At 62.1% G+C, this 55,026-nt stretch carries 57 protein-coding genes and 1 tRNA gene (1 of these 58 only partly in view); 16 read left to right on the top strand and 42 right to left on the bottom strand.

All coding sequences use genetic code 11. From position 1 onward, the window contains the following. Positions 1-92 precede the first annotated feature (92 nt). The 6 genes from rpsU to gmk all read right to left on the bottom strand — a co-directional run bounded on the left by rpsU (position 93) and on the right by gmk (position 4,526). Entirely contained in the window at positions 93-305 is a 213-nt protein-coding gene (gene rpsU / locus FURADRAFT_RS02430; protein ID WP_008952516.1) for a 30S ribosomal protein S21, read from the bottom strand. A 123-nt stretch (positions 306-428) separates the two neighbouring features. Then, positions 429-1,226 carry a thiazole synthase gene (locus FURADRAFT_RS02425; RefSeq protein ID WP_014088324.1) on the bottom strand — a complete coding sequence of 266 codons (798 nt, stop codon included), beginning with the start codon at positions 1,224-1,226 and terminating at the stop codon, positions 429-431. A 15-nt stretch (positions 1,227-1,241) separates the two neighbouring features. Continuing rightward, positions 1,242-1,442 (bottom strand): sulfur carrier protein ThiS, encoded by a 201-nt coding sequence (thiS, locus tag FURADRAFT_RS02420; protein ID WP_008952514.1) that lies wholly within the window; start codon positions 1,440-1,442, stop codon positions 1,242-1,244. Between the two features lie 6 nt (positions 1,443-1,448). Next, positions 1,449-3,605 (bottom strand): RelA/SpoT family protein, encoded by a 2,157-nt coding sequence (locus tag FURADRAFT_RS02415; RefSeq protein WP_040652186.1) that lies wholly within the window; start codon positions 3,603-3,605, stop codon positions 1,449-1,451. Positions 3,606-3,628: 23 nt separating this feature from the next. Next, positions 3,629-3,835, bottom strand: a complete 207-nt coding sequence (gene rpoZ / locus FURADRAFT_RS02410; RefSeq protein WP_008952512.1) for a DNA-directed RNA polymerase subunit omega — start codon at positions 3,833-3,835, stop codon at positions 3,629-3,631. A gap of 64 nt (positions 3,836-3,899) precedes the next feature. Continuing rightward, positions 3,900-4,526 (bottom strand): guanylate kinase, encoded by a 627-nt coding sequence (gene gmk, locus FURADRAFT_RS02405; protein WP_008952511.1) that lies wholly within the window; start codon positions 4,524-4,526, stop codon positions 3,900-3,902. 172 nt (positions 4,527-4,698) lie between these two features. Here gmk and FURADRAFT_RS02400 point away from each other — a divergent pair, with 172 nt between their 5' ends. After that, the gene (locus FURADRAFT_RS02400; protein ID WP_008952510.1) at positions 4,699-5,997 is read left to right on the top strand and encodes an NCS2 family permease; all 1,299 of its coding nucleotides are present in this window, start codon (positions 4,699-4,701) and stop codon (positions 5,995-5,997) included. Between the two features lie 14 nt (positions 5,998-6,011). Then, positions 6,012-6,569, top strand: coding sequence for an adenine phosphoribosyltransferase (locus FURADRAFT_RS02395; protein WP_008952509.1), 558 nt, complete (start codon positions 6,012-6,014; stop codon positions 6,567-6,569). 154 nt (positions 6,570-6,723) lie between these two features. Here the strand turns inward: FURADRAFT_RS02395 and FURADRAFT_RS19985 are convergent, their stop codons facing one another. Beyond that, on the bottom strand, positions 6,724-6,861 hold the full coding sequence (locus tag FURADRAFT_RS19985; RefSeq protein WP_008952508.1) for a DUF3149 domain-containing protein: 138 nt from the start codon (positions 6,859-6,861) through the stop codon (positions 6,724-6,726). Positions 6,862-7,049: 188 nt separating this feature from the next. Further along, positions 7,050-8,078 (bottom strand): CDP-6-deoxy-delta-3,4-glucoseen reductase, encoded by a 1,029-nt coding sequence (locus tag FURADRAFT_RS02390; RefSeq protein WP_008952507.1) that lies wholly within the window; start codon positions 8,076-8,078, stop codon positions 7,050-7,052. A 37-nt stretch (positions 8,079-8,115) separates the two neighbouring features. On the opposite strand from FURADRAFT_RS02390, the gene FURADRAFT_RS02385 reads away from it, so the two are divergent. Both FURADRAFT_RS02385 and trmB read left to right on the top strand, forming a co-directional pair. Beyond that, positions 8,116-8,994: an SDR family oxidoreductase gene (locus FURADRAFT_RS02385; protein ID WP_008952506.1), complete on the top strand. Its 879-nt coding sequence runs from the start codon at positions 8,116-8,118 to the stop codon at positions 8,992-8,994. Between the two features lie 126 nt (positions 8,995-9,120). Continuing rightward, complete coding sequence (gene trmB, locus FURADRAFT_RS02380; protein WP_008952505.1) at positions 9,121-9,801, top strand: tRNA (guanosine(46)-N7)-methyltransferase TrmB; 681 nt, start codon at positions 9,121-9,123, stop codon at positions 9,799-9,801. Between the two features lie 52 nt (positions 9,802-9,853). Here the strand turns inward: trmB and FURADRAFT_RS02375 are convergent, their stop codons facing one another. Continuing rightward, a complete protein-coding gene (locus tag FURADRAFT_RS02375; protein WP_008952504.1) occupies positions 9,854-10,333 on the bottom strand; it encodes a glutathione peroxidase in 480 nt (159 codons plus the stop codon). A gap of 90 nt (positions 10,334-10,423) precedes the next feature. Between FURADRAFT_RS02375 and FURADRAFT_RS02370 the strand changes: the two genes are divergently transcribed. Beyond that, positions 10,424-10,900: a DUF1841 family protein gene (locus FURADRAFT_RS02370; protein ID WP_008952503.1), complete on the top strand. Its 477-nt coding sequence runs from the start codon at positions 10,424-10,426 to the stop codon at positions 10,898-10,900. A gap of 171 nt (positions 10,901-11,071) precedes the next feature. Here FURADRAFT_RS02370 and FURADRAFT_RS02365 read toward each other — a convergent pair whose 3' ends face one another. After that, positions 11,072-12,022 (bottom strand): D-2-hydroxyacid dehydrogenase, encoded by a 951-nt coding sequence (locus FURADRAFT_RS02365; RefSeq protein ID WP_008952502.1) that lies wholly within the window; start codon positions 12,020-12,022, stop codon positions 11,072-11,074. A 10-nt stretch (positions 12,023-12,032) separates the two neighbouring features. Beyond that, positions 12,033-12,815: a DUF2189 domain-containing protein gene (locus tag FURADRAFT_RS02360; protein WP_008952501.1), complete on the bottom strand. Its 783-nt coding sequence runs from the start codon at positions 12,813-12,815 to the stop codon at positions 12,033-12,035. Positions 12,816-12,987: 172 nt separating this feature from the next. Between FURADRAFT_RS02360 and FURADRAFT_RS02355 the strand changes: the two genes are divergently transcribed. Next, the gene (locus FURADRAFT_RS02355; RefSeq protein ID WP_008952500.1) at positions 12,988-13,317 is read left to right on the top strand and encodes an FKBP-type peptidyl-prolyl cis-trans isomerase; all 330 of its coding nucleotides are present in this window, start codon (positions 12,988-12,990) and stop codon (positions 13,315-13,317) included. A gap of 68 nt (positions 13,318-13,385) precedes the next feature. Here the strand turns inward: FURADRAFT_RS02355 and FURADRAFT_RS02350 are convergent, their stop codons facing one another. From FURADRAFT_RS02350 to rlmE, 5 genes are all read right to left on the bottom strand, one after another. Continuing rightward, the gene (locus FURADRAFT_RS02350) at positions 13,386-14,018 is read right to left on the bottom strand and encodes a DedA family protein (RefSeq protein WP_234985994.1); all 633 of its coding nucleotides are present in this window, start codon (positions 14,016-14,018) and stop codon (positions 13,386-13,388) included. Between the two features lie 222 nt (positions 14,019-14,240). Continuing rightward, the gene (glmM, locus tag FURADRAFT_RS02345; protein WP_008952498.1) at positions 14,241-15,578 is read right to left on the bottom strand and encodes a phosphoglucosamine mutase; all 1,338 of its coding nucleotides are present in this window, start codon (positions 15,576-15,578) and stop codon (positions 14,241-14,243) included. A gap of 57 nt (positions 15,579-15,635) precedes the next feature. Then, entirely contained in the window at positions 15,636-16,478 is an 843-nt protein-coding gene (folP, locus tag FURADRAFT_RS02340; protein WP_008952497.1) for a dihydropteroate synthase, read from the bottom strand. A gap of 72 nt (positions 16,479-16,550) precedes the next feature. Beyond that, positions 16,551-18,461, bottom strand: a complete 1,911-nt coding sequence (gene ftsH / locus FURADRAFT_RS02335) for an ATP-dependent zinc metalloprotease FtsH (protein ID WP_008952496.1) — start codon at positions 18,459-18,461, stop codon at positions 16,551-16,553. 77 nt (positions 18,462-18,538) lie between these two features. Then, positions 18,539-19,156 carry a 23S rRNA (uridine(2552)-2'-O)-methyltransferase RlmE gene (rlmE, locus tag FURADRAFT_RS02330; RefSeq protein ID WP_008952495.1) on the bottom strand — a complete coding sequence of 206 codons (618 nt, stop codon included), beginning with the start codon at positions 19,154-19,156 and terminating at the stop codon, positions 18,539-18,541. 319 nt (positions 19,157-19,475) lie between these two features. Between rlmE and FURADRAFT_RS02325 the strand changes: the two genes are divergently transcribed. Further along, positions 19,476-19,802 (top strand): YhbY family RNA-binding protein, encoded by a 327-nt coding sequence (locus tag FURADRAFT_RS02325; RefSeq protein ID WP_014088336.1) that lies wholly within the window; start codon positions 19,476-19,478, stop codon positions 19,800-19,802. Positions 19,803-19,910: 108 nt separating this feature from the next. On the opposite strand, the gene FURADRAFT_RS02320 is transcribed toward FURADRAFT_RS02325, so the two are convergent. From FURADRAFT_RS02320 to FURADRAFT_RS02285, 8 genes are all read right to left on the bottom strand, one after another. Further along, positions 19,911-20,342, bottom strand: coding sequence for a DUF4149 domain-containing protein (locus tag FURADRAFT_RS02320; RefSeq protein WP_008952493.1), 432 nt, complete (start codon positions 20,340-20,342; stop codon positions 19,911-19,913). 56 nt (positions 20,343-20,398) lie between these two features. Beyond that, the gene (greA, locus tag FURADRAFT_RS02315; protein WP_008952492.1) at positions 20,399-20,875 is read right to left on the bottom strand and encodes a transcription elongation factor GreA; all 477 of its coding nucleotides are present in this window, start codon (positions 20,873-20,875) and stop codon (positions 20,399-20,401) included. A gap of 155 nt (positions 20,876-21,030) precedes the next feature. After that, the gene (carB, locus tag FURADRAFT_RS02310; protein ID WP_008952491.1) at positions 21,031-24,243 is read right to left on the bottom strand and encodes a carbamoyl-phosphate synthase large subunit; all 3,213 of its coding nucleotides are present in this window, start codon (positions 24,241-24,243) and stop codon (positions 21,031-21,033) included. Between the two features lie 27 nt (positions 24,244-24,270). Further along, on the bottom strand, positions 24,271-24,918 hold the full coding sequence (gene leuE / locus FURADRAFT_RS02305) for a leucine efflux protein LeuE (protein WP_008952490.1): 648 nt from the start codon (positions 24,916-24,918) through the stop codon (positions 24,271-24,273). 57 nt (positions 24,919-24,975) lie between these two features. After that, complete coding sequence (gene carA, locus FURADRAFT_RS02300; protein ID WP_008952489.1) at positions 24,976-26,103, bottom strand: glutamine-hydrolyzing carbamoyl-phosphate synthase small subunit; 1,128 nt, start codon at positions 26,101-26,103, stop codon at positions 24,976-24,978. Between the two features lie 202 nt (positions 26,104-26,305). Next, entirely contained in the window at positions 26,306-28,087 is a 1,782-nt protein-coding gene (locus tag FURADRAFT_RS02295) for an acyl-CoA dehydrogenase (protein ID WP_008952488.1), read from the bottom strand. An 89-nt stretch (positions 28,088-28,176) separates the two neighbouring features. Then, a complete protein-coding gene (locus tag FURADRAFT_RS02290) occupies positions 28,177-29,112 on the bottom strand; it encodes an electron transfer flavoprotein subunit alpha/FixB family protein (RefSeq protein ID WP_008952487.1) in 936 nt (311 codons plus the stop codon). A 2-nt stretch (positions 29,113-29,114) separates the two neighbouring features. Continuing rightward, positions 29,115-29,864 carry an electron transfer flavoprotein subunit beta/FixA family protein gene (locus FURADRAFT_RS02285; RefSeq protein WP_008952486.1) on the bottom strand — a complete coding sequence of 250 codons (750 nt, stop codon included), beginning with the start codon at positions 29,862-29,864 and terminating at the stop codon, positions 29,115-29,117. Positions 29,865-30,110: 246 nt separating this feature from the next. On the opposite strand from FURADRAFT_RS02285, the gene FURADRAFT_RS02280 reads away from it, so the two are divergent. After that, positions 30,111-30,536: a MaoC family dehydratase gene (locus tag FURADRAFT_RS02280; protein ID WP_008952485.1), complete on the top strand. Its 426-nt coding sequence runs from the start codon at positions 30,111-30,113 to the stop codon at positions 30,534-30,536. Positions 30,537-30,614: 78 nt separating this feature from the next. Here FURADRAFT_RS02280 and murI read toward each other — a convergent pair whose 3' ends face one another. Both murI and queG read right to left on the bottom strand, forming a co-directional pair. Beyond that, a complete protein-coding gene (gene murI / locus FURADRAFT_RS02275; RefSeq protein ID WP_008952484.1) occupies positions 30,615-31,427 on the bottom strand; it encodes a glutamate racemase in 813 nt (270 codons plus the stop codon). Positions 31,428-31,458: 31 nt separating this feature from the next. Then, positions 31,459-32,562, bottom strand: coding sequence for a tRNA epoxyqueuosine(34) reductase QueG (gene queG, locus FURADRAFT_RS02270; RefSeq protein ID WP_008952483.1), 1,104 nt, complete (start codon positions 32,560-32,562; stop codon positions 31,459-31,461). Between queG and tsaE the strand changes: the two genes are divergently transcribed. Together tsaE and FURADRAFT_RS02260 are read left to right on the top strand one after the other, a co-directional pair. After that, positions 32,561-33,052, top strand: coding sequence for a tRNA (adenosine(37)-N6)-threonylcarbamoyltransferase complex ATPase subunit type 1 TsaE (tsaE, locus tag FURADRAFT_RS02265; RefSeq protein ID WP_008952482.1), 492 nt, complete (start codon positions 32,561-32,563; stop codon positions 33,050-33,052). The genes queG and tsaE overlap by 2 nt on opposite strands. Further along, positions 33,013-34,245, top strand: coding sequence for an N-acetylmuramoyl-L-alanine amidase (locus FURADRAFT_RS02260; RefSeq protein ID WP_008952481.1), 1,233 nt, complete (start codon positions 33,013-33,015; stop codon positions 34,243-34,245). Before tsaE ends, FURADRAFT_RS02260 begins: the two co-directional genes overlap by 40 nt. A 66-nt stretch (positions 34,246-34,311) precedes the next feature. On the opposite strand, the gene yacG is transcribed toward FURADRAFT_RS02260, so the two are convergent. The 7 genes from yacG to FURADRAFT_RS02230 all read right to left on the bottom strand — a co-directional run bounded on the left by yacG (position 34,312) and on the right by FURADRAFT_RS02230 (position 41,140). Further along, positions 34,312-34,506, bottom strand: a complete 195-nt coding sequence (gene yacG / locus FURADRAFT_RS19980; protein ID WP_008952480.1) for a DNA gyrase inhibitor YacG — start codon at positions 34,504-34,506, stop codon at positions 34,312-34,314. A gap of 8 nt (positions 34,507-34,514) precedes the next feature. Further along, on the bottom strand, positions 34,515-35,273 hold the full coding sequence (zapD, locus tag FURADRAFT_RS02255; protein WP_040652180.1) for a cell division protein ZapD: 759 nt from the start codon (positions 35,271-35,273) through the stop codon (positions 34,515-34,517). Positions 35,274-35,359: 86 nt separating this feature from the next. Then, on the bottom strand, positions 35,360-35,980 hold the full coding sequence (gene coaE / locus FURADRAFT_RS02250; protein WP_040652177.1) for a dephospho-CoA kinase: 621 nt from the start codon (positions 35,978-35,980) through the stop codon (positions 35,360-35,362). Continuing rightward, positions 35,967-36,833, bottom strand: coding sequence for a prepilin peptidase (locus FURADRAFT_RS02245; protein WP_008952477.1), 867 nt, complete (start codon positions 36,831-36,833; stop codon positions 35,967-35,969). The genes coaE and FURADRAFT_RS02245 overlap by 14 nt, the downstream gene beginning before the upstream one ends. Next, the gene (locus FURADRAFT_RS02240; protein ID WP_008952476.1) at positions 36,833-38,059 is read right to left on the bottom strand and encodes a type II secretion system F family protein; all 1,227 of its coding nucleotides are present in this window, start codon (positions 38,057-38,059) and stop codon (positions 36,833-36,835) included. Before FURADRAFT_RS02240 ends, FURADRAFT_RS02245 begins: the two co-directional genes overlap by 1 nt. A 23-nt stretch (positions 38,060-38,082) precedes the next feature. Next, positions 38,083-39,792 carry a type IV-A pilus assembly ATPase PilB gene (pilB, locus tag FURADRAFT_RS02235; RefSeq protein ID WP_008952475.1) on the bottom strand — a complete coding sequence of 570 codons (1,710 nt, stop codon included), beginning with the start codon at positions 39,790-39,792 and terminating at the stop codon, positions 38,083-38,085. Between the two features lie 283 nt (positions 39,793-40,075). Further along, a complete protein-coding gene (locus FURADRAFT_RS02230; protein ID WP_008952474.1) occupies positions 40,076-41,140 on the bottom strand; it encodes a porin in 1,065 nt (354 codons plus the stop codon). Positions 41,141-41,517: 377 nt separating this feature from the next. Between FURADRAFT_RS02230 and FURADRAFT_RS02225 the strand changes: the two genes are divergently transcribed. Then, entirely contained in the window at positions 41,518-42,927 is a 1,410-nt protein-coding gene (locus FURADRAFT_RS02225) for a cryptochrome/photolyase family protein (protein WP_008952473.1), read from the top strand. A 41-nt stretch (positions 42,928-42,968) separates the two neighbouring features. On the opposite strand, the gene FURADRAFT_RS02220 is transcribed toward FURADRAFT_RS02225, so the two are convergent. After that, positions 42,969-43,328 carry a ComEA family DNA-binding protein gene (locus FURADRAFT_RS02220; RefSeq protein ID WP_008952472.1) on the bottom strand — a complete coding sequence of 120 codons (360 nt, stop codon included), beginning with the start codon at positions 43,326-43,328 and terminating at the stop codon, positions 42,969-42,971. Positions 43,329-43,387: 59 nt separating this feature from the next. Then, positions 43,388-44,209 carry a cytochrome C assembly family protein gene (locus FURADRAFT_RS02215; RefSeq protein WP_008952471.1) on the bottom strand — a complete coding sequence of 274 codons (822 nt, stop codon included), beginning with the start codon at positions 44,207-44,209 and terminating at the stop codon, positions 43,388-43,390. A 108-nt stretch (positions 44,210-44,317) separates the two neighbouring features. Between FURADRAFT_RS02215 and ffh the strand changes: the two genes are divergently transcribed. From ffh to purB, 3 genes are all read left to right on the top strand, one after another. Beyond that, a complete protein-coding gene (ffh, locus tag FURADRAFT_RS02210; RefSeq protein WP_008952470.1) occupies positions 44,318-45,676 on the top strand; it encodes a signal recognition particle protein in 1,359 nt (452 codons plus the stop codon). Between the two features lie 24 nt (positions 45,677-45,700). Further along, positions 45,701-46,600 (top strand): ATP-grasp domain-containing protein, encoded by a 900-nt coding sequence (locus FURADRAFT_RS02205; protein ID WP_008952469.1) that lies wholly within the window; start codon positions 45,701-45,703, stop codon positions 46,598-46,600. 72 nt (positions 46,601-46,672) lie between these two features. Next, entirely contained in the window at positions 46,673-48,043 is a 1,371-nt protein-coding gene (gene purB / locus FURADRAFT_RS02200; RefSeq protein WP_008952468.1) for an adenylosuccinate lyase, read from the top strand. A 216-nt stretch (positions 48,044-48,259) separates the two neighbouring features. Here purB and FURADRAFT_RS02195 read toward each other — a convergent pair. The 6 genes from FURADRAFT_RS02195 to FURADRAFT_RS02170 form a co-directional block, all read right to left on the bottom strand. After that, positions 48,260-48,336, bottom strand: a tRNA-Met gene (locus FURADRAFT_RS02195). 68 nt (positions 48,337-48,404) lie between these two features. Continuing rightward, positions 48,405-49,226 carry an undecaprenyl-diphosphate phosphatase gene (locus tag FURADRAFT_RS02190; protein ID WP_008952467.1) on the bottom strand — a complete coding sequence of 274 codons (822 nt, stop codon included), beginning with the start codon at positions 49,224-49,226 and terminating at the stop codon, positions 48,405-48,407. A gap of 83 nt (positions 49,227-49,309) precedes the next feature. Beyond that, a complete protein-coding gene (locus tag FURADRAFT_RS02185) occupies positions 49,310-49,924 on the bottom strand; it encodes a thiol:disulfide interchange protein DsbA/DsbL (protein ID WP_008952466.1) in 615 nt (204 codons plus the stop codon). An 18-nt stretch (positions 49,925-49,942) separates the two neighbouring features. Continuing rightward, complete coding sequence (locus FURADRAFT_RS02180; RefSeq protein WP_008952465.1) at positions 49,943-50,671, bottom strand: SPOR domain-containing protein; 729 nt, start codon at positions 50,669-50,671, stop codon at positions 49,943-49,945. 64 nt (positions 50,672-50,735) lie between these two features. Further along, positions 50,736-52,238: a YifB family Mg chelatase-like AAA ATPase gene (locus tag FURADRAFT_RS02175; RefSeq protein ID WP_008952464.1), complete on the bottom strand. Its 1,503-nt coding sequence runs from the start codon at positions 52,236-52,238 to the stop codon at positions 50,736-50,738. Positions 52,239-52,248: 10 nt separating this feature from the next. Continuing rightward, entirely contained in the window at positions 52,249-52,536 is a 288-nt protein-coding gene (locus FURADRAFT_RS02170) for an accessory factor UbiK family protein (protein ID WP_008952463.1), read from the bottom strand. Between the two features lie 271 nt (positions 52,537-52,807). On the opposite strand from FURADRAFT_RS02170, the gene glnK reads away from it, so the two are divergent. Together glnK and FURADRAFT_RS02160 are read left to right on the top strand one after the other, a co-directional pair. Continuing rightward, positions 52,808-53,146 (top strand): P-II family nitrogen regulator, encoded by a 339-nt coding sequence (gene glnK, locus FURADRAFT_RS02165; RefSeq protein ID WP_008952462.1) that lies wholly within the window; start codon positions 52,808-52,810, stop codon positions 53,144-53,146. Between the two features lie 31 nt (positions 53,147-53,177). Next, on the top strand, positions 53,178-54,482 hold the full coding sequence (locus tag FURADRAFT_RS02160) for an ammonium transporter (RefSeq protein ID WP_008952461.1): 1,305 nt from the start codon (positions 53,178-53,180) through the stop codon (positions 54,480-54,482). A 147-nt stretch (positions 54,483-54,629) separates the two neighbouring features. On the opposite strand, the gene FURADRAFT_RS02155 is transcribed toward FURADRAFT_RS02160, so the two are convergent. Beyond that, a protein-coding gene (locus FURADRAFT_RS02155) for a ClpXP protease specificity-enhancing factor (RefSeq protein ID WP_008952460.1) crosses the window boundary here: on the bottom strand, positions 54,630-55,026 show its 3' portion. 47 nt of this gene lie beyond the right edge of the window; the window shows 397 of its 444 coding nt (coding positions 48-444); the start codon falls outside the window, past its right edge; the stop codon is at positions 54,630-54,632.

Raw genomic sequence — 55,026 nt, 5'->3', positions numbered from 1 at the left:
CGGCATGGCAGATGGTGGGAATTCGTGAAGTACAAATGGCAAAACCGCAGGCGTTGCCTGCGGTCCTGCATTCTTGCCGTGCTACGAAGCGATTAGTACAGCTTCGGCGGCAGCATCTGGCTGCGCAGACGCTTGTAGTGACGCTTCACGGCAGCGGCTTGCTTGCGCTTGCGCTCGGCAGTCGGCTTCTCGTAGAACTCGCGGGCGCGCAGTTCGGTCAGCAGACCGGTTTTTTCTACAGCGCGCTTGAAGCGGCGCATGGCGACTTCGAACGGCTCGTTCTCTTTGACGCGGATATTCGGCATTACTTTAGTGTCCTTAAATTCTGGAAGCTAAATGCTTGAAGAAAACAAATATTTTAACAACGTTCAGGGTTTTGTAAAAGCCTGACGCGACTCAAGCAAGTGTTTTGTGCGCTTTACGCATCACTACTTGCGAGCGGAAATCACCCCCTCACTCGGAGAACTTGGTGTTGCACTATAAAAACGCTTGGGCATGCGACCCGCGCGATACGCGGCACGCCCCGCTTCCACGGCCAACTTCATGGCCCGGGCCATCAGCACCGGGTCATCCGCCGCGGCAATGGCGGTATTCATCAGGATGCCATCGCAGCCCAGTTCCATGGCGATGGCGGCATCCGAGGCCGTTCCGACGCCGGCATCGACCAGCACCGGCACCTTGGCCTCTTCGATAATCAGTTTCAGGTTCCACGGGTTCAGGATGCCCATGCCGGAGCCGATCAGGCTCGCCAGCGGCATGATGGCACAGCAGCCGATATCGGCCAGCTCGCGCGCCACGATGGGGTCATCCGAAGTGTAGACCATCACGTCGAAACCTTCCTTGACCAGCACTTCGGCGGCCTTGAGCGTCTCGCGCACGTTGGGGAACAGCGTGTGCGGATCACCCAGCACCTCGAGCTTGACCAGGCGATGGTCGTCCAGCAGTTCACGCGCCAGGCGCAAAGTGCGCACGGCGTCGTCGGCGGAATAGCAACCCGCCGTATTGGGCAGCAGTGTATACCGGTTTTTCGGCAGAAAGTCGAGCAAATTCGGCTCGTCGGCGTTCTGGCCGAGGTTGACACGGCGAATCGCCACGGTGACGATTTCGGCGCCAGAGGCGTCCAGCGCCTCGGCGGTCTGGGCAAAATCACGGTATTTGCCGGTGCCCACCAACAGGCGCGACGCATAGGCCTTACCGGCGATGACAAGCTGATCCTGCGACATCATTCCCTCGTACCTTCTTCAACCGCCGCCAACGGCGACGACAATTTCCAGTTCGTCCCCATCGGACAAACGCTCTTCCCCATGGCGGCTGCGCGGCACGATCTCGCCGTTCTTCTCGATGGCGACGCGCTTGCCGGCCAGTTCCAGTACGGCGATCAGATCGGCCAGCGTGGCAACACCGTCCAGCACCTGCTCCTCGCCGTTGACACGAATCTTCATGCGGGATTATCTCCGTTCCGCCTGCTGTACCACGTCGATCTGCTGCACCTCGTTCAGCACCTTGCCGAGGTGGGCCAGGCTCTCGACCTGCAGGCGGAAATGAATGTGGATGAAACCGTCGCCAACGTGGGTATCCTGGGTGTCGACGCTCTCGATGTTGGCCGAAGCCTGCGAAATCGCGGTGGCGATCTCCGCCAGCGCCCCGCGCTCGTTGCGCGCCAGGATGCTGATGTTGACGCCGAACATGCGCTCCTTCGTGCTATCCCAGGTGACGTCGAGCAGCTTGTCGTGATCAACGCGCTTGGTATTGGGGCACACCACACGGTGCACCAGCAGCCCCTGCCCCTTGGTGATCACCCCTAGGATGTCATCACCCGGGATGGGGTGGCAGCAGGTGGCCAGCTGCACCGCGCCGCCCTCGTTGCCGCGGATGGTGACCGGCCCGATATGCACGTTCTCGCCGGTGCGCTCCCCGGCCAGCTCGGCCAGGCGGCGCGCCACCACGATCGGCAGCAGTTTGCCGACGCCGATGTCGGCCAGCACATCGTCGAACGGCTGGTCCTTCTCGCCATACTGCGTGAGGTAAGCGGCATGCAGCGCGTCGTCCAGCGTCAGCGGCGTGGAGGCCAGCGCGCTGACCGCCTGCTTGAGCAGGCGTTCGCCCAACTGGGCGGCCTCCTCGTGCTGCAGGCTCTTCAGGTAATTGCGGATGCAGGAGCGGGCGCGGCCGCTCTGCACGAAGCTCAGCCACGACGGGTTGGGCTTGGACTGGGTGGAGGTGATGACCTCCACCGTGTCGCCGTTGCGCAGCACGGTGCGCAGCGGCATCAGCGAATGATTGACGCGCGCCGCGATGCAGCGGTGGCCGATATCGGTGTGCACGGCGTAGGCGAAGTCCACCGGCGTCGAACCCTGCGGCAGCACGATGATCTTGCCTTTGGGCGTGAAGACGTAGACCTCGTCGGGGAAGAGGTCGATCTTGATGTGCTCGAAGAACTCGACGGCGTCGTCGCTCTCGGCCTGGATGTCGAGAATGCTCTGCAGCCACTGGTGCGTGCGCTGATGGGCGGCGTCGAGCGAGGCGTCGCCGCTCTTGTACATCCAGTGCGAGGCCACGCCGGCCTCGGCCACGCTGTTCATCTCGCGGGTGCGAATCTGCATTTCCACCGGCGTCCCGTACGGGCCGAACAGCGTGGTGTGCAGACTCTGGTAGCCGTTCCCCTTGGGGATGGCAATGTAATCCTTGAACTTGCCGGGAATGGGCTTGTACAGGCTGTGCAGCGCGCCCAGCGCCAGGTAGCAGCTGGGCACATCGTTGACGATCACGCGGAAGCCATAGATATCCAGCACTTCCGAAAACGACAGGTGCTTTTCCTGCATCTTCTTGTAGATGCTGAACAGGTTCTTCTCGCGGCCCTTGATCGTCGCCTCGATATTGCACTCGACCAGCTTCTGGCTCACCGAGTGCAGAATCTTGCTCACCACCTCGCGCCGGTTGCCGCGCGCGGCGCGCACCGCCTTCGACAACACGTGATAGCGATGCGGATGCAGGTGCTTGAACGCCAGGTCTTGCAACTCGCGGTAGACCTTGTTCAAGCCGATGCGGTTGGCGATCGGGGCATAGATTTCCAGCGTTTCCAGCGCGATGCGCTGGCGCTTGTCCTCGCGCATCGCGTCCAGCGTGCGCATATTGTGCAAGCGGTCGGCCAGCTTGACGATGATGACGCGGATATCGCGCGCCATCGCCAGCACCATCTTGCGGAAATTCTCGGCCTGGGCCGTTTCCTTGGTCTGGTATTCCAGCCGCTCCAGCTTGGAGAGGCCGTCGACCAGGTCGGCGATGGTGCGGCCGAACTTCTCCACCAGCGTCGGCTTGGTGACGCCGGTGTCTTCCAGCACGTCGTGCAGCAATGCCGCCGCCAGGCCCTGCACATCCAGCCGCCACTCGGTGAGCATGGTGGCGACCGCCAGCGGATGGGTGATGTAGGGCTCGCCGCTCTTGCGCGTCTGCCCCTCGTGCGCCGCGCGGCTGAGCTCGAAGGCCTGCCGCAGCAGCTGCACGTCCTCCGGTCTCAGGTAACGGGCGGCGGCCTCGAGAAAGGCTGCCGCGTCGGCGTCGATCATCGCCTCATAGTCGATGATCGCGGAGAGGTCTGCGCTCATGGAGCCTTCCATCGGACGCCGGCTCAGCCCTTGTTGCGATGCAGGATTTCGGTGCCGACGTGGCCGGCGGAAATTTCACGCAGCGCCACCACGGTCGGCTTGTCGCGGCCGGCCTCGACGAAGGGGGCGGAACCCGACGCCACCTGACGGGCGCGGTAGGCCGCGGCCAGGGTCAGGTCGAAACGGTTCTGGATACGATCCAGGCAATCATCAACGGTAATGCGGGCCATAATGTCCTCGGCTAATCAATCGTCTTCAAGACTATATAGTGTTTCGGGCACGGGACCAACGGGGTCAGCCCTGGCTGCCCATGCGGCTCAGTGCGTCGCGGTAGCGCAGCATCTGCTTGGTGCCGTGCAGCCGCTCGGCACGGATGATGCTTATCAGATCCTGCTTGGCGCGTTCGATATCGTCGTTGACGACGATATAGTCGTACAGCGCCGCGCGGTCCACTTCGGAGCGCGCCTCGGCCAGACGGCGCTGGATGACCTCCTCGCTGTCGGTGGCGCGGCCGCGCAGGCGGCGCTCCAGCTCGTTGATCGAGGGCGGCGCGATGAAGATGGTGATCACCCCGTCGAACAGGCGGCGCACCTGCTCGGCGCCCTGCCAGTCGATCTCGAGCAGGATGTCGCGACCTTCGGCCAACTTCTCGCGCAGCCAGGCGGCGCTGGTGCCGTAGTAGTTGCCGTACACCTCGGCATACTCGAGGAAATCACCGGCCTCGATCATGGCAAGAAACTGCTCCCTGCCGACGAAATGGTAGTGCGTCCCCTCCACCTCGCCTTCGCGCGGCGCGCGCGTGGTGTAGGAAACGGACAGCTGCACCGCCGGGTCGACCGCCAGCAAGGCCGACACCAGCGTGGTCTTGCCGGCACCCGAAGGGGCAATAACGATGTAAATGTTACCGCTGGGCTGAACCATGTAAGCGTACATCCTGCGCCAAAAGATAATTTTTCAGGATACCACAAGCACTTCAAGCGGTTAAGACGTTCACCAAGCGGCCTAGTCCTGGCGAAGGACTAGCCAGTCCCCTGCCACTATTGCAAAATGCGCAGCTTAATCAAACCAATATGCCATTTTCGAGGGGTTTTCCATGTCACTGCTGGATAGCTTTTTCAAACTCAAGGAACACGGCACCTCGGTCAGAACCGAGGTCATCGCCGGCGTCACCACCTTCCTGACCATGGCCTACATCATCCTGGTCAACCCGCTGATCCTGTCGGGCACCGGCATGAACCTGGACGCCGTGTTCGTTGCCACCTGCCTCGCCGCCGCGCTGGGCACCGGCATCATGGCGCTGGTCGCCAACTACCCGATCGCGCTGGCGCCGGGCATGGGGCTCAACGCCTACTTCACCTTCACCGTGGTGGGCGGCATGGGCGTGCCGTGGCAGGCCGCGCTGGGCGCGGTATTCATCTCCGGCGTGGTGTTCCTGGCGGTGAGCCTGTTCAAGGTACGCGAAGCCATCGTCAACGCCATCCCGCGCTCGCTGAAATTCGCCATTTCCGCCGGCGTCGGCATGTTCCTCGCGATCATCGCGCTGAAGAATGCCGGCGTCATCAAGGCCCACCCGGCCACCTACCTGACCCTGGGCGACATCCATAGCCCGACCACGCTGCTCGCCATCCTGGGCTTCTTCGTCATCGTGGCGCTGGAGTACCGTAAGGTGCCGGGCTCGATCATCCTGGGCATCCTGGCGGTGACCGCGCTGTCGATCACGTTTGGCCTGTCCAAATTCAACGGCGTCGCCGCCGCCGTGCCCAGCATGGCGCCGACCTTCATGCAGATGGACCTGCACGGCGCGCTCAACGCCGGCCTGCTCGGGGTGATCTTCGTATTCTTCTTCGTCGACCTGTTCGACACCACCGGCACGCTGATCGGGGTGTCGCACCGCGCCGGCCTCCTTGACCAGGACGGCAAGCTGCCGCGCCTGAAGCGCGCCCTGCTGGCCGACTCGATCGCCATCACCGCCGGTGCGGTGATGGGCACCTCGTCCACCACGGCCTATATCGAGAGTGCGGCGGGCACCGCCGTCGGCGGCCGTACCGGGCTGACCTCGCTGGTGGTCGCCATCCTGTTCCTGGCGTGTCTGTGGCTGTCGCCGCTCGCCAAGACCGTGCCGGCCTACGCCACCGCGCCGGCACTGTGCTACGTTGCCGTGCTGATGTGCCGTGGCCTGGCCGAAATCGAGTGGGACGACCTCACCGAATCGGCGCCGGCCGTCATGACCGCGCTGGCAATGCCGTTCACCTTCTCCATCGCTGACGGTATCGCCTTCGGCTTCATCAGCTACGCCGCCCTCAAGCTCTTGAGCGGTCGCTTCGCCGAGCTCAAGCCGGCGGTGCTGGTGATCGCGGCACTGTGGGTCTTCAAACTGGCCTTCTTCGCCTGAGGAGCAATGGGCGTATGGAAAACCTGAGCAGCCTCGATTTCTCCGGCTACTTGAAGAATCGGATTCGCACCGTACCGGACTGGCCGCAGCAGGGCGTCATGTTTCGCGACATCACGCCGCTGCTGCAGAACCCCAAGACCTTCCGCATGCTGATCGACATCTTCGTCTATCGCTACATGGAGGAGAAGGTCGACCTGATCGCGGGCCTGGACGCACGTGGCTTCATCATCGGCTCGGTGCTGGCCTACGAACTCAACGTCGGCTTCGTCCCAATCCGCAAGAAGGGCAAGCTACCGTTCAAGACCGTGTCGGAGGAGTATGAGCTGGAATACGGCAACGCCACGGTGGAAATGCACACCGACGCCTGCAAACCCGGAGACCGGGTGGTGCTGATCGACGACCTGGTCGCCACCGGCGGCACCATGCTGGCCGGAGCCAAGCTGCTGAAAAAACTCGGAGCCGAAGTGCTGGAGGCGGCGGCCATCATCGACCTGCCGGAACTGGGTGGCAGCCAGCTGGTGCGCGATAGCGGACTGGAGCTGTTTACCGTGTGCTCCTACGACGGTCACTGAGGGCGGAACACACTACTGGAAACGCAAACGGGCCTCACGGCCCGTTTTTATTGGTTCTGCAGGCGCACAAAAAAAGAGGATACGGCGAGTCACCGTATCCGTCCAAGCACACACACATAAACCCAAGGAAGTAACGCAGAAAGCGCTCGCCCGCTCAGTGCTTGCGCGACTCGTTCTTCACATTGCGGATGAACAGCGTCACGCAAACGCCCACGACAAGGCTGGCGACCACGATGGTGATCAGGCTCAAGAGCCCGACGTCGTCGGATAACAGTTGTTTCCAGAGTTCCATTTTGCCCTCCTGTGGCGGCTGAGCTCGCCTTGATGACTTTGACTGCCAACCATCATACCCATGACAGAATGTCGGGAATTGACGTAGGTCAAAGGCATGTTTTTCTGTACCTGGCGGGCACAAAGGGCGAAAAAAATGGCCCCGGATCAATTCCGGGGCCATGCCTTTTGTCACTGCTCGACAGCGTTTTACTTGCTGGCGCTCATGTCCTTGGAGAGGAAGAAGGCATCCGAGAAGAACTCATCCTCAGGCAGCCCGAGCTCGCGGGTAAAGCTGCGGTGCGCTGCCTCCACCATGACAGGGGCGCCGCAGGCGTATACCTGATGGCCGGAAAGATCGTCGAAATCGTCCAGCACCGCCTGGTGAACGAAGCCGGTGCGGCCGGTCCAATTATCCTCGGGCAACGCCTCGGACAGCACCGGAATGTAGGTGAAGTTGGCGTTGGACGCCTGCCACTGTTCCGCCAAGTCGGCCATGTACAGGTCAGCCTTGGTGCGCGCCCCCCAGTAGAACACCATGGGACGGGTAATGCCGCTGTGCAGAGCATGCTCGACGATGCCCTTGATCGGAGCAAAGCCGGTGCCGCTGGCCACGAACACGATGGGTTTGTCCGAATCCTCGCGCAGGAAGAAAGTGCCCAGCGGTCCCTTGAAGCGCATGATCTCGCGCTCTTTCATCTGGGTGAACACGTACTCGGAAAACGAGCCGCCGGGCTGGTGACGGATGTGCAGCTCGAGGAAAGCATCGTCGTGCGGCGCGTTGGCGATCGAGAAGCTGCGCTTCTTGCCATCCTTCATCAGGATGTCGATGTATTGGCCGGCGTGGAACTGCAAGCGCTCTGAAACCGGCAGCTTCAGCTTCAGCACCGCGACGTCGTGCAGCTTCTCGATTTTCTCGACGCGGCACGGCAGGGTCTTGACCGGAATGTCGCCGATGCCGGTGACTTCGCGCACCTCGATGGTCAGGTCGCCTTGCGGCTTGGCGCAGCAGAACAGGGCGTAGCCTTGCACCCGCTCCTGCTCCGGCAGGGCCTTCTCCTGGTAGCCATCCTGGCACACCTCGCCTTCCAGCACCTTGCCCTTACAGGCGCCACAGGCGCCATCGCGGCAGCCGTACGGCAGGCCGACACCCTGACGCAGGGCCGCCTCGAGAATGGTTTCGTGGTCGTCGACCTGGAAGGTGTGTCCACTCGGGAGCACTTTGACTTGAGCAGTCATCTCGTTACTCTACCTTAAGCTCGCTAAAATGCGGTGTATGCGTACTCTATTGATTGCAGGCTTCGGCGACGTGGCGCGCCGGGCCGTTCCTTTCCTGGCGCCGAGCTGGCGGCTGCTGGCGCTGGTGCGCCGGCCGAAACAGATAGCCGAAGCCCGCAGCCTGGGCGTCCTGCCGGTGCTAGCCGACCTCGATGACAAACGGAGCCTGACACGTCTGGCCGGACTGGCCGACGCCCTGCTCTATACCGCCCCGCCGCCGGAACGCGGTGAAAGCGACCCGCGCCTCGGCAAGTTGCTGTGCGCGCTGGCAAAGGGGAAAAGTCTACCACAGCGGATAGCCTATATCAGCACCAGCGGGGTCTACGGCGATGCCGGCGGTGCCTGGCTGGACGAAACCGCCCCCCTACGTCCACAAAGCGCGCGCGCCAAGCGGCGCGTCGACGCCGAACGCCGCCTGCGCGCCTTCGCCCGGACTCATGGCACCACCGTGACGATCCTGCGCGCTCCAGGCATCTACGCCGCCGAGCGCCTGCCAACGACACGGCTAATCAACGGCACGCCGCTGATCGCGGCGGACGAAGACAGCTACGGCAACCACATCCACGCCGACGACCTGGCACGGATTTGTGTTGCCGCACTGCGTCGCGAGGATGGTATCCGAGTCTACAACGCCTGCGACGCCGAACCGTTGATGGTGGGCGAATGGTATGACCGCCTGGCGGACGCGCTGGGCATGCCGCACGCCCCCCGCCTACCCCGGGTCGAAGTGCAGGCCGCCGTCTCCCCTGCCCTATGGTCGTTCCTGGCCGAGTCGCGGCGGCTGGATAACGGCCGATTGCGGCGGGAATTGGGCATCCGCTTGCGCTACCCGACTGTGGCTAGCTTTCTCGCCACCCTGCCTGGCCCGACAACGTGATGTCGGTTCCGGTCGCGCCAGGATCACGGTGACCGGCATCACTCACGCCAGGAAGGGAATGTCTCGCCACCTCGCGCCAGATTCGGTAACATCGCGCTTTTTTTGACTTTTCCAACGAAGACCGCCATGGAAAACCCGGCTTTTCAGCGACACATCAAGAGCTTCGTGCTACGTCAGGGCCACCTGACGCCGTCCCAGAAGCGCGCCATGGACGAAGGCATGCCGCGCTGGGGTATCGAGTACCGCCCGGAGACCCTCGACCTCGAGCAGGCATTCGGCCGTCAGGCACCGAAAATCCTGGAAATCGGCTTCGGCATGGGTACCGCCACGGCGGAAATCGCCGCCAACAATCCGCAACAGGACTACCTGGGCGTCGAAGTGCATTCGCCGGGCGTGGGCAACCTGCTCAAGCTGATTGCCGAGCAGGATATTTCCAACCTGCGCCTGATCCGCCATGACGCCGTCGAGGTCATCGACCACATGCTGGCCGACGCCTCGCTCGACGGCATTCACATTTTCTTCCCGGACCCATGGCACAAAAAACGCCACAACAAGCGCCGGCTGATCCAGAGCCCGCTGGTGGCGAAGCTGGTGAAGAAACTGAAGCCGGGTGGCTACCTGCACGCCGCCACCGACTGGGAAGATTATGCGATCCAGATCCTGGAGGTGTTTTCGGCCAACCCCGAGCTCGCCAACAGCGCCGACGGCTACGCCCCGCGCCCGGACTACCGCCCGCTCACCAAGTTCGAGCAGCGCGGCATCCGCCTCGGCCACGGGGTGTGGGACATCATCTTCCGGCGCAACTGAGCCGGTGATCCCGATGCCTAGGCCCGCTCGACGGCAGGCCTGGGCGCGTGTCTCAGCCGCCCAACAAACGATCGATATCGTCAAGCAACTCGTGCGGCTGCACCGCCGGCTCATAGCGTTTGACCAGCCGCCCCCTGCCGTCGACCAGGAACTTGGTGAAGTTCCATTTCACCGGCTGGGGATGATCGGTGTCGGCGCGAGTCAGCCAACGCCACAAGGGATGTGCCTCGTCGCCGTTGACAGCGACCTTGGCGTAAAGCGGAAACGTCACCCCGAAACGACTCTGGCAGAACGCAGCAATGCTGTCCTCGGCTCCCGGCTCCTGCCCGCCGAACTGGTTGCAGGGAAAGCCGAGCACCGCGAACTCCTCGCCGGCGAAGTACACCGCCAGCTCCTGCAAGCCTGTGTATTGCGGCGTGAAGCCACATTCGCTGGCGGTATTGACCACCAGTACCACCATGCCGGCGTAGCGCGACAGGGATTCGGGACTGCCGTCGATACGGCAGGCGGAAAAGTCATGGAGCGTGGTCATGGTGGGTCTCCGTCTCGTATAATCGGCACTGCTACAGCACAGGAGCCGCCGCGCGCAGCATCCTCCGTTTTTCTCCTCAGGTAGATCGCCATGTTCAATCCCAGCCGCCAGGATGCACGCCGTTTCTTTTTCGACACCTGGGCCAAACACCAGCGCAACGAGCCGCTGACCGATCTGGAAAAAATCACGCTGACCATCCTGCTGGAGCATCCGGAATACCATGCCATCGTCGGCCAGCCCGAGCGCTACCTGGAACAGGAATGGACGCCGGACATGGGAGAATCCAACCCCTTCCTGCACCTGAGCCTGCACATGGCGATCGAGGAGCAACGTTCCATCGACCAACCCTTCGGCATCCGCTCGCTCTACGCCCAGCTCGCCTTGCGTCTGGGCGACGAGCATGCCGCCCAGCACCAGATGATGGAATGTCTTGGCGAAATGATCTGGCACGCCCAACGCTATGGCGGTGGCCCGGACGTCAATCGCTACATTTCCTGCGTGCGCGGCCGGCTGGGCATGGGCGAAGAAGAAACTCCACGCATCAACCCCAACGATGTCGGCGACTGACAAGGCGCTTCCGGTTCTTTAGGTGATAGCCCAAGTTGGCGACTGCCACAAACCCGGAAATGACAAGCGAGGCAAATCGATGCCAAGCCTGCCCAACGCACCCCTAACCACGCGCCAAAACAAAAAAGCACCCGTGCATAGCACGGGTGCCTATCCCTCGTTTTATTCGCCTTAGACGATGCGACGCAGCCTGCGCCCCTCGATGAAGGCTTCGATATTTTCGACCAGTTGCCCGGCCAGCCGGCTCATCGCCTCGTGGCTGGCCCAGCCAACGTGCGGGGTAACGATCAGATGCGGCAGCCGCGCCTTGAGCAGTGGATTCCCCTCGCTCGGCGGCTCGACCGTCAACACATCGAACCCGGCCCCACCCAACTGACCATACTTGAGCGCCGCCACCAGCGCCTCCTCGTCGACCAGCCCGCCACGTGCGGTATTGATCAGCACGGCTCCCGGTTTCATACGCTGCAGTTCCTCAGCGCCGATCATATTGCGGGTTTGCTCGGTCAACAGGCAATGCAGCGACAGCACGTCCGAGCTGGTCAGCAGGGTATCGAAATCGACGTAGCCCTCGCGTACGCTGGCCGCCCCCTTGCGCTCTCCGAACAGCACGGTCATGCCGAAGGCACGTGCACGCGACGCCAGCGCCTGACCGATGCCACCAGAGCCAATGATGCCCAGCGTGGCGCCCTGCAGGTCGCGAATCGGCGCGCCGAAATGGCAGAACTGCGGCGCGTTCTGCCACACGCCAGCTGCCACGTCGCGCTGGTAGGCCGGCAGGTTGCGGAACAACGCCAGCATCATCATGAAGGCGTGCTCGGCCACCGTATCGTCGCCGTAATGCTGGATGTTCGCCACGGCCACGCCGCGTTCGCGGCAAGCCTCGAGGTCGATATGGTTCACCCCGGTCGCCGCCACCGCCAGCAGCTTCAGCGCCGGCAGGGCCTCAAGTGTGGCACGGTTGAACGGCACCTTGTTGGTGATGACGATCTCGGCCCCTTCGACATGACGGACGATCTGCTCTCGCGCGGTGGCCGGGAATTCACGGTAATGATGGGGGAAGGCAAAAACAGGAACCGGGACAGGCAAGCTGTCCCGGTCCAGAAACACGATGGAATGGGTCATGTAGTCGTCGTCAGCGCTCAAAGGTGATCAAATCGCGGTAGGCATGCCAGGTGGCCAAGCCGATCACCGGCATGATCACGATCAGGCCGACGAAGTAGGTGACAAAGCCCACCACGGTGAGGGCAACAATCATAGCCGCCCACACCAGCATCGTCAGCAGGTTCTTGTACACCGCCTGCAGGCTGGCCACCATGGCCGTGACGGTATCCACCTCCTTGTCGAGCAACATCGGCAACGATACCGCGCTGACCGCGAACACCAGTGCCGCGAAGAAGAATCCGATGCCAAAATACGCGACCAGGAAGCCCACGTTCTCGGGCTTGAAGGCGTTGGTCACCACCATGTTCAGCGTTGGCAGGGTTGCCGTGTCGTAGAACAGCGCAAACATCAACAGCGACATGCGGAACCAGCCGAACACCAGCACCGCCAGCAGCACAGCGTACAGTGCAAAGCTGTGCATGTTGACCCGCCAAGCCATCATGCTGTGGACCAGTGTGACGCGACCACGGCCATCGAATGCCTCCATCTGCTTGGCGATGTCGTAAAGACCGATCGCAAGGAACGGCCCGGCCAGCAGAAAGATGGTGGATAAGGTGATGACGATCTCCGGCGCCTGCTCGAAGTAAGTCGTCAGCAGATACCCCATCAATACGAAGACGGCGCCGTAGAACAGCGAGTCGGCCGGAGCCCGCTGCAAATCCTTGAAGCCCTGACGCAGCCATTTGGCCGGGTACGACACGTTGACATGCTTGACGACCGGGTGCTCGTTTGACGGATGGTGTGCGATATCCATGATGTATCCCCTTTGCAGCAAGTGTGTGTGTGGCGGACAAACCCGGCATTAGTTTTTTTATAAGCCATAACCACGGAAACACAACCCGGGAGGGACCGCCAACGGGACGACGCCGCCGGACGGCGCTGCTACAATGAATAGCTTGGATGACTCTAACGAAAGGACTGGGCTGATGGCGTCCGAACTGATCATTGAAGAACTGCAACTGGGCGACGGTGCCGAAGCCACCGTCGGCCAGGAAGTCACCGTGCACTACACCGGCTGGCTCACCGACGGCACCAAGTTCGACTCGAGCAAGGACCGGTTCCAGCCGTTTTCCTTCCCGCTGGGCGCAGGTTACGTAATCAAGGGCTGGGATCAAGGCGTAGCCGGCATGAAAGTCGGCGGCAAGCGCAAACTGACCATCCCGGCAGAGCTGGGCTACGGCGCACGCGGCGCCGGCGGGGTCATCCCGCCTAATGCCACATTGATCTTCGAAGTGGAACTGCTGCAGGTAGGCTGAATATCAACCACTGTTGCAACAAAAAAGGCCATCGCATGCGATGGCCTTTTTTGTTGCAACAGGGCGATTCATTTCTTGGGCGTCAACGGCGCAGGATGGCCGTTCTTTTTCTTGCGGTAACAAGCCATCGCCACTCCCGCCAGCAACAGCGCCACCACGATCAGAATCCCAGCCTGGCCGCGGTGCACCCAGGTCATCAGCCAGTCACGGTTGGCCGCCCCCAGATAGCCCAGATACACCCACACCGGCACCGAAATGAGCGCAGCAAAACCATCCATCAGCAAAAAACGCCAGTAGGGCACACGCCGGGTCATCCCGGCGGTGATAAAGATCGGCGAACGCAAACCAGGCAGAAAGCGCGCAACAAACAACACCCAGTTGCCGTACTTGTCAAATTTTTCCTGCACTGCGGCAAAACGCTCCTGGGTGAGGATGCGGGCAATCGGCTTGAAGCGCAGCACGCGATGGCCGTAGTGATGACCAAGCGCAAACATCAGGCCATCACCGAACAGCACACCGGCCATGCCCACGGCCACCATCCAGTCGACGTTGGCAAACCCCAAACCGGAGATGATGCCACCCGCCACCAGCGTGATGTCTTCCGGGATGGGCACGCCACAACCACAGGCCAACAACACCAGGAATACGGCGAGATAGCCATACCCGGTAAAGAAATCGAGAAGAATCTGCAGAATATCCATGTAGGCCCGTCTGTCCATCCCCCTGCGCCAGGCAGGGTTGGTGCCCCGTTTTCAGAGCGGGGACGTATCGTGGAGCATCATGATAACACAGCCCATCGTGGCAATTTCTTGATACCGAACAGCCTTCTCCATCGCTTCACGGAATCGCCCCCAGCGCCCTGAATAGCAAAAAACCCACGACCAGATAGCTGTGGGTTTTTGCAGGAAGTGGACCAAACAGGCTCAGCCAGCGGAACTTTCGATCACGGCCGCGATTTCCCGTGCCCACTTCTCCGACAAGGCATGATCGTCCGCCTCCACCATCACACGCACCACCGGTTCCGTGCCACTGGGGCGCAGGACAACCCGGCCGCGCCCTTGCAAGGCAGTCTCGGCCGCTGTCAACACGTCGACGGAGGCGGCTTTCCAGTCCTGCCCCTTGAGCCGCACATTGATCAGCGTCTGTGGGAACGGCTGCCAATCGCGGCAGACACTGGCCAGATCCTGCCCCAGCTCGGCCAACGCCGTCAGCACCTGGAGACAGGAAATGATGCCGTCACCGGTGTTATGTTTATCGAGGCACAGCACATGGCCGGAGGCCTCTCCCCCCACCAGCCAGCCATTGTTGTGCAGCATCTCGAGGACGTAGCGGTCGCCCACCTTGGCCCGACCGAACGGCACCGCCATCTTCTGCAAGGCCAGCTCCATCCCCATATTCGTCATCACGGTGCCGACCACACCGCCCTTCAGCTCCCCCTTGGCGGCACGCGCCTTGGCGATGACATAGATCAGCTGGTCGCCATCGTAGACCTGGCCCTTGCGGTCCACCATCATCAGCCGGTCGCCATCACCATCCAGTGCCACGCCGTAATCGGCCTCGTGCTGCAGCACCGCCGCCTGAAGGGTCTTGGTATAGGTGGCACCGACCTTGTCGTTGATGTTGTAGCCGGTCGGTTCGCCGCCAATCGTCACCACCTCCGCACCCAGTTCGTGGAACACCTTGGGCGCGATGTGATAGGTGGCACCATGGGCGCAATCGACCACCAGCTTCAAGCCCTTGAGATTGCGGTCGTTGGGAAAGGTGCTCTTGCAGAACTCGATGTAGCGCTCGGCCGCGCCATCGATGCGGCGCGCCCGCCCCAACTCGCGGGAAGGCCGGGTTTCCATCGGCTGCTCGAGCATTGCCTCGATTTCCAGCTCGATGGCATCATCCAGCTTCTTGCCTCCTTCGGCGAAGAACTTGATGCCGTTATCGTGATAGGGATTGTGCGAGGCCGAGATCATGACCCCTGCAGACAGGCGCAAGGCACGCGTCAGATAGGCGATACCCGGGGTCGGCAGCGGCCCGGTGAGCAGCACGTTGACCCCGGCGGCGGTCAAACCCGCCTGCAAGGCGGCTTCCAGCATATAGCCGGAAATTCGCGTGTCCTTGCCGATCAGCACGGTCGGATGCAAGTCGTTCTCGTGGTTGACCAACACCCGTCCAGCGGCGTAACCCAGTTTGAGCACGAATTCGGGGGTGATCGGAAATTGGCCGACTTCGCCACGGATGCCATCGGTACCAAAGTATTTGCGAGCCATATTATGTTATATCCCTGAAAAACGGCACGACATTGTACTGCCAGCCGACATGAGGTGTCAGTGATGAGCCCGTTCCAGCGCGGCCAGCAACTGCAGCGCCTGACGGGTAGCCTTGACGTCGTGCACCCGAACCACTTTGGCGCCGCGCCGCGCCGCTTCCAAGGCGGCCGCTACGCTTGCCCCCAGTCGCTCGGCCGGTACCTCTTCACCGGTCACCGCGCCGAGCATCGACTTGCGCGACATGCCGACCAGGAGTGGGACACCCGCCAGCTGTTCGACGTCGGCCAGACGTTGCAACAGCTGCAGGTTATGCTCCTGCGTCTTGCCAAAACCAAATCCAGGGTCGCCCAACAATCGCGCGTGCTCGATACCATGTTCCAGGCACAAGGCCACGCGCCGGCCAAGATAGGACCCGACTTCATCAACCACATCGCGATAGTGCGGATTGTGCTGCATGGAGTCCGGATTGCCTTGCTTGTGCATCAGGCAGATACCGGCCCGGCTCTCCGCCACCACGGCCAGCGCCCCCTCGTCCTCCAGAGCCGAAACGTCGTTGATCAGATCGACCACGCCGGCCACCAGCGCGGCACGCATCACCGAGGCGCGGCGAGTATCGAGCGACAGCGGTACATTCAATGAAGCCAAACGTTCGAGCACCGGCAACACCCGCCCCTCCTCCTCTTCCGGGCTGACGTAGGGGGCGCCGGGGCGGGTCGATTCACCGCCGATGTCGAGGATGTCCACCCCCTCCTCCAGAAGCCTCTCGGCTTGAGCCAGGGCAGTATCGAGCCGGTTGAAGCGGCCGCCGTCGGAAAAGGAATCGGGGGTAACGTTGAGAATGCCCATCAACAGCGGGCGATCCAACGCGAGCGTAAAGCGTCCGCACACGAAGTCGGTCATGGTATTGCCTGTAGAGAGGTCGCAAAAAAGGCGGCAGCACGATGCTGCCGCCTTGGGTAAGGATGAAATGGCTCAGTGTTCCTGCGCCGGGGTCGCACTAGGTTCCGGCGCCGTACCGGTCGGCTTGTCGCCGCCACCGCTACCTGCCGTGCTGCGGTCGGGACGCGGCGGACGCGGCGGACGACCAGCCATGATGTCGTCGATCTGCTCGGCATCGATGGTCTCCCACTCGAGCAGCGCCGCGGTCATCGCTTCGACCTTGTCGCGGTGCTCTTCGAGCAGGCGGCGCGCCAGCCCGTACTGTTCGTCGATGATGCGGCGGATTTCCGTGTCCACCTGCTGCATGGTCGCTTCCGACATGTTCTTGTGGGTCGTGACCGAGCGGCCGAGGAACACTTCGCCCTCGTTCTCGCCGTACACCATCGGTCCCAGCTTGTCGGACATGCCGTAGCGGGTCACCATGTCGCGCGCCATCTGGGTGGCACGTTCGAAGTCGTTCGAGGCACCGGTGGTCATCTGGTTCATGAACAGCTCTTCGGCGATACGGCCGCCGAACAGGATGGCGATACGGTCCATCAGGTAGCCGCGGTCGTAGGCGTAGCGGTCCTCTTCGGGCAACTGCATGGTCAAGCCCAGCGCGCGGCCACGCGGAATGATGGTGACCTTATGCACTGGATCGGACTTGGGCAGCAGCTTGGCGACCACGGCGTGGCCGGACTCGTGATAGGCGGTATTACGCTTCTCTTCTTCCGACATCACCATGGACTTGCGCTCGGCGCCCATCATGATTTTGTCCTTGGCGGCCTCGAAGTCGTCCATGTCGACCAGGCGCTTGTTGCGGCGCGCAGCGAACAGCGCCGCCTCGTTCACCAGGTTGGCGAGATCCGCGCCGGAGAAACCCGGCGTGCCGCGCGCGATGACCGATGCCTCAACATCGGCGGCAATCGGCACCTTGCGCATGTGCACCGAGAGAATCTGTTCGCGACCACGGATATCCGGCAGCGGCACTACCACCTGGCGGTCGAAACGGCCGGGACGCTGCAGCGCCGGGTCCAGCACGTCAGGGCGGTTGGTGGCGGCGATCACGATCACCGTGGTATTGGTTTCGAAGCCATCCATCTCGACCAGCAACTGGTTGAGTGTTTGCTCGCGCTCGTCGTTGCCACCGCCGAGACCGGCACCGCGCTGGCGACCGACCGCGTCGATTTCATCGATAAAGATGATGCATGGGGAATTTTTCTTGGCCTGCTCGAACATGTCGCGCACGCGTGCCGCACCGACACCGACGAACATTTCGACGAAGTCGGAACCGGAGATGCTGAAGAACGGCACCTTGGCTTCACCGGCAATGGCCTTGGCCAGCAGCGTTTTACCGGTACCCGGGCTGCCACACAGCAGGATGCCGCGCGGAATGCGGCCACCCAGGCTCTGGTAGCGCGAGGGATCGCGCAGGTAGTCGACGATCTCCTTGACCTCTTCCTTGGCTTCATCGCAGCCGGCGACGTCCTGGAAGGTCACCGTGTTGGTGTCCTGGTCGAGCATGCGCGCCTTGCTCTTGCCGAACGAGAACGCCCCGCCCTTGCCGCCACCCTGCATCTGGCGCATGAAGAAAATCCACACACCGATCAGGAGCAACATCGGGAACCAGCTGATGAACAGACTCATCAGCATGCTGGGCTCCTCTTCCGGCTTGGCCGAGAAGCGCACGTTGTTCTTGATCAGGTCATCGACCAGTTGCGGGTCGTAGGGAGCATAGGTCATGAAGGAGGAGCCGTCGGCTCGCTTGCCTTTCAGCCACTGCCCGCGCAACGGATGCCCCTCGATGCTCAACGACTGCACCTTGCCCGACTCGACATCGCTGATGAACTGCGAATACTCGATCTGGTTCTGGGTATCCTGACGCTTGTTGAACTGATTGAACACCGTCATCAGTACCAGACCGATGATCACCCAAATGGCGATGTTTTTGCCGATATTGTTCACTAGAGCGGACTCCTCTGTGCCCTGACTTAGCTGGTTGCCCGTATTGATACGGATTGTAACCCCCGTAGGGGTGGATGTCAGCGACGACCTTTGCCCAACAGGTAAATTTCCGTGGAGCGGTCACGCGAAGCCTTGGGCTTGCGGCTGACCACCTCGTCGAACAGTTCCCGCATGGACTTGAGGTAAGGCTGGAAGTCGCTACCCTGAAAAACTTTGACGAGAAAGCTCCCGCCCGGTTTCAGATGGTCGCGGACAAATTCCAGCGCCAGCTCGCACAAGTGAAAACTGCGCGCCTGATCAATGGCGCTCATACCTGAGATATTGGGGGCCATGTCGGATATTACAAGATCAAGTTCGCGCCCACCGAGCAACGCGACGAACTGGTCGAGGACTTCCTGCTCGCGAAAATCGCCCTGAATGAACTCCACGTCAGCAATCGGGTTCATCGGCAGGATGTCGAGCGCATACACTTTACCCTTGTCGCCGACCAGCCGCGCCGCCACCTGCGACCAGCTGCCCGGTGCCGAGCCCAGGTCGGCGAGCACCGTGCCGGGGCGGATCAGCTTGTCCTTGTCGTTGATTTCCAAGAGCTTGTACGCGGCACGGGCACGGTAGCCGTCCTTTTGCGCCATGTGCACGTAGTGGTCGTGCACATGCTCGCGCAGCCAGTCGTTGCTGGATTTACTTCTAGCCATTGATGTCCTGCTCAGTCGTCTTGAAAACAGCCCCACCCCGCTCGTGTTGGCGGGAGGCCGTGCAGCCAGGCTGCCATTTTTTAAAGGTACTCCAGGCGGCGCCACTCGCAAAGTCCGTGCCGGCCCCGGCTGGCAGGCTGGAGAACCACCACCGCCGAATGCGGGCGAGCCACCGGGGTCATGTCATAGCCATTGCCGCCAGGACGGAATGGCGCATGTCTCTGTTTTCAGCGGCTATTTCCACCAGTAGCGGGGCCGGAACTTGGGGTAAAGGCCGAAAGTTTAGTAGAATCTCGTTTTATTCAGGAAGCTCATGCCCATGAAAATCGAACTTGCTCCCTTCGAGCGCCAATACCTGAAAGGACTCGCCCACGATATCAAGCCGGTGGTGATGATCGGCAACCACGGCCTGACCGAGGCGGTAGTTCGGGAAATCGCCATCAACCTCGATGCGCACGAACTGATCAAGATCCGGGTGCAGGGCGACGACCGCGATGCCCGCGTGGCGCTGTACGACAAGATCTGCGACGAACTGGGCGCCGCCCAGGTCCAGCACATCGGCAAGCTCCTGGTGCTGTGGCGTCCGTCCGACAAGCAGCGCGTGGTGCTGCCGAAGAGCAAGAAGGCGCTCAAGGCGCAGCCCTGATTTAACCCAGGGAACACGAAAAAAAGCGGTGGCCGGACCACCGCTTTTTTTTCGCCCCGCCCCCGGCTGCCGGCAGCGACACGGGAATGAGCCTGCCACTCGGCGGCGTCAGCTGTCCCGGCGCAGGATATAGGCCAGCGCCATCAGGCTCTGCAGCAGATAGATCAGGCTCGAGATCGCGTGCCAGGTGGCAAAGCCTCCGCCGAACAAGCCCTCGGCCGCCTGGTTCATCTGCAGCTTGAGATTGGCGATGATCGGCGACACGGCAAAATGGTTGATCAGGGTGCATGACAGCATGCCGATGATCAGCCAGAACGTGGCGGACTTGACGCCACGCAGGCCATCGCGCCAGATGAAATCCACCAGCAGGAACACCCCGCACACCAGCCCGACCCAGGCGATGGCAGAAAACAGCTTGCCGGCGACCATGCCGGCGGTGCCGCGGTCGAGCACCGAGAACAATACCGGGGTGACGATGATGCCGATGATCCACATGCCACCGATCCAGAAGGTGCGGGTAATCGCCCTCAATCCATCCATGCGCAGTCCCCTTTATCCAAACCTGCCAGGCGCGGCCCCACCGTGCCGCAAGCCGCTCAGATGTATTTGACGTCCAGGATTTCGTACTCGCGGATGCCGCCCGGGGCCATCACTTCGGCCACATCGCCGGCTTCCTTGCCGATCAAGGCGCGGGCGATCGGCGAGTTCACCGACACCTTGGCGAACTTGATGTCCGCTTCGTCGTCGCCGACGATCTGGTAAGTGACCTCGTCCTCGGTCTCCAGATCCATCAGTTCGACCGTGGTGCCGAACACGATGCGGCCTTCCGCATCCAGTTCGCTCGGATTGATGATCTGGGCATTGGAGAGCTTGCCCTCCAGCTCCGCGATGCGGCCTTCGACAAACGCCTGACGCTCCTTGGCCGCGTCGTATTCGGCGTTCTCCGACAGATCGCCATGGGAGCGGGCTTCGGCAATGGCCTCGATCACCGCCGGACGTTCCACGCTCTTGAGCCGCTGCAGTTCTTCTTTCAGCAGTTCTGCGCCACGCAGGGTCAACGGGACTTTGTTCATTCGACTTCTCTCCGCAGGCGGGATACCCGCCATCATGAAAAAGCACAAGCCGCCGTACGGGACGGCGGCTTGGCTGCTAGTAGCTTGCTGGCTGAATTGTAACGGCAAACGGCGTGGGGTTCAAAGGTTGGCCGAAACCCGCACCGTCCGTGTCGTCAGCCGTTTCGGACCATGGCGTGCAGGTCCTGCACGCTGTACACGTCGAACTCCTCGGCATGTGCCATGCCGACACACACGGCCTTGGCACCGGCCAGGGTGGTGTACTGCGGCACGCGCATCTGCAGCGCGGAGCGGCGGATCGAGTGGCTATCCTGGATGGCCTGACGCTTTTCATCCACGGTGTTGAACACCAGGCTGATCTCGCCGTTCTTGATCATGTCGACGATGTGCGGGCGGCCTTCGTTGACCTTGTTGATCAGCTGCACCGGGATGCCGGCTTCCTGGATGCCGCGCGCGGTGCCACGGGTGGCCACCACCTCGAAGCCCAGACGCACCATCTCACGCGCCACTTCGACGGAACCGGCCTTGTCGCTGTTGCGCACCGACAGGAACACCTTGCCCGCCTTCGGCAGGCGGTCGCCGGCAGCGAGTTCCGCCTTGATGAAGGCTTCGGCGAAGCTGCGGCCGACCCCCATCACCTCGCCGGTGGACTTCATTTCCGGACCGAGGATGGTATCCACGCCAGGGAACTTGATGAACGGGAACACCGCTTCCTTGACCGCGTAGTACGGCGGCACCACTTCCTTGGTGAAGCCCTGCTCGGTGAGGCTGATGCCGGCCATGCAACGTGCGGCGATCTTGGCCAGCGGCGCGCCGGTGACCTTGGAGACGAACGGCACGGTACGCGAGGCACGCGGGTTCACTTCCAGCACGTAGATGGTGTCGCCCTGGATGGCGAACTGCACGTTCATCAGGCCGACCACGTTCAGCGCCTTGGCCATGGCCACGGTCTGGCGGCGGATTTCGTCCTGCACCGCGGGGAACAGGCTGTACGGCGGCAGCGAGCAGGCCGAGTCGCCGGAGTGCACGCCGGCTTGCTCGACGTGCTGCATGATGCCGCCGATCACCACCAGCTCACCGTCGGATACCGCGTCGACGTCGACTTCGATGGCATCGTTGAGGAAGCGGTCGAGCAGCACCGGGCTGTCGTTCGACACCTTCACCGCCTCGCGCATGTAGCGCTCGAGGTCGGCCGGCTCGTGCACGATCTCCATGGCACGGCCGCCCAGCACGTAGGATGGGCGCACCACCAGCGGGTAACCGATTTCTTCGGCCAACCTCATGGCATCGGCCGGGGTGCGCGCGGTGCGGTTCGGCGGCTGCTTCAGGCCGAGCTCCTGCAGCATCTTCTGGAAACGCTCGCGGTCTTCGGCGCAGTCGATCATGTCCGGCGTGGTGCCGATGATGGGCACGCCGTTGGCCTCGAGCGCACGCGCCAGCTTCAGCGGGGTCTGACCGCCGTACTGCACGATGACGCCGAACGGTTTCTCGACGTGGCAGATCTCCAGCACGTCTTCCAGCGTCAGCGGCTCGAAGTACAGGCGGTCGGAGGTGTCGTAGTCGGTCGAGACGGTTTCCGGGTTGCAGTTGACCATGATGGTCTCGAAACCGGACTCGCGCAGCGCCAGCGCGGCGTGCACGCAGCAGTAGTCGAACTCGATGCCCTGGCCGATGCGGTTCGGACCGCCGCCCAGCACCATGATCTTCTTGCGGTCGGTCGGCCGCGATTCGCACTCTTCCTCGTAGCTCGAGTACATGTAGGCGGTATTGGTGGCGAACTCGGCAGCGCAGGTATCGACGCGCTTGTACACCGGGCGCAGGTTGAGCGCCCAGCGGCGCGCGCGCACCGCCCCCTGGTCGACGCCGAGCAGCGCGCCCAGACGGCGGTCGGAGAAGCCCTTGCGCTTGAGGCGACGCAGTTCGGCGTAGTCGAGCTCGTCGAGCTTGCGACCGGCCAGCGCCTTTTCCTCGCCGACGATGTCCTCGATCTGGGCCAGGAACCACGGATCGATCTTGCTGATGGCGAAGATGTCGTCACGGCTCAGGCCGGCGCGGAAGGCGTCGGCGACGTAGAGGATGCGTTCCGGGCCCGGCGTGCCGATCTCGTGACGGATCTGTTCCAGGTCGGAGGTCACCGGGTCGAAACCGGCCAGGCCGGTTTCCAGCCCGCGCAGCGCCTTCTGCATCGACTCCTGCAGGGTCCGGCCCATCGCCATCACTTCTCCCACCGACTTCATCTGGGTGGTCAGGCGGTCGTCGGCCTGCGGGAACTTCTCGAAGGCGAAGCGCGGGATCTTGGTGACGACGTAGTCGATCGACGGCTCGAACGAGGCCGGGGTGGCGCCACCGGTGATGTCGTTCTTCAGTTCGTCGAGGGTGAAACCGACCGCCAGCTTGGCGGCGATCTTGGCGATCGGGAAGCCGGTGGCCTTGGACGCCAGCGCGGACGAACGCGAGACGCGCGGGTTCATCTCGATGACGATCATCTCGCCGGTGTCGGGATTGGTGGCGAACTGTACGTTGGAGCCGCCGGTATCGACACCGATCTCACGCAGTACCGCCAGCGAGGCGTTACGCATGATCTGGTATTCCTTGTCGGTCAGCGTCTGCGCCGGCGCGACGGTGATCGAGTCGCCGGTGTGCACGCCCATCGGGTCGAAGTTCTCGATCGAGCAGATGATGATGCAGTTGTCATTGCGGTCGCGCACGACTTCCATCTCGTACTCTTTCCAGCCGAGTACCGATTGCTCGATCAAGAGTTCGTGGGTCGGCGAGGCCTCGAAGCCGCGCTCGCAGATCGCCAGGAACTCTTCCTTGTTGTAGGCGATGCCGCCACCCGAGCCGCCCATGGTGAACGACGGGCGGATCAGCGTCGGGAAGCCCACCTTGGCCTGGGCCGCCAGCGACTCTTCCATGGTGTGGCAGACGAAGGACAGCGGGCAGGACAGGCCGATCTTGGCCATGGCTTCCTTGAAACGACCGCGGTCTTCCGCTTTGTCGATGGCGTCTTCGGTCGCGCCGATCAGCTCGACCTTGTACTTCTCCAGCACACCGTTGCGCGCGAGGTCGAGTGCGCAGTTCAGCGCGGTCTGGCCGCCCATGGTCGGCAGGATCGCGTCCGGACGCTCCTTGGCGATGATTTTTTCCACCACCTGCCAGTTGATCGGCTCGATATAGGTGACGTCGGCCATGTCCGGGTCGGTCATGATGGTCGCCGGGTTGGAGTTCACCAGGATGACCTTGTAACCCTCTTCACGCAGCGCCTTGCAGGCCTGGGCGCCGGAGTAGTCGAATTCACACGCCTGGCCGATCACGATGGGACCGGCGCCGATGATGAGAATGCTCTTTAAGTCAGTACGTTTTGGCATCGTTTTGGCTCAATTTGGATCATTTATTCAGTTCAGGCTCGCCGCGGCCAGCTTGGCGCCGAAGCCCAGAAACAGCGCGCCGGTACCGCCGGTGGCGGCGCTCGCCAGCCGGCGCCGGGCGCGGAAGGCTTCGGCCAGGCGGCTGCCGGCCAGGATCAGCGCCGTCAGGTAGCTGATGCTGCACACCTGCAGCATACCTCCCAGGGCGACGAAGGTCAGCGCCGGGTAAGGGTAGGCCGGATCGACGAATTGCACGAAGAACGAGAGGAAGAACAGGATGGCCTTGGGGTTCATCAGGCTCAGGGTCAGCGCCCGCCGGAACGGGTCGCGATGGCCCAAGGTTATCGGCGCGCTCAGCGCTGCCGGCGCCGGAGCAGACCAGCGTCGCAGCGCGGCGCGCAGCATGTTGATACCCATCCACGCCAGGTAGGCCGCACCAATGTACTTGACCACCCAGAACAGCGCCGGATAGTTCTTCAGCAGCGACGCCGCGCCGGCGGCGGTGGCCACCATCAGCAGCGTATCCCCCACCAGCACCCCACCGGCGGCCTTGAAGCCGGGACGCACCCCGCGTTGCGCTCCGACCGACAGCACGTAGAGCGAGTTCGGCCCCGGCAGCAGGATGATGAAGATGGTGCCTATCAGGTAGGTCAACGGATCGGTAATTCCCAGCATGCTCTGACTCCCGTCTAGGCCGGCGCGACGACGCCGCACCGGCCATCAAGCGGCCTCTCAGCCGCGTTCGTCCATCGCCTTGATGAACTTGTCGAACAGGTACGCCACGTCGTTCGGACCGGGGCTCGCTTCCGGGTGGCCCTGGAAGCTGAAGGCCGGGCGGTCGGTCAGGGCGATGCCCTGCACCGTGCCGTCGAACAGCGAGCGATGGGTAACACGCACGTTGGCGGGCAGGCTGTTCTCGTCGACCTGGAAGCCGTGGTTCTGGCTGGTGATCATGACGCGGCCGGTATCCAGATCCTGCACCGGATGGTTGGCGCCGTGATGGCCGAACTTCATCTTGGAGGTCTTGCCGCCGACCGCCAGGCCGAGCAGTTGGTGCCCCAGGCAGATGCCGAACACCGGCAGCTTGGTGTCGAGGATTTCCTTGATCGCGTCGATGGCGTAGTCGCACGGTTCCGGATCCCCCGGGCCGTTGGACAGGAACACGCCGTCCGGCTTGAGCGCCAGCACGTCCTTGGCCGGAGTCTGCGCCGGCACCACGGTCAGCTTGCAGCCGCGTTCGGCGAGCATGCGCAGGATGTTGTGCTTGACGCCGAAGTCGTACGCCACCACGTGGTATTTCGGTTCGGCCTGCGCGCGGTAGCCTTCGCCCAGACGCCACTCGCGGGTATCCCACTGGTAGATCGAATCGCAGCTGACCACCTTGGCCAGATCCTGCCCGGCCATGGTGCCAAAGCCGCGCGCCAGTTCCAGTGCGCGCGCTTCGTCGATCTCGCCCGCCATGATGCAGCCCGGCTGGGCGCCCTTTTCGCGCAGGATGCGGGTCAGCTTGCGGGTGTCGATGTCGGCGATCGCCACCACGTTGTTGGCCTTGAGATAGCCCGACAGCGACGCCTCAGCGCGGAAGTTGCTGTGCAGCAGGGGCAGATCGCGCACGATCAGGCCTGCGGCGAACACGGCGCGCGACTCGGTGTCTTCCGCGTTGGCACCGACGTTGCCGATATGCGGATAGGTCAGGGTGACAATCTGCTTGGTGTAAGAAGGGTCCGTCAAGATTTCCTGGTAGCCGGTGATGGCGGTATTGAATACCACTTCGCCGACCGTATGGCCGGCGGCACCGATGGCACTGCCCTTGAAGAGGGTTCCGTCAGCCAAGACAAGAATCGCGGGTACGGATGACACTGACTGGCTCCTGTTCCGTTTGCTCTGTTTTCGAAGCTTTTATGTGAAGAACGGGACACCGCGTCGTAACGCTTGTCCCGTTTTGTTAAACCTTAACAGTATAATTTTTTTAGCTATTTCTGGCAAGGCGGCATCGCCCCTCCGCGATGCGGCACCGAGCAAGCGCTTGTCTTCCTGGCGGTGCCGGCGTTGGCGACGGGGCTCAGAACTGGCCGTCGTCGAGTTCCAGCACGCTGTCGGCCCCGTGCAGGATCGCTGCCGCCAGGCCACTCACCTGGGGCAGCAGGTGCTCGCCGAAAAAGCGCGCGGTCACCTGCTTGGCGTGCAGGAAGTCGACATCGGCATCCTCCTCGCCCATGCGCTCGCGAGCGATCAGAGCGGCGCGCCCGAGCTGCCAGCCGCCCAGCAGGATGCCCATCAGCTTGAGGAACGGCACCGAACCGGCGGCAGCACGCTGCGGTGCGGCGGCGAACGATTCAAGAATGAACGCCACGCAGCGCTCGGCGTCGGCCGCCGCGCTCTTCAGGTTGGCCGAAAGGCTGGCAAAACCGGCTGTCGCCAGCTTGTCGGCCGTAGCCTGCACCTCGGCCAGCAGCGCACGCGCGGTGGCCCCCTCTTCCGCCGCGGTCTTGCGGCCGATCAGGTCGAGCGCCTGGATGCCGGTCGTTCCCTCGTAGATGGCGGTGATGCGGGCGTCGCGATAGTACTGCGCCACGCCGGTTTCCTCGATATAGCCCATGCCGCCGTGCACCTGCAGCGCCAGCGAGGTGATTTCGTTGGCCTGCTCGGTATTCCAGCCCTTGACGATGGGGATCAGGAAGTTGACCAGCGCCTGGTTGCGCGCCTTTTCCTGCGGATGCGGATGACGCGCCGCGCGGTCCAGCGCGGCGGCGGCAACGAAGGCCAAGGCACGCTGCGCCTCGATCTGCGCCTTCATCGTCATCAGCATGCGACGCACGTCCGGATGCTTGATGATCGCCACCCCGGCCGCGTCGGGAGAACCGACGGCACGGCTCTGCACGCGTTCGCGGGCGTAAGCCACGGCCTGCTGGTAGGCGCGCTCGGACACCGCCATGCCCTCGACGCCGACGCCGAGACGGGCGTGGTTCATCATGGTGAACATGTAGCCCAGGCCCTTGTTGGCTTCGCCCACCAGGTAACCGGCGGCGCCGCCCTGATCGCCGAAACTCATCACGCAGGTGGGCGAGCCATGGATACCGAGCTTGTGCTCCAGCGACACGCAGCGCAGGTCGTTGCGTGCACCGGGCGTGCCGTCGGCGCCCGGCAGGAACTTGGGCACGACGAACAGCGAGATGCCCTTTACCCCGGCGGGGGCATCGGGCAGGCGCGCCAAGACTAGGTGCACGATGTTCTCGGCCAGGTCGTGCTCACCCCAGGTGATGAAGATCTTCTGGCCGCTGATGCGGTAGCTGCCGTCGTCTTGCGGCACGGCGCGGGTGCGCACCTGCGCCAGGTCTGAGCCGGCCTGCGGCTCGGTCAGGTTCATGGTGCCGGTCCACTCGCCGCTCGCCATCTTCGGCAGATAGAGCGCCTTGAGCTCGTCCGAGGCGTGGTGGTTGAGCGCTTCGATCGCCCCCAGCGTCAACAGCGGCGCCAGCGAGAAGGCCAGGTTGGCCGAACACCACATTTCCTCGGCGGCGATCGCCACCAGGGCCGGCAGGCCTTGCCCGCCGAATTCGTAAGGCGCGCGCAGACCGACCCAGCCGGCATCGACGTATTGCTGCCAAGCGTTCTTGAAGCCCGGCGCGGCGGTGACGGTCTCGCCGTCCAGCCGCGCCCCCTTGTCACCCTGCTTGTTGATCGGCGCCAGCACTTCTTCGGCGAAGCGGGCTCCTTCGTCCAGGATGGCGTCGACCAGTTCCACGCTGGCGTCTTCATAGCCCGGCAGGGAGCAGACCGCCGGCAGTTCCGCCAGCTCGTTGAGGGCGAAACGGATATCTTTCAGGGGAGCTTGGTAAGTCATGTCAGCACCTCGGTTCTCGTGTTTTCTCGTGATGTAAAAAAAGGCCGGTCTGACGCCGGCCTTGATGAGCACTGCTCGCGATTCCGCCCTTACTTGGACAGTTCGGCCATCAGTTCGGGTACGACGGTGAACAGGTCACCGACGATGCCGTAGTCCGCCACCTGGAAGATCGGCGCTTCTTCGTCCTTGTTGATCGCCACGATCACCTTGGAGTCCTTCATGCCGGCCAGGTGCTGGATCGCGCCGGAAATGCCGACGGCGAGGTACAGCTGCGGCGCCACCACCTTGCCGGTCTGGCCGACCTGGTAGTCGTTCGGCGCGTAGCCGGCGTCCACGGCGGCACGCGAGGCGCCAACGGCGGCACCCAGCTTGTCGGCCAGCGGCTCGATGATGGCCTTGAACTGTTCTTCCGAACCCAGCGCACGACCGCCGGAGACGATCACCTTGGCGGCGCCCAGTTCCGGACGGTCCGACTTGGTCAGCTCCTGGCTGATGAAGCTCGACAGCTGCGCCTCGGCCGGGCCGCCAACGCTTTCAACACTGGCCGAACCGCCCAGTGCCGCCGCCTCGAAGGCGGTGGTGCGCACGGTGATGACCTTGATAGAATCGACGGACTGCACCGTGGCCAGCACGTTGCCGGCGTAGACCGGACGCACGAAGGTGTCGGCCGACTCGACGGCGACGATGTCGGAGATCTGCGCCACGTCGAGCAGCGCGGCGACGCGCGGCAGGAAGTTCTTGCCCGAGGTGCCGGCCGGCGACAGCACGTGGCTGTAGTTTTTGGCCAGATCGACCACCAGCGCGGCCAGGTTCTCGGCCAGGCCGTGGGCGTATTGGGCAGCGTCGGCCACCAGCACCTTGGCCACACCGGCCACGGCCTTGGCCGCGTCGGCGACCGCGCCGCAGTTGTGGCCGGCCACCAGCAGGTGCACCTCGCCGCCGATCTTGCCGGCGGCGGTAACGGTATTGAGGGTGCCTGCCTTCAGGCTCTGGTTGTCGTGTTCAGCGATAACGAGAATGGCCATGATCACAGCACCTTTGCTTCATTCTTGAGTTTGGCGACCAGTTCGGCGGCGTTGGCCACCTTGATGCCGGCGGAACGCTTGGCCGGCTCGGCCACCTTGAGGGTCTTCAGACGCGGGGTCACGTCGACGCCCAGCGCCTCCACCGTCAGCTTGTCGAGCGGCTTCTTCTTGGCGGCCATGATGTTCGGCAGCTTGACGTAGCGCGGCTCGTTCAGGCGCAGGTCGGTGGTCACCACCGCCGGCAGGCGCAGCTTGACGGTTTCCAGGCCGCCGTCCACCTCGCGGGTGACGTCGACGGTTTCCGCCGCCAGGTCGACCTTGGAGGCAAACGTGCCCTGCCCCCAGCCCAAGAGCGCGGCGACCATCTGGCCGGTCTGGTTGGCGTCGTCGTCGATGGCCTGCTTGCCCAGGATCATCAGCTGCGGCTGTTCCTTCTCGGCCACGGCCTTGAGCAGCTTGGCCACGGCCAGCGGTTGCAGCTCGGCGTCGGTCTCGACGTGGATGGCGCGGTCGGCGCCCATCGCCAGCGCGGTGCGCAGGGTCTCTTCGCACTGCTTGACACCCAGCGATACCGCCACCACTTCGCTGACCTTGCCGGCTTCCTTAAGGCGCACCGCCTCTTCCACGGCGATTTCGTCGAACGGGTTCATCGACATCTTGACGTTGGCGATATCCACATCGGAGCCATCGGCCTTGACCCGGACCTTCACGTTGTAATCGACAACGCGTTTCACAGCGACTAGAACTTTCATATTCCTCCAGCAAGTGTCGTCTGTCTGGTATTTGGACGGCATGCCCAAGCATGCGTGACATGCAGTTGCGTCGATTATGCACGCCCGCCAAAATAAAACGAGCGTTTGGTCGAGAAAAGATATGTGGACCGTCTCAAAAACGCAACTGGACTCGAAATACTACCTTGTTTCCGCTCGATTTGCATGCCGTGGAAAGTATGACAAGATGCACTGCAACATCTCCATGACAAACGCAGGAGCGACCGCATGCCCACGATCTATTTTGAGGATATCGAGATCGGCCAGAGTGCCGAATACGCCAAGACCATCACCGAGGCCGACATCCTGATGTTTGCTGCGGTCTCGGGCGACAACAATCCGGTGCACCTCAATCAGGAATACGCCGAGCAGACCCCGTTCGGCACGCGCATCGCCCACGGCATGCTCACCGCCGGGCTGATCTCGACCGTGGTCGGTACCCGGCTGCCGGGTGAAGGCACCATCTACCTGTCGCAATCCACCCGCTTCAAGGCTCCGGTGAAGATCGGCGACACCGTGACCGCCCGCGCCACCGCCACCGAGCTCGACCCGGCCAAGAAACGCGTCAAGTTTCTGACCCAATGCCTGGTCGGCGGCAAGGTCGTGCTGGAAGGCGAATCGCTGGTGATCGCGCCGTCGCGACCGGCGCTGTAAACGGCGGCACCCTCTCCATCCGAAACAAAGGGCCCATTTCATGGGCCCTTTTGCCTGGCTTCGGCCAACCCTCGCGGTTCAGCCCAGCTTCACCATCTCCAGGTCGCGGATGCTGCGCCCGAGAAAGCGCTCGCCGATGGTCTGGAACTTGAGCGGGATGTCGGTGACGTAATAGCGGTACTCGGGGGCGCCGCGCTGCGGGTTGAGCAGGTTGAGCCCCGCCAACACCTCGGCCGTGGCTTCCGCCGTGGTCAGCGCCGAATCGACCAGTTCGACGCGGCCGCCCGTCACCTCGGTCAGCAGCGGCTTGATCAACGGGTAATGGGTGCAGCCCAGCACCAGTGTATCGACATGCTCCTCCAGCACCGTCTTGAGATACTCCTCGGCGGTGAGGCGGGTCACCGGGTGGTCGACCCAGCCCTCTTCGACCAGCGGGACGAACAGCGGGCAGGCCTGCGAATACACCCGGGCATCCGGCATCAGGCGATGGATCTCGCGGGCATAGGCATTGCTGTTGATGGTGGTCGAGGTGGCAATCACGCCGATTTCGTGGTTTTTGCTGACCTTGACCGCCGCCTGGGCGCCGGCCTCGATCACGCCGATCACCGGAATGTCGCCCGCCAGCTCCCGCACCTGCTCCAGCGCCACCGCCGAAATGGTGTTGCACGCCACCACCAGCGCCTTGACCTCGTGCTGCAGCAAAAACTCGACAATCTGCCGGGAAAAGGCCCGGATGGTCGCCACCGACTTCACGCCGTAGGGCACCCGCGCCGTGTCGCCGAAATAGATGATGTCCTCGAACGGCAGGCGGTCCATCAGCGCCCGCACCACGGTCAGCCCTCCCACACCGGAATCGAACACCCCGATGGGACGGCGAGCTTTGGCTGTCATGACGTTTCCTCAAGCAGAGAAGGCGCGCATCTTAGCATGCCGCAACGGTGCCGCCAGCGGCGCGCCCCGCATGCTGCGCCAGCGCCCACTGCACGTGCTCGCGCACCAGCTCGGACGGATCGTCGGCGCGCGCCGTGAGCGCCGCCAACACCGCCGGAGAGCTCGGGGCGTTGCCGAGCCCGACCGCCAGGTTGCGCGACCAGCGCTCGTAACCGATGCGGTAGATCGGGCTGCCCGCCATGCGCGAAGCGAAATCCGCCGCGCTCCAGCCGAACAGCTCGGCCAGCGTCACATCGTCGAGCCCGTGCCGCACCGCAAAATCGGTCTCCTCGGTCGGCACGGCGAAACGATTCCACGGACACGCCAACTGGCAATCGTCGCAACCGTACACGCGGTTGCCGATCAGCGGCCGCAACGCTGGCGGAATCGCCCCGGCCAATTCGATGGTGAGGTAGGAGATGCAACGGCGTGCATCGACCTTGTACGGCTCGACGATGGCCCCGGTCGGGCACACGTCGAGGCAGCGCGTGCAGCGGCCGCAATGCCCCTCTTCCGCGGCGTCGGGCGGCAGAGGCAGATCGGTGAACAGCTCGCCGAGAAAGAACAGCGAACCGTGCCGGCGGTTGAGCAGCAGCGTGTGCTTGCCGCGCCAGCCGAGTCCGGCCTGCGCCGCCAGCGCCACCTCCGCCACCGGCGCACTGTCGGTGAACACGCGGTGGCCGAACTCGCCCACCTCGGCCTGAACTCTTTCGGCCAACCTTTGCAAGCGATTGCGCAACACCTTGTGATAATCCCGCCCCAGCGCGTAACGCGACAGGTAGGCGCGCTCGCCATCGGCCAGCACCTCGTCGGCCCCACGCGAGGCACCCGGCCAGTAGTGCATGCGCAGCGACACCACCGACAAGGTGCCGGGCACCAGCTCCGCAGGTCGCAGCCGCAACACGCCATGGCGCGCCATGTACTCCATTTCGCCGTGACAGCCCTCGGCCAGCCACGCCAGCAGCGTGTGCTCGGCCTCGGGCGGCAACTGTGGCCGGGTAATACGCGCATCGGCAAAGCCCAATTCGCGCGCCCATGCTTTGATTTGGCGCGCCAATTCGGGATAATTCGGTTTTTGTAAGGACTTCTCGGTCATGGAGATGGATGATACCAGTGTTCGCCAGGGCAGCCTGCCGGATGAAGACGCCACGCTGGCGCTAGGCGCAGCCTTGGCACACGCCATCGCCCCGGGCACTGTCATCTACCTGTGGGGCGACCTGGGGGCGGGCAAGACCACCCTGAGCCGCGGCCTGCTGACAGCGCTCGGCCACCATGGCCGGGTCAAGAGCCCCACCTACACGCTGGTGGAAAGCTATCCGCTCGCCTCTCTCACGGTACACCATTTCGACCTATACCGCTTCGCCGACCCCGAGGAATGGGAAGACGCCGGCTTTCGCGACTATTTCGGCCCCGACACGCTATGCTTGGTAGAGTGGCCTGACAAGGCCGAGGGCCTGCTGCCCCGCGCCGACCTGGTCGTGGAACTGGCCGTCGCCGGCAGCGGTCGGAGCTACCGAATCACCGCCCAAACCGACATTGGACAGTCATGCCTCACCCGACTTTCGACCCCACCCGCCGCACTTTGATCACGGCGGCGGCCGCGACCTTCCTGCTGACGGTCAGCCGCGTTGGCTTGGCCGCTTCGAGCCAACTCGTCGCCCTGCGCGTCTGGCCGTCGTCCACCTACACCCGCATCACGCTGGAAGCCAGCGAGGCGCTCAAGTACAAGTATTTCAACATCGCCAATCCCGAGCGCCTGGTGATCGATATCGAGGGCGTGCAGCTCAACGCCGTGCTCAAGGACATCGGCAGCCAGATCAGCGCCGCTGATCCCTTCATCCAGACCGCGCGCGCCGGCCAGTTCACCCCGGACACGGTACGTATCGTGCTCGACCTGAAGTCCGACATCAAACCGCAAGTGTTTACGCTGGCGCCGGTAGCGGAATACCAGCACCGGCTGGTGATCGACCTCTACCCTACGGCGCAGCAGGACGACCCGCTGCTGGCACTGCTCGAAGACTACAACAAGGGCAAGTTGGAGCAGCCACCACTGAAGTCCAAGAATAAATCCGACAAGAGCCGCCCGATCCTGATCATGCTCGACCCGGGACACGGCGGCGAAGACCCTGGCGCGATCGGCCCTTCCGGTACGCGGGAAAAGGACGTGGTACTGAAGATTGCCAAGCAGCTCAAGCGCATGATCGACGCCGAGCGCAACATGAAAGCCTACATGACGCGCGACGAGGACGTGTTCATTCCGCTTGGCGTGCGCGTGGTCAAGGCGCGCAAACTGAATGCAGACCTGTTCATCTCGATCCACGCCGATGCCTTCCTCAATCCAAGCGCGCGCGGTTCGTCGGTGTTCGCGCTGTCGGAGCAAGGCGCCACCAGTACCGCCGCTCGCTACCTGGCCAAGACCCAGAACGACGCCGACCTGATCGGCGGGGTGAAGATCACCAGCAAGGACCGCTATCTGGCGCATACCCTGTTCGACCTCACCCAGACCGCCACCATCAACGACAGCCTCAAGCTCGGCAAGAGCGTGCTGGGCAAGATGGGCGAACTCAACCGGCTACACAAGGACGAGGTAGAACAGGCCGGCTTCGCCGTGCTGAAGGCACCGGACATCCCGTCCATCCTGGTCGAAACCGCCTTTATCAGCAATCCGGAAGAAGAGCACCGGCTGATGGATGCCTCCTTCCAGCAGAAAGTGGCGGAAAGCATCTTCGGCGGGGTACGCGGCTACTTCGCCCAGGGGGCCGCACTGGCCAGGACCTGAAGCACCCCCAGGCCGGCAACAAAAAATGGCCCGCATTTGGCGGGCCATTTTCGTTGCCATCGGGATTCAGCGTGACTCCCCAGGCGCCAAGCTATCCGGATGCTCCTCTTCGGCCGGCACGCGGTAGCTCTCATCCGCCCACTGCCCCAGGTCGATCAACTTGCAGCGCTCGCTGCAAAAGGGCCGATAGCGACTTTGCGGCTCCCAGCGCACGGCGGCACCACAGGTTGGACAGGCGACGATTCGTACCTTCTCGCTCATAACACGGCTCAGAACTTGCAATGGGTCAGGGTGAATTCGACATCGGCCTCGGTCGGCTTGGGCCGGCTCTCGCCGGTGGCCGCATTGATGAAGCGGATATTCAGGGCGTACTTGTTGGCCGAGAGTTCCGGCAGGGCGCCGAGCGACTCGTCGAAACCGATACGGATCAGTTGCACCACCTTGCCGCCGGACATCTGCTGGAACACGCCGCGTCGCGCCACGTACTGGTGCGACTTGCCGCTGTTGCGCAGCAGCTTGAGCAGAATGCGCGAGGCTTCGGCGGTGGGCATCAGCGGCCCCGCCCAGCGCTGCAGATCGAGGCGGCGCTCCTCCGGCGGCTTGAGCTGCCACAGGTAGTATGACGGCAGGTCGAACTGGCAGGTCCCGCCGGGGATGCCGGCACGCTGCTTGATCGCCATCAGCCACTCGTTCTCGCGCAGGTGCTGGCCGAACTTGCCGGTCAGATCCAGCAGGTTCGCCGCCGTGCCCTCGATTTCCTCGATGACACCTTCCAGCATGTCTTCGGAGACGTTGGGATTGTCGCGCAGGGCCTCGAGAATCTGCTTCTGCCGTTCCAGCTCCTGCAGTAGCTCGGCCTTGAGATCGGCTCGGGAGGCCGTTTCCATCAGCTCGAACAGCGTCAGGATGGCGGAATGGTGTTCGAACGGATGATCTTGGGAAATGAAGAAGGCCAGGCGTGTGTACAACTGCTCCAAACGCAGCAGCATCCGAGTTTTCTCGGTAACGGGGAATTCAAAACTGATCACGGCACCACGGCCCTTCTAGATGGCTTTTATTGGAGTAGTTGTATCGCGCCGGTCATGGGGCACCGCAGAAGAGGAACGCGGCTTCATCACTGGCTCCGAGCCCTGGCGAGGCTCGACAGATAATAACGATGTTTGGCTTCGACTTGAAGCGCAAGTTCACTCAGCGAGCCGCTATTGTCAATAATATCGTCCGCGAGCCTGCGCTTGTCCCCGCGCGGCATCTGCGTCGCCATGATGGCACGCACCTGCGGCTCGCTCAAACCACTACGTTGCATCACCCGCGCCACCTGCACTTCCTCGTCGCAATCGATCAGCAGGGTGCGGTCGACCACATCCCGATAGGCCTGGCTTTCGAACAGCAAGGGCACTACCAGCACCGCGTACGGCCCCTGAGCCCCTGCCAGCGCGGCCAGGCTGTCTTCCAGAATCAGCGGGTGCAAGATGGCTTCCAGTTCGCGCCGCGCCGACGGCTGCCGGAACACCAGCTCACGCATGCGCAGGCGATCGAGCGCCCCGTCCGCGCGCTGGAAATCGGGCCCGAACCTTGCCACGAGCGTCGGCATCGCCCGCCCACCGGGGGCTGTCAACGCATGCGACAGCTCGTCGGTATCGACCACCGCCACACCCTGCGCGGCAAAACAACGGGCCGCAGCCGTCTTCCCCGAGCCGATGCCACCGGTGAGTCCAACGACCTTAACGCCCGCCAAGATACCACCCGACGATCTGCTCGCCCCAGAGCAGGGCAATCCAGCCTGCCAGCGCCAGATAGGGGCCGAACGGCAGATGCTGGCCCCGCCCCAGTCGCGCCATCAGGATCATGGCAATACCGAACACGGCCCCGACCAGCGACGACAGCAGGATCACCAAAGGCAACATCTTCCAGCCCAGCCAGGCCCCCAGTGCCGCCAGCAGCTTGAAGTCGCCGTACCCCATGCCTTCCTTGCCCGTCGCCAGCTTGAACAACCAGAAAATCACCCACAGCGAGACGTAACCGAGCATGGCACCGATCACCGCCTCGTCCAGCGGCACGCGCCCGCCCAGCAGGCTGAACAGCAATCCTCCCCACAGCAAGGGCAAGGTCAACGAATCGGGCAGCAGCTGGGTGTCGGCATCGATGAACGCCAGTGCAATCAGCGTCGCGGTCAGGGCAGCGTAACCCAACAAGTCGAGTGTCCAGCCGAAGCGGTAAGCCAACGCCGCGAACATCACACCACACATCAGCTCGACCAGCGGATAACGCCGCGCGATCGTGGCCTTGCAACTGTGGCAACGGCCGCGCAGCAGCAGGAAACTGAGCACTGGGATGTTGTGCCAGGCACGCACCGGCGCCTGGCAGGAAGGGCAATGCGATGCCGGCGTCAGCAGGTTGAAACGCGGCATCTCCTGCGCGGGCTGCCCGCTCAACAGTGCGCACTCCAGCTGCCACTCCTGCTCCAGCATCTTGGGCAGGCGATGAATCACCACGTTCAGGAAACTCCCCACCAGCAAGCCCAGCAGCGCCACCACCCCGATCATCAGCGGAAGGTTGGCCGAAAGAACTGCATCCATCTCCGTCATCATCAGCCGACCACCTGCCCCATCTTGAAGATCGGCATGTACATGGCGACCACCAGGCCACCGATCAGCACCCCGAGGACGATCATGATGACCGGTTCCATCAAGCTGGACATCGCCGCCACTGCGTTATCGACCTCTTCCTCGTAGAAGTCCGCCACCTTGTCGAGCATGTGGTCGAGCGAGCCCGACTCCTCACCGATCGCCGTCATCTGCATCACCATATTGGGGAACAGATTGGTACGTTGCATGGCGAAACTCAGGCTGGAACCAATGCTCACCTCCGCCTGGATGCGCTTGGTAGCCTCGGCATAGACTTGGTTGCCGGAAGCCCCTCCGACCGAATCCAGGGCCTCCACCAGCGGCACCCCGGCGGTGAACATGGTAGCCAGGGTGCGCGACCAGCGTGCGATGGTCGCCTTCTGCACCACCTCGCCCAGCACCGGCAGCTTGAGCAGCAAGCGGTCGACCTGCTCCTGGAACTTGGGGGAGCGTTTGAAGAAGAACATGGTGCCAAAAATAATGCCGAAGATAATGCCGAAGACCAACCACCAGAACTTCACAAAGGCGTCCGACAGCCAGATCACGAGCAGAGTCGGCGCCGGCAGATCGGCGCCAAAACTGGAAAACAGATCCTTGAACGCCGGAATCACGTACAGCATGATGATGGTGGTGATGATGAAAGCAGTGGCGATAATGGCGGAAGGATAGATCATCGCCGACTTGATCTTGCCCTTGATCGCCATGATCTTTTCGCGGTAGGTCGCCAGCTTGTCCAGCAGCGAATCCAGCACGCCACCGGTTTCACCGGCAGCGATCAGGTTGCAGAACAGCTTGTCGAAGTACAGCGGACGCTTGCGAAAGGCCTCGGCCAGCGACATGCCAGTCTCCACGTCGGCCCGGACTTCCAGCAGCATCTTGGTCACGGCAGGATTGCTATGCCCCTTGGCCGAGATATCGAAGGACTGCAGCAGTGGAACACCGGCTTTCATCATGGTGGCCAGTTGCCGGGTAAACAGGGTAATGTCGCGGTCAGTGATGCGCTTACCAAAGCCGGCCTTGCGCTTCTTCAGTTTCTGGACCGTGATGCCCTGCCGCCGCAACTGGGTCTTGGCGACGATTTCGGACTCTGCGCGCATCTCGCCCCGCACCACCTTGCCGGCACGGTCCTTGCCTTCCCACTCCCAGATGTGGGCTGCCGTCGTCGACAGTTTCTTTGCCAGAGTAGCCATGGCGTCTTGTTTCCCTGCGCTGGTTATTCGTTGGTGGCGGCTTCAATTTCCGCCAGCGAGGTGATGCCCTGCTTCACCTTGAGCAAGCCGGCACGGCGTAGATCGACCATCCCCTCCTGCCGTGCCAGATCCGCGATGTCCACCGCCGTGCCGTTTTTCATGATAAGGCGAGTCATGGCATCGGTGATGGGCATGACCTCATAAATCCCCACCCGCCCCCGATAGCCCGAATCGCGGCATTCACGGCACCCGACGGGTCCGTAAGGCTGCCAACTACCGTCCAGCTCCACCTCACGGTAGCCCGCCCGTAGCAGCGCCTCTTTCGGAATATCCATCGGCTTCTTGCAATGGCTGCACAAGCGTCTGGCTAGGCGCTGCGCCATGATCAGCAGCACCGAGCTGGCCACGTTGAACGGTGCCACCCCCATGTTCAGCAAGCGTGTCAGCGTGGCGGGTGCATTGTTGGTATGCAGCGTGGAAAACACCATGTGACCAGTCTGCGCCGCCTTGATGGCGATATCGGCAGTTTCGAAATCGCGGATTTCGCCCACCATGATCACATCCGGATCCTGGCGCAGAAAGGCCTTCAGCGCTGACGAGAAGGTCAGCCCGGCACGCTCGTTGACGTTTACCTGGTTGATTCCCGGCAGGTTGATTTCGACCGGGTCCTCCGCCGTGGAAATATTGGTGTCCGGCTTGTTCAGGATGTTCAGACAGGTATAGAGCGACACCGTCTTGCCGCTGCCGGTCGGGCCGGTCACCAGCACCATGCCATAGGGACGGCTGATGGCCTCGAGCAGCATCGCCTTCTGCTCCGGCTCGAACCCCAGCTGCTCGATATTCAGCGTGGCCGCCGATTGGTCGAGAATACGCATCACGATCTTCTCGCCAAACAGCGTCGGCAGAGTGCTGACCCGGAAATCGATGGCACGCGTCTTGGACAACACCAGCTTCAAGCGGCCGTCCTGTGGTACGCGCTTTTCGGAAATGTCCAGCCGCGAGATCACCTTGATGCGCGAGGCGATCTTCTCCTTCAGCAAGAGGGGGGGCTGGGCGACTTCCTTGAGCACGCCATCCACCCGGTAGCGGATGCGGTAATACTTCTCATACGGCTCGAAATGGACATCCGATGCCCCGCCGTTGATTGCATCCAGCAGCACCTTGTGGATGAATTTGACGACGGGCGCATCGTCGACTTCGGTCTGGGCAACGGTTTTTTCCGGCTCGGCATCCGGGTCGGCAAACTCGAGGTCGCCAAAATCCTCGTCCACCAGAGCCTTGATCGCTTCGGCCCCACCCGCCTGGTAGCTGCCGATCAGCTTGCCGAGCTTGTCGTCCTCCACCACCACGACTTCGACCGACAGGCTGGTCTTGAAGGTAATGGCGTGGAAGGCCGAGGTCTGGGTGGGGTCGGAGGTGCCGATGAACAGCCGGCTACCCCGCTTGTACAAGGGCAACAGGCGGCGCGAGCTGATCAGGTCCTCGTCCACCAGCCCCTGCGGCAGTTGCTCCGGCTCGATAGCGACAAGGTCCAGCAAGGGAAAGCCGAACACCTGCGAAGCGAACGTCGCTACCTCCAGCGAGCTCATTTTCTTGCTGAGAATAAGCTGCTCGACGAAGCTGATCGACGAGCTCTGCGCCTGGCGCTGGATAGCCTCGGCATCCTGCAATAGCAGGCTGTTATGTTGCACCAAGGCTCGGCCGAGGCCGGAAACGCCGGCAGAAACTTCCATAACGTCCCTCGTTAGAACAGAGCGATCATCACGCCGGCCAGCCATGCCGTATAGAGGCAGACCATGACAGCGGCACACCCCGGACTTTAGCGTAAATTTCACCCCTGTGCATGGGATACAATGCCCTCATACTCCACCTCATCCGACGAGATGAGCACGGAAGAAAGCAATCATTCGAGAACGGGATCAAGCCTCATAAAAGCCAGGGATATTGTACGGAAGCTAATGACATGAAAAAAGGCCGCTTGCGCGGCCTTTTCAGTCATCTGTAAGGATTTACAGATTAGAAGGAGTGAACAGCGTTCACACCGAAGGCACGGACATCAAAGTCCTTGCCGCCATCAGCATTCAGCTTGCCGTAAGCGACGCCCAGTTGGGTGCGCTTGGACAGGTCGTACTGAGCGCCGATCACGTACTGCTTGTAGCCACTGTCGGAGTCTTTCACACCGTCAAACTTGGCATCCCAGCCCTTGGCCAGCGAGATGTACGGGGTGATGGCGCCAAAGGTGTAACCCACCGTCAGAGCTGCTTCGCGGTCTTTAACCTCAGTGTTACCAGTTACGCCGGTAGTGGCGCTATCAGTAACCAAGGAATTACCGATTGCGTTCTTGTAGATGAAGTTTGCAGCGGACAGCGAACCACCATAGCTCTTGGTCTGCTGGTAACCCAGGACTACGTACAGATTGTTGGCGTTGTAGCCGCCTTCAAAGCGGTGGCTGGAGTTAGCCTTGTCGCCATCGGTATTCTGGTCGTTCTGACGGATGTAGCTGTACTTGGCGAAGAAGGCGTCGAAGTGGTAGCCCAGGCCAACGTTCCAAGTATCCTTGTTGGTACGGTTGCTGCCAACGGTCGTACGGGCTTCATCCACACCGTACAGAACGCGACCGGAGAAGCCGGCGAATTCCGGGCTATCGTAGGCGATGGCGTTGTTGTAACGGGTATCGTTGCGGGTGAACGTCCCCAGACCCATTGCCGGGCTGCTGTAGTTCCACGGATCTACATCTTCCATAGAGTCGTTCTGGTAGTTGCTCAGACGGCCCAGACGAACCTTACCGAAGTCACCCTGGAAGCCGATGAAGCTGTCACGGGTCGCCCAAGTGTTGCCCGTACCACCGTTGTCGACGGAGATGGCTTGTTCAACTTGCCAGATGGCTTTCAGACCGTTGCCCAGGTCTTCGCTGCCCTTGAAGCCAATGCGGGAACCGAGGTCGTCGATGTGGTTGATGGAGCCGGCGTTACCAGTCTTGGTGTTTTCAACGCCTACCTTGATCTTGCCGTACAGGGTCACGTCGGCCATGGCGGCTACCGGCAGGGCGGCCAGAGCAACAGCGATCAGCTTTTTGTTCATCGCGTTCTTCCTTTTAAGTCAGTTGGGTTTGTCCGGCTGCTAGCCAGGCTAAACAAGGCCAGCCCGAACATTTCTGCACCACCGATAATTTCCGGCGATTTCTGTCGAGACTATAAATCTGGCGTTGCGAAAATACAAAACCGCGTGGTCGGCACGCTGGACAGGCTTCAACCAAGTTGCAACACGATTCGATAAACCATTGTTTTATATGGAAATACAAACAAACAACAAATGTTGTCAATTTGAGACACAACAACCCAATATGACAAAAACTGTTGCAAAAAAGTCACTCCATGCATTCCCGAGCGGGTTGCCGCTCCATGCCTCATGGCCTAAAACACCGCAAAATAACGCCACTCCCTGACTCGAACCCGACCATGACCACGACTGCCCTCTGCTGGTTCCGCCGCGACCTGCGACTTGACGATCACGCGGCACTGTATGCCGCCTTGCGCCACAGCGAACGCGTCGTCTGCGTGTTCGTGTTCGACCGGGATATCCTGAAGCACCTCCCCGCGCAGGACCGCCGCGTCGACTTCATCTGGCACTCTCTGGTGGAACTGAAAGAGCAGTTGTGTGCCCTCGGCAGCGACCTAGTCGTCGTATCCGGCCGGCCAGTGGATTGCATCCCGGCCTTGGCGCAGGAACACGGGGCCAGCACAGTCTGGGCCAGCCGCGACTATGAACCGGCCGCCTGCCTGCGTGATGCGGCGGTTGCCGAGCGGCTATCTCGACACGGCACGCGGCTGGAAACGGTGAAAGACCAGGTGATCTTCGAGCAGGACGAAGTGCTCACCGTAAACAGCAAGCCCTATACCGTATTCACCCCCTACCGGAATGCCTGGCTGAAAAAGCTCACCCCCTTTTTTCTGCAGGCCTACCCAAGCACACGTTACCTCAACAGGCTGGCAAGGTTGGCCGAAACCCCGCTACCCAGCCTGGCCGACCTGGGCTTTACCGATACCGGGCTCGGTCGTCTGGGCATTCGCGCCGGCATGGCGGGCGCCGCGGCCGTGTTCACCGATTTCGGCCAACGTATCGAACACTACCAACAATGGCGCGACTTCCCTGCTGCCAAGGGAGTGTCGTACCTGTCGGTTCACCTGCGCTTTGGCACCATCTCGATTCGTCAATTGGCACAGTTTGCCTGGCAGCAAGGCAGCGCCGGGGCGACGACCTGGTTGAGCGAGCTGATCTGGCGTGAGTTCTATCAGCAATTGCTGTGGCACTACCCGCACGTCGTGGAGGAAAGCTTCAAACCGGAGTACCGGCAGCTCGGTTTCCCCAACGACGAAACCCTGTTCGCCGCCTGGTGCGCCGGACGCACCGGCTACCCGCTGGTCGATGCCGCCATGCGGCAGCTCGCGTACAGCGGCTACATGCACAACCGGCTGCGCATGGTGACGGCGAGCTTCCTGGTCAAGGATCTGCTGGTGGACTGGCGTTGGGGGGAGCGCTATTTCGCCGAGAAGCTGATCGACTACGATCTGGCCGCCAACAATGGCGGTTGGCAGTGGGCCGCATCGACCGGTTGCGATGCCCAACCCTGGTTCCGCATTTTCAATCCGGTAACGCAGTCGCAGAAATTCGACCCTGAAGGCAAGTTCATCCGCCGTTATGTGCCGGAACTGGCCGCACTCGATAACAAGGCTATCCACGCTCCGTGGCAGGCCAAGGTGTTGCCCGGCGGATTTCTATTGGGACGCGATTATCCTCGGCCCATCGTCGACCATGCCGAGCAGCGGACACAGGCCCTGGCGCTGTTCGGGCAGCGCCAAAAAGCATAAACGCCCCAAGCGGGGCGTCTATATCGGCAACCAGCGAACGATTACGGCTTGGCCGGAGCGACCGGCTTGGCCACTGGCTTGGCCGGCACGACGGGGCTGCTGCCGGCTTTGGCCGGAGCCGCCGGTTTCGCCGTCGGCGCGGCACTCTTGCCCGACACGGCGATATCCTTGCGCAGTTTTTCCAGCGTCTTGTCGCCGATGCCTGGCACGTTCTTCAGTTCGTCGACAGTCTTGAACGGCCCTTGTTTGGTCCGATAATCCATGATCGCCTTGGCCTTGGCCGGGCCGATACCGTTGAGCGATTCGAGTTCCTGCTGCGTTGCAGTATTAAGGTTGATGGCCGCCATGGCGGAGGAACAGAACGCCAGCACGCTGGCGAGGATCAGCAGCAATTTTTTCATATCGACTCCTTAACTAGAGTGAACAAATGCGAAGCCCGCCCCATCAATATGACAAATAATTAACCGCGATGCAAAACCAGTTCGAGCACCACCTTGCTGCCGACGTAGGCGAACATCAGCGCCACAAAGCCAATCAGCGTCCAGCGCACTGCCAACTTGCCGCGCCAGCCATACAGCTTGCGCCCCACCAGCAATGCGCCAAACAGGCCCCACGCCATGATCGAAAACACGATCTTGTGCGACCAGGCCGCCGGCTTGCCAAACACCTCCTCGGAGAACACCACGCCGCTGAACAGGCTCGCCGTCAGTAGCAAAAACCCCACACCCAGCACCTGGAACATCATGGTTTCCAGCGACAGCAACGGGGGCAGCTGACGCACCAACGTGATCCAGCGTTTGTCATGCAGCGCTTTGTCCAACGCCAACATCAACAACGCCACCAGGGCGCCGATAGCGAGTAGGCTGTAGGCCAGCATCGACACCAGAATATGCAACAGCAAGGCCGGATTGCTCAGATCGCCCAGCAGATGCTCCCCCGGAAACAGCAGGCTGAAAGCCAGCGTGGCCACCGCCAGCGGCATCATGAACAGCTGCAGCCCTTCCACACGGTAGAAAAAACCGCAGGTCCAGTAGATCAGCAACATCAGCCACACCAGCACCGACAGCGCCCGTCCGACCCCGAGCGACAACAACGCTCCCTCGCGTAGCGGCCCCATCACCGCCATGGCGTGCAGCAACAACAGCACCCCCAGCAGCAGGTGCTCGCGACGCGGATGACGCGGCAGGATCCCGACACCGCGCCAGTGCCCGATGAAATGCCAGGAAAACGCACCGTAGGCCAGAATCAGAAGCAGGGTGATGACGAGCAGAAAACTGGTCATGAGGTAATTGCACTCGTGAACCGGGCGCAAGCCCGGTGGGTCGTGTAAAATAGACAATTTGAAAGTCTACACCAAGCTGCCCATCGTTGGCAGGCAGAAGGACGCCCCATGCTTGATAACCTTACCAACCGCCTGTCCGGCGTCATCAAGAACCTGCGCGGCCAGGCACGCCTGACCGACGCCAACATCCAGGATGCGATGCGCGAAGTGCGCATGGCCCTGCTGGAGGCCGATGTCGCCCTGCCGGTGGTGAAAACCTTCATCAGCCATGTCAAGGAGCGCGCACTCGGCCAGGAGGTAATGGGCAGTCTGACCCCCGGGCAGGCGCTGGTCGGCGTGGTCAATGAAGAGCTGACCAAGCTCATGGGCGAAAAGAACGACGCGCTGAACCTAGCCGCCGTTCCGCCCGCCATCGTCCTGATGGCCGGCCTGCAAGGTGCCGGTAAAACCACCACTGTCGGCAAGCTCGCCAAACTGCTGAAGGAAACGCAGAAGAAGAAGGTTCTGGTGGTCTCGGCCGACGTGTACCGCCCGGCAGCGATCGAGCAGCTCAAGACCCTGGCCGGGCAGATCGGCGTGGAGTGGTTCCCCTCCGACGGCACGCAAAAGCCGGTGGAGATCGCCCGTGCCGCAGTCGACCACGCCAAGCGCCACTTCTTCGACGTGCTGATGGTGGATACCGCCGGTCGCCTGGCGATCGACGATGCCATGATGCAGGAGATCAAGGCCCTGCACGCCTCGCTCAATCCGATCGAAACCCTGTTCGTGGTCGACGCCATGCAGGGCCAGGATGCCGTCAACACCGCACAGGCCTTCAACGAGGCGCTGCCGCTGACCGGCGTGATCCTGACCAAGATGGACGGCGACGCCCGCGGCGGTGCAGCCCTCTCGGTACGCCACGTCACCGGCAAACCGATTAAGTTCATCGGCGTCGGCGAGAAGCTCACCGGCCTCGAGCCCTTCCACCCCGAGCGTATGGCCAGCCGTATTCTCGGCATGGGCGACGTGCTCAGCCTGATCGAGGAAGTCCAGAAAGGCATTGATCAGGACGAAGCCGCCAAGATGGCCAAGAAGCTCAAGTCGGGCAAGGGTTTCGACCTTGAGGACTTCAAGGCGCAGATGCAGCAGATGAAGAACATGGGCGGCATGGCCAACCTGCTGGAAAAAATGCCCGGCCAGCTCGGCCAGATGGCCAAGGGCGTGCAGGGCGCCGAAGCCGAAAAATCGATGCGCCGTATCGAGGGCATCATCAACTCGATGACCCCGGAAGAGCGCCGCAAGCCGGAGTTGCTCAAGGCGAGCCGCAAGCGTCGTATCGCCGCAGGCTCCGGTGTCACGGTGCAGGAAGTCAACCGCCTGCTGAACCAGTTCGAGCAGACCCAGAAGATGATGAAGCAGTTCTCCTCCAAGGGCGGCCTGATGAAAATGATGCGCGGCATGAAGGGCATGCTGCCCGGTGGCATGTAAACGCCGCAGAACATGGAACCCGCCATGCATTACGACGTTGTCGTCCTGACCGAAAGCCGCTACCTCGCCCCCAACGAGGCCGACTGGTACACCCGCCAGGTACACACCGAAGACAATCTGGTACTGCAAGCCCTGGAAAGACAGGGGCTCGCCGTTGCCCGCCACGACTGGGCCGACTCCGCGATGGACTGGACGCAGACGCGTTCCGCCCTACTGCGCACCACCTGGGACTACTTCGACCGCTACGCCGAATTCAGCGCCTGGCTTTCACGTGCCAGCGCCCAGACCCGGCTGTTCAACGAGGCCGGCCTGATCCGCTGGAACATCGACAAGCACTACCTCGGCACACTGGCAGAAAAAGACATCAACATCGTCCCGACGCTCTACATTGAAAAGGGCGATAGACGTTCCCTGCTCAGCATTGTCGAGAGCAGCGGCTGGGACGAGCTGATCCTGAAGCCGGTGATCTCGGGGGCAGCACGGCATACTTATCGTTTCCACCATACCGACACCCCGGCGCTGGAATGCAGCTACGGGGAGCTGATCGAGCAGGAAGCGATGATGCTGCAGCCGTTCCAGCACGATGTACTGGCACAGGGGGAAACCTCCCTGATGATCATCGACGGCCGCTTTACCCACGCCATCCGCAAGACGCCCAAGAGCGGCGACTTCCGGGTGCAGGACGACCATGGCGGCCAGGTGCACGACTACACGCCGAGCCAGGAGGAGATCACCTTCGCCGAAGCGGCCGTCGCCGCGGTGCCGTTCGACGTGCTCTACGCCCGCGTCGACCTCATCCGCGATAACGACGGCCAGCTGGCCGTGATGGAACTGGAAATGATCGAGCCGGAGCTGTTCTTCCGCTTTCACCCGGAAGCCGCCGACCGGCTGGCTGAAGGCGTGGCACGCCGCCTGCGCGCCTAACCTTCGGCCAACCTTTTACTTTTGTACTGAAACCGCCGGGCAACCGGCACATACGTTTGGAAATACCTCGTCATGAATCTGACCACGTTGACCGCCCTGAGCCCCCTGGATGGCCGCTACGCCAATCAGGCAGAACCGCTGCGCTCCCTGTTCTCCGAGTACGGCCTGATGAAATTCCGCATCAAGGTGGAGCTGGAGTGGCTGAAAATGCTGGCCGCCGAACCGGGCATCGAAGAGGTCAAGCCGTTCTCCGACGCCACCCTGCGCGAAATCGACGACGTCATCGCCAACTTCAATGTCGAGCACGGCGAAGAGATCAAGGCCATCGAGGCTCGCACCAACCATGACGTGAAGGCCATCGAATACTGGCTGAAAGAGCGCCTGTCGGGCAACCCGGAAGTGATGGCAGCCAGCGAATTCATCCACTTCGCCTGCACCTCGGAAGACATCAACAACCTGTCGCACGCCCTGATGCTGAAGACGGCGCGCAACACCGTGGTGCTGCCGGCCCTCGACAGCGTCATCCAGCGCCTGCAGAACCTGGCACACGAACTGGCCGCCGTGCCGATGATGAGCCGCACCCACGGTCAGCCGGCCACACCGTCGACCATGGGTAAAGAACTGGCCAACGTGGTCTATCGTCTGAGCCGCCAACGCGAACAACTCGTCAAGCAGGAAATCCTGGGCAAGATCAACGGCGCCGTCGGCAACTACAACGCCCACCAGGTGGCCTATCCGAACGTCGACTGGGAAAGCCTGTGCGGTCGCTTCGTGACCGGCCTCGGCCTCACCTTCAACCCCTACACCATCCAGATCGAGCCGCACGACTACATGGCCGAGCTCTATCAGACCATGGGCCGCGTCAACACCATTCTGATCGACCTCAATCGCGACGTATGGGGCTACATTTCGCTGGGCTTCTTCAAGCAGAAGGTCAAGAAGGACGAAGTGGGCAGCTCGACCATGCCGCACAAGGTCAACCCGATCGACTTCGAAAACGCCGAAGGCAACCTCGGCATGGCCAACGCCGTACTCGGCTTCATGGCCGAGAAGCTGCCTATCTCGCGCTGGCAGCGCGACCTGACGGACTCCACGGTCCTGCGCAATATGGGTGTCGGCTTCGGCTACACCCTGCTCGGCTTCAACGCCTGCCTGCGCGGCTTGAACAAGCTGGAAATCAACCCGGCCGCACTGGCCGCCGACCTCGACTCCAGCTGGGAACTGCTGGCTGAGCCGATTCAGACCGTAATGCGCCGCTATGGCATCGCCAATCCGTACGAGCAGCTCAAGGAGCTGACGCGCGGCAAGGACGGCATCACCCGCGACACCCTGTCCGCCTTCATCAAGGGCTTGGATATCCCCGAGCAGGAGAAAACCCGCCTGCTGGAACTGACCCCGGCCAGCTATATCGGCAAGGCAGTGGAACTGGCCAAGCGCATCTAAATCGCCCGCCCCCAAAAAAACACGTCACTCTTCGGGTGACGTGTTTTTTTATGCGCAAGCATCCGCGCTGGCTAAATTGAAAAGCCAAGCCGGCGGAGGGACCCACAAGAATTCAGGAAGCGTCGCGACGGAAATCGCACGTTATGCGGCGTACACCGATATGGGGCACGTTGGATAGCAAAAAGCCAGAACATGATGTTCTGGCTTTTCTAAACTTGGTTGCGGGGGCAGGATTTGAACCTACGACCTTCGGGTTATGAGCCCGACGAGCTACCAGACTGCTCCACCCCGCGTCTGAAGAAATGCATCTTACCGTCTCGCAGAACCCGCGTCAAGCTTTTATGAGCAAAAAAGGGATGGCTTACGCCGCCCAGTCCACCCAACCCATTTTCCAGGTCAGCAGGATCAGCACACCGAAGCCAATACGGTACCAGGCGAAAGCATTGAAGTTATGGCCCGAGACATAGCGGATCAGCCCGCGTACCGCCAGAAACGCACTGAAGAAGGCCGCCACAAAACCTACGGCAAAGACTGGGGCATCACTCAAGGCGAACAGTGCACGATGTTTGTACACATCGTAAATAGTTGCCGCGAACATGGTTGGAACCGCCAGAAAGAAGGAAAACTCGGTGGCCACCTTCCGGTCGAGGCCAAACAACATACCGCCAATGATGGTGGCACCAGAACGCGAGGTTCCCGGAATCAGGGCAAACACCTGAGCCAGCCCCACCTTGAGGGCATCCCTCCCCGTCATGGCCTCGACGCTATGCACCTGGGCACGACGATCCTTGCGCTCGACCAACAAGATCACCAGGCCACCAATAATAAACGCCAACGCCACGCTCACCGCGTTGAACAGGTAGAGCTTGATGACCTTGATAAACAGAAAGCCGATGATGGCAGCGGGCAAAAAGGCCAGCAGCAAATTGAACACAAAGCGCTGGGCCGAAGCGTCACGTCCCAGATTTTCCGCCACGCCGGTGAAACGAGCCCGGTATTCCCAGACCACCGCCAAAATGGCCGCCAGCTGGATCACCACCTCGAAGACCGCGCTGGTCTCGCTATGGAAATTGATCAGGTCACCCGCCACGATCAGGTGGCCAGTACTCGAAATCGGCAGAAACTCCGTCAGGCCTTCCACGACCCCCATCAGTAAAGCCTTGGCTAGCAGCAGCACGTCCACGGTACAACCTTTCCATTGTCGTTATTAGGCAAAAACAAAGGCAGCCAGGCTGCCTTTGTTCGATTAATGCAAACTTAACTACCTTATTTCTTCGCTTCCCGCTGCGCCTTGACGATCAACTCATCCACCACCTGCAGCAAGCGGGCTGGCTCGGCCGCCATCGTCGCGTACTTGCCGGCCACCACGATGGTCGGCGTCCCTTCGATACCGTAGTCTCGGGTGATCTTGCTGGCACGGGCCACCTGGGCATTGATGCCGAAGGACTTATACGTTGCCATGAAAGTCTTGGTGTCGATCCCTGGCTGGGTCGCCAGCCACTTGCTCATCTCCGTCTCGTCGGCCAGATTGATCTTTTTCTCCACCATGGCGCTCAGCGCCGGGGCATGCAGCCTGTCCAGCGTCCGGGTGGCATTGAAGGTCGCGAACAAACGAGCCAGACCCTCCATCTGCTTGTTCCAGACAATCTGCTCACGACGGAAGCTGACGTTGGCCGGCAGCTTCTTGCTCCACGCCGTCAAAGCCGGGTCAAGATGAAAACAATGGATGCAGTGGTAGGAAAAGAACTCGATGACCTCCACCTTGCCCGGCGTTGCCACTGGCTGCGGATTGGCCAATACCGTGTAATCCTTGCCCTGCTCAATCGCCGCATTGGCCCAGGCACTAAACAGCATCAGCCCGGCAAGCAACCACTTTTTCATATCATCCCCTTGTCGAAATCAATTACCGCCCTTGACCACAGCTCCGGTCAGGCCATCCTGCTTGAGTTGAGCACGCACCCGGTCCAGATCTTCTTGCCGTGTAAACGGACCGACGCGGACACGGTGCACCAGACCTTTGTCGGGCAGATTGACCGACTGTATCGAGGCTTCGACACCCAGCATGGCCAAACGGGCCTTCAGGTTATCCGCCTCGTCTTCATTCTGGAATGCACCTACTTGCAAATAAGACTTAGGAACAGCTGCAGAGGCGGAAGGTTCCCCGCCCTTGGCGTGCTTCCCCCCCTCACCCGGAACAGCATCAAGCTGCCCCGGCAGAATCTTGTAAAAATCGAAACGTTGCTCATCCTGGCTTTTGGCCGGGGCGGTCGGCTTGGCGGCCGGCGGGGCCACGGGAGCCGGGGAAGTCGCCGGAATCGCCGGTGCGGTAGCCGGTGTCGCCGGCGCCGATGACGGTGCGACAGGCAACTCGGCTATCTTGCTTCCAGGCGACAGCAAGGTCGGCTCGGGCACCTGGGCGGCAGGCTTCGGTGTCGACTTCGTTGCCGTAGCAAAGGGCGTCGCTGAACGATTGAGATACATGGCCAAGCCGATGGCGACGGCCACCCCGACGATCAGCCCAATGACGATACCCGCCATCAGACCACCACCACCACTGCGCGCGGCTCCCGACGAGTTGCGGCGCGAAGAGGAAGAACGTGAAGAATGTTTCAAATCAATATTACCCATGGGCGCTAGCTTGCATCATGCAATCGCCACATTATCCAATAATTAAGACGGGCCGGGGAAAAGCTCAGCTATTTGGCAGCCCGGCACGTCGCAGTTGTACCGCCTGCAACACTTCCTGGCGCGATATCCGTTCCGCGCCCTTCAAGTCGGCAATGGTTCGAGCCACACGCAGAATCCGATGATAGCTGCGAGCGGAAAGGTGCAGCCGCTCGACCGCCTGAAGCAGGGTCTGCTGCGCCGACGCTTCGACCAACCCATGCCGATCCAGCTCGGCCCCGGAAAGGTCCGCATTCGCCTTCCCCTGCCGCGCCAACTGGATCCGGCGCGCCGAAATCACCCTCTCGCGCACCGCCGCACTCGTTTCGCCTTGCCCCTGGCCTGATAGCTCGTCCGGCGACAGGGTCGGCATCTCGATATGCATGTCGATCCGGTCCAGCAAAGGGCCGGAGATTTTACCGCGATAACGCGCGACCTGCTCCGGCGTGCACTGGCAGCGCCCGGAACGGTGCCCGAGATAACCGCAGGGGCAGGGATTCATTGCCGCCACGAGCTGAAATCGGGCTGGAAACGTCGCCTGGCGGGCCGCACGGGAGATATGGATCACGCCATTCTCCAAAGGTTCACGCAGGACCTCCAGCACGCGGCGATCAAACTCCGGCAATTCGTCCAGGAACAGCACCCCACGGTGCGCCAGGCTGACCTCTCCCGGACGTGGCTCGGAGCCGCCTCCCACCATGGCCACGGCCGAAGCGGTATGGTGAGGTGCTCTGAATGGCCTGGCGCGCCAGGCCTCGGCAGAGAACCCTTGCGATCCGAGTGACTGAACCGCCGCCGCCTCCAGTGCCTCGTCATCCTGCATCGGCGGCAGCAGCCCGGGCAAACGGCTGGCCAGCATCGACTTCCCTGTTCCCGGAGGACCAATCAGCAGCAAGCTGTGGCCGCCCGCGGCGGCGATCTCCAGCGCCCCGCGCGCCGCCCCCTGTCCTTTGACATCGGCCAGATCGGGATAGCCGATAGTGGTGCGTACACTCTCCGCCTGCGCGCGTGGCAAGAGCTGCAAGCCATTGAGATGGGCACAAACCTCCAGCAGCGTCGCCGCCGAATACACCGTGGCATCGGCGACCAAGGCGGCCTCGGTGGCGCTTTGCGGCGGTAACACAAAGGCACGCCCGGCACGCCGGGCATGACAGGTCATCGCCAAACCGCCTCGGACAGCTCGCAGTTGGCCGCTCAGCGCCAGTTCGCCGGCGAATTCATAGCGGCTAAGCGCTTCACCCTTCACCTGTCCGGACGCCACCAGAATGCCAAGCGCGATCGGCAAATCGAAGCGCCCCGAATCTTTGGGCAAATCGGCGGGAGCCAGATTCACTGTGATCTTCCGCGCAGGGAAGGTAAACCCCGAGGTCAGGATCGCGGCCCGGACCCGGTCGCGACTTTCCTTTACCTCGGTGTCGGGCAGACCCACGATGGCGAACGCCGGCAGGCCATTGGCCATGTGCACCTCGACAGAGACCTCGGAAGCCTCCATGCCGGACAAGGCCCGGCTATGAACGATGGCCAGCGTCATCGGCTAGAAATCAGGAATGACCCAGCGTAGCCTGGGTATCGACCTGCTCTGCTGCCTTATCGGGGAACACCGCCGCTTCCAGAGTGGCCAGGCGAGCCTCCAACCGCTCTAGCTTTTCTCGAGTACGCAGCAAAACCTCCTGCTGGACGTCGAATTCCTCGCGGGTAACCAGGTCCAGGCGCGAGAAGGTCGACGCCATCATGGCTTTGACATTCTTCTCGACATCCTTCACCGGGCTGGCCGCGATGGTGTCACTGATCTTGGTGGTGATTTCTTCAAACAACTTCTGGCTCAGCATCTGGGGCCTCCTTGACTTCGTCATGTTGCACAGGCTTGAGTGTAGCAAAAAGGATTTGCCGCTGCAGCGCCGGGCAGCCGCACAGCATTGGTGCAGTCGCCGAACGCCAATCGCGCCAAGACGGTGCCAAGGCGTAGCGGATGCCCGCTTTCAGGCCGTGACGGTGCCGTCATTGCGCTATATGAGGTGAACGACATGCTCTGGCACGAAACCTGCTTAATCACAGCACAGCAGTAAAAAAACGATTCGGATCCGTCAGAAAGGAATGCACATGAAACTGGTCACAGCGATTATCAAGCCGTTCAAGCTTGACGAAGTGCGTGAAGGCCTCTCGTCCATCGGTGTTCAAGGCATTACCGTGACCGAGGTGAAAGGCTTCGGACGCCAGAAAGGCCATACCGAGCTGTATCGCGGCGCAGAGTACGTCGTCGACTTCTTGCCTAAAGTGAAACTGGAAATCGCCATTGACGATGCCCTGCTGGACCAGGTGGTGGAAGCCATCGAAAAGTCCGCCCGGACCGGCAAGATCGGCGATGGCAAGATCTTCGTGTTCGACCTGCAGCAAGTCGTCCGCATTCGTACCGGCGAAACCGGTGCCGATGCCGTCTAAATTCCATAACGGGAACTGAAGGGGAATGCCAATGAAAAGGAATATGGCCACACTGGGCGCTCTCGCCCTCGTCTCCTCCCTGCCGGCACTGGCCGCAGGCGAACCGACCCTGGTTGCCACCTCCACCATCAGTGGTGGCGATACGGCCTGGATGATGACCTCGACGGCACTGGTGCTGTTCATGACCATCCCGGGTCTTGCCCTGTTCTATGGCGGCATGGTCCGCAAGAAGAACGTACTGGCGACGCTGATGCAGAGCTTCGCGATCTGTGCTCTGATGACCGTGCTGTGGACCGTCATTGGCTACAGCCTGACCTTCTCCCCCGGCAATTCCCTGATCGGCGGTTTCGATCGTGTCCTGATGGAAGGCCTGACTTATCTGAAGGATGGCGGCAAACTGACCGTCCACCCGCTGGCCCCGACCATTCCGGAACCGGTCTTCATGATGTTCCAGATGACCTTCTTCATCATCACTCCGGCCCTGATTACCGGTGCCTTTGCTGAACGGATGAAGTTTTCCGCCATGATGGTGTTCATGGCCCTGTGGTCGCTGCTGGTCTACGTACCAGTTGCACACTGGGTATGGGCACCGGGCGGCTGGATGGCCGATAAAGGCGTCCTCGACTTTGCGGGCGGCACCGTAGTACACATTAACGCCGGTGTCGCCGGCCTGGTGGCAGCCCTGGTTCTGGGCAAGCGCGTCGGCTTCGGCAAGGAAGCGATGGCCCCGCATAACCTGGTGCTGACCCTGATTGGCGCCTCCATGCTATGGGTGGGCTGGTTCGGCTTCAACGCCGGCTCCGCCGCCGCAGCCGATGGCCGCGCCGGCATGGCGATGATGGTGACCCAGATCGCGACCGGCATGGCGGCACTGGCCTGGATGGGCGCCGAGTGGATTGCCAAGGGCAAGCCGTCGGTGCTGGGTATCGCCTCCGGCGCCGTGGCCGGCCTGGTGGCCATCACCCCGGCCGCCGGCTTCGTGGATGCCAAGGGTGCGCTGGCCATCGGCCTCATCGCCGGCCTCGTGTGCTACTGGGGCGCAACCGGCCTGAAACACGCCCTGAAATATGACGATTCGCTCGATGCCTTCGGCGTACACGGTGTTGGCGGTATCGTCGGCGCCCTGCTCACCGGCGTGTTCGCGGTGAAGGATATCGGCGGCGTTGATGGCAGCCTCGCCACCCAGGCGCTCGGCGTGGTGGTCACCGCGGCCTACTGTGGCGTTGCCAGCTTTGTGCTGCTGAAGCTTATCGACGTGGTCATCGGTCTGCGAGTCACCGATGAAGAAGAGCGCGAGGGGCTGGATGTGGTGCTCCACGGCGAACGCGTGGAGTAACACAAGAGATCATTAAGTTGTCTTGTTGTGGTAAGGGACTTAGGGGCGCTTCGGCGCCCCATTTTTTTGCCGGCATTCTGGCGCGCCGAAGAAACGACCAAACAAAAAGCCAGCATCGAGCTGGCTTTTGGCTTGGGGAGAGACACCCTACTTGACGACGCGCAGGCTGGGTCGGCCGGATGGGCGCGGCGCTGGCTCAGCCTCCGATACCGTGCCTTCCCCCGGTCCTTCGACCGGTTTCAAGGCAGGAGCCGATTCGGACACATCTTCCTCCGCCGGAGGAGCTTCGACTTCGAACCCCATCCCCTCCCCGGTTTCCCGGGCAAAGATGGACATGACGTTGGCGACCGGAACCCAGATCTCGCGAGCAACGCCGCCGAAGCGAGCCGAGAACGAGATCCAGTCGTTGTCGATCTTGAGCGCCTGGCAAGCGGTCGGGGAGATATTGAGCACGATTTCGTTATTCTTGACGAATTCGCGCGGCACCGAGGTCTGGTCGGTGACCCACACCACGATATAAGGTGTGTGACCATTATCGGTGCAC

Origin of the sequence: Pseudogulbenkiania ferrooxidans 2002, assembly GCF_000174355.1 — a bacterium.
Taxonomy (GTDB): domain Bacteria; phylum Pseudomonadota; class Gammaproteobacteria; order Burkholderiales; family Chromobacteriaceae; genus Pseudogulbenkiania; species Pseudogulbenkiania ferrooxidans.
This window is presented reverse-complemented; position numbering and strand designations above follow the sequence as displayed.

Bases quoted from the DNA above. Each gene is read 5' to 3' on its own strand.
- rpsU (WP_008952516.1), bottom strand. From the start codon at position 305: ATGCCGAATATCCGCGTCAAAGAGAACGAGCCGTTCGAAGTCGCCATG.
- FURADRAFT_RS02425 (WP_014088324.1), bottom strand. From the start codon at position 1,226: ATGATGTCGCAGGATCAGCTTGTCATCGCCGGTAAGGCCTATGCGTCG.
- thiS (WP_008952514.1), bottom strand. From the start codon at position 1,442: ATGAAGATTCGTGTCAACGGCGAGGAGCAGGTGCTGGACGGTGTTGCC.
- FURADRAFT_RS02415 (WP_040652186.1), bottom strand. From the start codon at position 3,605: ATGAGCGCAGACCTCTCCGCGATCATCGACTATGAGGCGATGATCGAC.
- rpoZ (WP_008952512.1), bottom strand. From the start codon at position 3,835: ATGGCCCGCATTACCGTTGATGATTGCCTGGATCGTATCCAGAACCGT.
- gmk (WP_008952511.1), bottom strand. From the start codon at position 4,526: ATGGTTCAGCCCAGCGGTAACATTTACATCGTTATTGCCCCTTCGGGT.
- FURADRAFT_RS02400 (WP_008952510.1), top strand. From the start codon at position 4,699: ATGTCACTGCTGGATAGCTTTTTCAAACTCAAGGAACACGGCACCTCG.
- FURADRAFT_RS02395 (WP_008952509.1), top strand. From the start codon at position 6,012: ATGGAAAACCTGAGCAGCCTCGATTTCTCCGGCTACTTGAAGAATCGG.
- FURADRAFT_RS19985 (WP_008952508.1), bottom strand. From the start codon at position 6,861: ATGGAACTCTGGAAACAACTGTTATCCGACGACGTCGGGCTCTTGAGC.
- FURADRAFT_RS02390 (WP_008952507.1), bottom strand. From the start codon at position 8,078: ATGACTGCTCAAGTCAAAGTGCTCCCGAGTGGACACACCTTCCAGGTC.
- FURADRAFT_RS02385 (WP_008952506.1), top strand. From the start codon at position 8,116: ATGCGTACTCTATTGATTGCAGGCTTCGGCGACGTGGCGCGCCGGGCC.
- trmB (WP_008952505.1), top strand. From the start codon at position 9,121: ATGGAAAACCCGGCTTTTCAGCGACACATCAAGAGCTTCGTGCTACGT.
- FURADRAFT_RS02375 (WP_008952504.1), bottom strand. From the start codon at position 10,333: ATGACCACGCTCCATGACTTTTCCGCCTGCCGTATCGACGGCAGTCCC.
- FURADRAFT_RS02370 (WP_008952503.1), top strand. From the start codon at position 10,424: ATGTTCAATCCCAGCCGCCAGGATGCACGCCGTTTCTTTTTCGACACC.
- FURADRAFT_RS02365 (WP_008952502.1), bottom strand. From the start codon at position 12,022: ATGACCCATTCCATCGTGTTTCTGGACCGGGACAGCTTGCCTGTCCCG.
- FURADRAFT_RS02360 (WP_008952501.1), bottom strand. From the start codon at position 12,815: ATGGATATCGCACACCATCCGTCAAACGAGCACCCGGTCGTCAAGCAT.
- FURADRAFT_RS02355 (WP_008952500.1), top strand. From the start codon at position 12,988: ATGGCGTCCGAACTGATCATTGAAGAACTGCAACTGGGCGACGGTGCC.
- FURADRAFT_RS02350 (WP_234985994.1), bottom strand. From the start codon at position 14,018: ATGGATATTCTGCAGATTCTTCTCGATTTCTTTACCGGGTATGGCTAT.
- glmM (WP_008952498.1), bottom strand. From the start codon at position 15,578: ATGGCTCGCAAATACTTTGGTACCGATGGCATCCGTGGCGAAGTCGGC.
- folP (WP_008952497.1), bottom strand. From the start codon at position 16,478: ATGACCGACTTCGTGTGCGGACGCTTTACGCTCGCGTTGGATCGCCCG.
- rlmE (WP_008952495.1), bottom strand. From the start codon at position 19,156: ATGGCTAGAAGTAAATCCAGCAACGACTGGCTGCGCGAGCATGTGCAC.
- FURADRAFT_RS02325 (WP_014088336.1), top strand. From the start codon at position 19,476: ATGAAAATCGAACTTGCTCCCTTCGAGCGCCAATACCTGAAAGGACTC.
- FURADRAFT_RS02320 (WP_008952493.1), bottom strand. From the start codon at position 20,342: ATGGATGGATTGAGGGCGATTACCCGCACCTTCTGGATCGGTGGCATG.
- greA (WP_008952492.1), bottom strand. From the start codon at position 20,875: ATGAACAAAGTCCCGTTGACCCTGCGTGGCGCAGAACTGCTGAAAGAA.
- carB (WP_008952491.1), bottom strand. From the start codon at position 24,243: ATGCCAAAACGTACTGACTTAAAGAGCATTCTCATCATCGGCGCCGGT.
- leuE (WP_008952490.1), bottom strand. From the start codon at position 24,918: ATGCTGGGAATTACCGATCCGTTGACCTACCTGATAGGCACCATCTTC.
- FURADRAFT_RS02295 (WP_008952488.1), bottom strand. From the start codon at position 28,087: ATGACTTACCAAGCTCCCCTGAAAGATATCCGTTTCGCCCTCAACGAG.
- FURADRAFT_RS02290 (WP_008952487.1), bottom strand. From the start codon at position 29,112: ATGGCCATTCTCGTTATCGCTGAACACGACAACCAGAGCCTGAAGGCA.
- FURADRAFT_RS02285 (WP_008952486.1), bottom strand. From the start codon at position 29,864: ATGAAAGTTCTAGTCGCTGTGAAACGCGTTGTCGATTACAACGTGAAG.
- FURADRAFT_RS02280 (WP_008952485.1), top strand. From the start codon at position 30,111: ATGCCCACGATCTATTTTGAGGATATCGAGATCGGCCAGAGTGCCGAA.
- murI (WP_008952484.1), bottom strand. From the start codon at position 31,427: ATGACAGCCAAAGCTCGCCGTCCCATCGGGGTGTTCGATTCCGGTGTG.
- tsaE (WP_008952482.1), top strand. From the start codon at position 32,561: ATGGAGATGGATGATACCAGTGTTCGCCAGGGCAGCCTGCCGGATGAA.
- queG (WP_008952483.1), bottom strand. From the start codon at position 32,562: ATGACCGAGAAGTCCTTACAAAAACCGAATTATCCCGAATTGGCGCGC.
- FURADRAFT_RS02260 (WP_008952481.1), top strand. From the start codon at position 33,013: ATGCCTCACCCGACTTTCGACCCCACCCGCCGCACTTTGATCACGGCG.
- yacG (WP_008952480.1), bottom strand. From the start codon at position 34,506: ATGAGCGAGAAGGTACGAATCGTCGCCTGTCCAACCTGTGGTGCCGCC.
- FURADRAFT_RS02245 (WP_008952477.1), bottom strand. From the start codon at position 36,833: ATGATGACGGAGATGGATGCAGTTCTTTCGGCCAACCTTCCGCTGATG.
- FURADRAFT_RS02240 (WP_008952476.1), bottom strand. From the start codon at position 38,059: ATGGCTACTCTGGCAAAGAAACTGTCGACGACGGCAGCCCACATCTGG.
- pilB (WP_008952475.1), bottom strand. From the start codon at position 39,792: ATGGAAGTTTCTGCCGGCGTTTCCGGCCTCGGCCGAGCCTTGGTGCAA.
- FURADRAFT_RS02230 (WP_008952474.1), bottom strand. From the start codon at position 41,140: ATGAACAAAAAGCTGATCGCTGTTGCTCTGGCCGCCCTGCCGGTAGCC.
- FURADRAFT_RS02225 (WP_008952473.1), top strand. From the start codon at position 41,518: ATGACCACGACTGCCCTCTGCTGGTTCCGCCGCGACCTGCGACTTGAC.
- FURADRAFT_RS02220 (WP_008952472.1), bottom strand. From the start codon at position 43,328: ATGAAAAAATTGCTGCTGATCCTCGCCAGCGTGCTGGCGTTCTGTTCC.
- FURADRAFT_RS02215 (WP_008952471.1), bottom strand. From the start codon at position 44,209: ATGACCAGTTTTCTGCTCGTCATCACCCTGCTTCTGATTCTGGCCTAC.
- ffh (WP_008952470.1), top strand. From the start codon at position 44,318: ATGCTTGATAACCTTACCAACCGCCTGTCCGGCGTCATCAAGAACCTG.
- FURADRAFT_RS02205 (WP_008952469.1), top strand. From the start codon at position 45,701: ATGCATTACGACGTTGTCGTCCTGACCGAAAGCCGCTACCTCGCCCCC.
- purB (WP_008952468.1), top strand. From the start codon at position 46,673: ATGAATCTGACCACGTTGACCGCCCTGAGCCCCCTGGATGGCCGCTAC.
- FURADRAFT_RS02185 (WP_008952466.1), bottom strand. From the start codon at position 49,924: ATGAAAAAGTGGTTGCTTGCCGGGCTGATGCTGTTTAGTGCCTGGGCC.
- FURADRAFT_RS02180 (WP_008952465.1), bottom strand. From the start codon at position 50,671: ATGGGTAATATTGATTTGAAACATTCTTCACGTTCTTCCTCTTCGCGC.
- FURADRAFT_RS02175 (WP_008952464.1), bottom strand. From the start codon at position 52,238: ATGACGCTGGCCATCGTTCATAGCCGGGCCTTGTCCGGCATGGAGGCT.
- FURADRAFT_RS02170 (WP_008952463.1), bottom strand. From the start codon at position 52,536: ATGCTGAGCCAGAAGTTGTTTGAAGAAATCACCACCAAGATCAGTGAC.
- glnK (WP_008952462.1), top strand. From the start codon at position 52,808: ATGAAACTGGTCACAGCGATTATCAAGCCGTTCAAGCTTGACGAAGTG.
- FURADRAFT_RS02160 (WP_008952461.1), top strand. From the start codon at position 53,178: ATGAAAAGGAATATGGCCACACTGGGCGCTCTCGCCCTCGTCTCCTCC.